Source organism: Halomicrococcus pelagicus, assembly GCF_050954125.1.
The window spans coordinates 1-57671 of sequence record NZ_JBPBWC010000014.1; the positions used below are offsets into that span (position 1 = coordinate 1).

45 protein-coding genes and 5 pseudogenes are annotated in these 57671 nt (G+C 51.8%); 30 read left to right on the forward strand and 20 right to left on the reverse strand.

What is annotated here, in order from left to right:
• Positions 1–470: 470 nt before the first annotated feature.
• The gene (locus ACRYA2_RS19375) at positions 471–1226 is read right to left on the reverse strand and encodes an IclR family transcriptional regulator (protein ID WP_433631961.1); all 756 of its coding nucleotides are present in this window, start codon (positions 1224–1226) and stop codon (positions 471–473) included.
• A 236-nt stretch (positions 1227–1462) separates the two neighbouring features.
• Between ACRYA2_RS19375 and ACRYA2_RS19380 the strand changes: the two genes are divergently transcribed.
• From ACRYA2_RS19380 to ACRYA2_RS19410, 7 genes are all read left to right on the forward strand, one after another.
• Positions 1463–1660, forward strand: coding sequence for a multicopper oxidase domain-containing protein (locus tag ACRYA2_RS19380; RefSeq protein ID WP_433632217.1), 198 nt, complete (start codon positions 1463–1465; stop codon positions 1658–1660).
• 369 nt (positions 1661–2029) lie between these two features.
• Positions 2030–3091 carry a BMP family lipoprotein gene (locus tag ACRYA2_RS19385; RefSeq protein ID WP_433632219.1) on the forward strand — a complete coding sequence of 354 codons (1062 nt, stop codon included), beginning with the start codon at positions 2030–2032 and terminating at the stop codon, positions 3089–3091.
• A gap of 47 nt (positions 3092–3138) precedes the next feature.
• Positions 3139–4740, forward strand: coding sequence for an ABC transporter ATP-binding protein (locus ACRYA2_RS19390; RefSeq protein WP_433631964.1), 1602 nt, complete (start codon positions 3139–3141; stop codon positions 4738–4740).
• Between the two features lie 53 nt (positions 4741–4793).
• A complete protein-coding gene (locus ACRYA2_RS19395) occupies positions 4794–5870 on the forward strand; it encodes an ABC transporter permease (RefSeq protein ID WP_433631966.1) in 1077 nt (358 codons plus the stop codon).
• Positions 5867–6925 (forward strand): ABC transporter permease, encoded by a 1059-nt coding sequence (locus ACRYA2_RS19400; protein WP_433631969.1) that lies wholly within the window; start codon positions 5867–5869, stop codon positions 6923–6925. Before ACRYA2_RS19395 ends, ACRYA2_RS19400 begins: the two co-directional genes overlap by 4 nt.
• A 488-nt stretch (positions 6926–7413) precedes the next feature.
• Positions 7414–8103 carry a DUF7504 family protein gene (locus tag ACRYA2_RS19405; protein ID WP_433631971.1) on the forward strand — a complete coding sequence of 230 codons (690 nt, stop codon included), beginning with the start codon at positions 7414–7416 and terminating at the stop codon, positions 8101–8103.
• A gap of 778 nt (positions 8104–8881) precedes the next feature.
• On the forward strand, positions 8882–10987 hold the full coding sequence (locus tag ACRYA2_RS19410; RefSeq protein ID WP_433631974.1) for a hypothetical protein: 2106 nt from the start codon (positions 8882–8884) through the stop codon (positions 10985–10987).
• A 3-nt stretch (positions 10988–10990) separates the two neighbouring features.
• On the opposite strand, the gene ACRYA2_RS19415 is transcribed toward ACRYA2_RS19410, so the two are convergent.
• Complete coding sequence (locus ACRYA2_RS19415) at positions 10991–11122, reverse strand: DUF7503 family protein (RefSeq protein ID WP_433631976.1); 132 nt, start codon at positions 11120–11122, stop codon at positions 10991–10993.
• 291 nt (positions 11123–11413) lie between these two features.
• On the opposite strand from ACRYA2_RS19415, the gene ACRYA2_RS19420 reads away from it, so the two are divergent.
• Positions 11414–11641 carry a hypothetical protein gene (locus tag ACRYA2_RS19420; protein WP_433632240.1) on the forward strand — a complete coding sequence of 76 codons (228 nt, stop codon included), beginning with the start codon at positions 11414–11416 and terminating at the stop codon, positions 11639–11641.
• On the opposite strand, the gene ACRYA2_RS19425 is transcribed toward ACRYA2_RS19420, so the two are convergent.
• Positions 11621–12166, reverse strand: a complete 546-nt coding sequence (locus ACRYA2_RS19425; RefSeq protein WP_433631979.1) for a DUF7344 domain-containing protein — start codon at positions 12164–12166, stop codon at positions 11621–11623. The two genes, ACRYA2_RS19420 and ACRYA2_RS19425, sit on opposite strands and share 21 nt — an antisense overlap.
• A gap of 527 nt (positions 12167–12693) precedes the next feature.
• Here ACRYA2_RS19425 and ACRYA2_RS19430 point away from each other — a divergent pair.
• A pseudogene (locus tag ACRYA2_RS19430) lies at positions 12694–13965 on the forward strand (RNA-guided endonuclease InsQ/TnpB family protein).
• Between the two features lie 1063 nt (positions 13966–15028).
• Here ACRYA2_RS19430 and ACRYA2_RS19435 read toward each other — a convergent pair.
• Positions 15029–16249, reverse strand: a complete 1221-nt coding sequence (locus tag ACRYA2_RS19435) for an LVIVD repeat-containing protein (protein WP_433631982.1) — start codon at positions 16247–16249, stop codon at positions 15029–15031.
• A 418-nt stretch (positions 16250–16667) separates the two neighbouring features.
• Here ACRYA2_RS19435 and ACRYA2_RS19440 point away from each other — a divergent pair, with 418 nt between their 5' ends.
• On the forward strand, positions 16668–16958 hold the full coding sequence (locus ACRYA2_RS19440; protein WP_433632222.1) for a PadR family transcriptional regulator: 291 nt from the start codon (positions 16668–16670) through the stop codon (positions 16956–16958).
• 536 nt (positions 16959–17494) lie between these two features.
• The gene (locus ACRYA2_RS19445; protein ID WP_433631985.1) at positions 17495–17767 is read left to right on the forward strand and encodes a HalOD1 output domain-containing protein; all 273 of its coding nucleotides are present in this window, start codon (positions 17495–17497) and stop codon (positions 17765–17767) included.
• A gap of 18 nt (positions 17768–17785) precedes the next feature.
• Here ACRYA2_RS19445 and ACRYA2_RS19450 read toward each other — a convergent pair whose 3' ends face one another.
• On the reverse strand, positions 17786–18469 hold the full coding sequence (locus ACRYA2_RS19450; protein WP_433631987.1) for a helix-turn-helix domain-containing protein: 684 nt from the start codon (positions 18467–18469) through the stop codon (positions 17786–17788).
• Positions 18470–18526: 57 nt separating this feature from the next.
• Positions 18527–19771 carry an RNA-guided endonuclease InsQ/TnpB family protein gene (locus ACRYA2_RS19455; RefSeq protein ID WP_433631989.1) on the reverse strand — a complete coding sequence of 415 codons (1245 nt, stop codon included), beginning with the start codon at positions 19769–19771 and terminating at the stop codon, positions 18527–18529.
• 531 nt (positions 19772–20302) lie between these two features.
• Between ACRYA2_RS19455 and ACRYA2_RS19460 the strand changes: the two genes are divergently transcribed.
• Positions 20303–21583, forward strand: coding sequence for an RNA-guided endonuclease InsQ/TnpB family protein (locus ACRYA2_RS19460; protein WP_433631992.1), 1281 nt, complete (start codon positions 20303–20305; stop codon positions 21581–21583).
• 417 nt (positions 21584–22000) lie between these two features.
• Here the strand turns inward: ACRYA2_RS19460 and ACRYA2_RS19465 are convergent.
• Positions 22001–22447: pseudogene (locus ACRYA2_RS19465) on the reverse strand (RNA-guided endonuclease InsQ/TnpB family protein); the annotation flags it as partial.
• Between the two features lie 216 nt (positions 22448–22663).
• On the opposite strand from ACRYA2_RS19465, the gene ACRYA2_RS19470 reads away from it, so the two are divergent.
• The 5 genes and pseudogenes from ACRYA2_RS19470 to ACRYA2_RS19490 all read left to right on the forward strand — a co-directional run bounded on the left by ACRYA2_RS19470 (position 22664) and on the right by ACRYA2_RS19490 (position 26999).
• Positions 22664–22819 (forward strand): ribbon-helix-helix protein, CopG family, encoded by a 156-nt coding sequence (locus tag ACRYA2_RS19470; protein ID WP_433631995.1) that lies wholly within the window; start codon positions 22664–22666, stop codon positions 22817–22819.
• A 1338-nt stretch (positions 22820–24157) separates the two neighbouring features.
• Positions 24158–25189 carry a DNA repair and recombination protein RadA gene (gene radA, locus ACRYA2_RS19475; protein WP_433631997.1) on the forward strand — a complete coding sequence of 344 codons (1032 nt, stop codon included), beginning with the start codon at positions 24158–24160 and terminating at the stop codon, positions 25187–25189.
• Between the two features lie 461 nt (positions 25190–25650).
• Positions 25651–25854: a hypothetical protein gene (locus ACRYA2_RS19480; protein WP_433632000.1), complete on the forward strand. Its 204-nt coding sequence runs from the start codon at positions 25651–25653 to the stop codon at positions 25852–25854.
• A gap of 443 nt (positions 25855–26297) precedes the next feature.
• Complete coding sequence (locus ACRYA2_RS19485; protein ID WP_433632003.1) at positions 26298–26441, forward strand: hypothetical protein; 144 nt, start codon at positions 26298–26300, stop codon at positions 26439–26441.
• 134 nt (positions 26442–26575) lie between these two features.
• A pseudogene (locus tag ACRYA2_RS19490) lies at positions 26576–26999 on the forward strand (zinc ribbon domain-containing protein).
• Here ACRYA2_RS19490 and ACRYA2_RS19495 read toward each other — a convergent pair.
• Positions 26976–27239 carry a HalOD1 output domain-containing protein gene (locus tag ACRYA2_RS19495; RefSeq protein ID WP_433632005.1) on the reverse strand — a complete coding sequence of 88 codons (264 nt, stop codon included), beginning with the start codon at positions 27237–27239 and terminating at the stop codon, positions 26976–26978. The pseudogene ACRYA2_RS19490 and the gene ACRYA2_RS19495 overlap by 24 nt on opposite strands.
• A 294-nt stretch (positions 27240–27533) precedes the next feature.
• On the opposite strand from ACRYA2_RS19495, the gene ACRYA2_RS19500 reads away from it, so the two are divergent.
• The 4 genes from ACRYA2_RS19500 (at position 27534) to ACRYA2_RS19515 (ending at position 30124) form a co-directional block, all read left to right on the forward strand.
• A complete protein-coding gene (locus ACRYA2_RS19500) occupies positions 27534–27881 on the forward strand; it encodes a DUF7344 domain-containing protein (RefSeq protein WP_433632007.1) in 348 nt (115 codons plus the stop codon).
• A gap of 166 nt (positions 27882–28047) precedes the next feature.
• Positions 28048–28311: a HalOD1 output domain-containing protein gene (locus ACRYA2_RS19505; RefSeq protein ID WP_433632010.1), complete on the forward strand. Its 264-nt coding sequence runs from the start codon at positions 28048–28050 to the stop codon at positions 28309–28311.
• A gap of 303 nt (positions 28312–28614) precedes the next feature.
• Positions 28615–28965, forward strand: a complete 351-nt coding sequence (locus ACRYA2_RS19510; RefSeq protein ID WP_433632012.1) for a DUF7344 domain-containing protein — start codon at positions 28615–28617, stop codon at positions 28963–28965.
• A 442-nt stretch (positions 28966–29407) separates the two neighbouring features.
• Positions 29408–30124 (forward strand): deacylase, encoded by a 717-nt coding sequence (locus ACRYA2_RS19515; RefSeq protein WP_433632015.1) that lies wholly within the window; start codon positions 29408–29410, stop codon positions 30122–30124.
• Between the two features lie 7 nt (positions 30125–30131).
• Here the strand turns inward: ACRYA2_RS19515 and ACRYA2_RS19520 are convergent.
• Positions 30132–30206, reverse strand: a pseudogene (locus ACRYA2_RS19520) (IS200/IS605 family transposase); the annotation flags it as partial.
• 254 nt (positions 30207–30460) lie between these two features.
• Here ACRYA2_RS19520 and tbsP point away from each other — a divergent pair.
• On the forward strand, positions 30461–31252 hold the full coding sequence (tbsP, locus tag ACRYA2_RS19525; RefSeq protein WP_433632017.1) for a transcriptional regulator TbsP: 792 nt from the start codon (positions 30461–30463) through the stop codon (positions 31250–31252).
• 848 nt (positions 31253–32100) lie between these two features.
• Here tbsP and ACRYA2_RS19530 read toward each other — a convergent pair.
• Entirely contained in the window at positions 32101–33258 is a 1158-nt protein-coding gene (locus tag ACRYA2_RS19530; protein WP_433632020.1) for a glycosyltransferase family 4 protein, read from the reverse strand.
• 268 nt (positions 33259–33526) lie between these two features.
• On the opposite strand from ACRYA2_RS19530, the gene tnpA reads away from it, so the two are divergent.
• Positions 33527–33934 carry an IS200/IS605 family transposase gene (gene tnpA, locus ACRYA2_RS19535; protein WP_433632023.1) on the forward strand — a complete coding sequence of 136 codons (408 nt, stop codon included), beginning with the start codon at positions 33527–33529 and terminating at the stop codon, positions 33932–33934.
• A complete protein-coding gene (locus ACRYA2_RS19540) occupies positions 33934–35169 on the forward strand; it encodes an RNA-guided endonuclease InsQ/TnpB family protein (protein WP_433632026.1) in 1236 nt (411 codons plus the stop codon). Before tnpA ends, ACRYA2_RS19540 begins: the two co-directional genes overlap by 1 nt.
• A gap of 11 nt (positions 35170–35180) precedes the next feature.
• Here ACRYA2_RS19540 and ACRYA2_RS19545 read toward each other — a convergent pair whose 3' ends face one another.
• Entirely contained in the window at positions 35181–36311 is a 1131-nt protein-coding gene (locus tag ACRYA2_RS19545) for a glycosyltransferase family 4 protein (RefSeq protein ID WP_433632028.1), read from the reverse strand.
• 240 nt (positions 36312–36551) lie between these two features.
• On the opposite strand from ACRYA2_RS19545, the gene ACRYA2_RS19550 reads away from it, so the two are divergent.
• Positions 36552–37865 (forward strand): sulfatase-like hydrolase/transferase, encoded by a 1314-nt coding sequence (locus ACRYA2_RS19550; protein ID WP_433632031.1) that lies wholly within the window; start codon positions 36552–36554, stop codon positions 37863–37865.
• On the opposite strand, the gene ACRYA2_RS19555 is transcribed toward ACRYA2_RS19550, so the two are convergent.
• The gene (locus ACRYA2_RS19555; protein WP_433632034.1) at positions 37856–38878 is read right to left on the reverse strand and encodes a hypothetical protein; all 1023 of its coding nucleotides are present in this window, start codon (positions 38876–38878) and stop codon (positions 37856–37858) included. The genes ACRYA2_RS19550 and ACRYA2_RS19555 overlap by 10 nt on opposite strands.
• A 156-nt stretch (positions 38879–39034) precedes the next feature.
• Between ACRYA2_RS19555 and ACRYA2_RS19560 the strand changes: the two genes are divergently transcribed.
• Positions 39035–40570, forward strand: a complete 1536-nt coding sequence (locus tag ACRYA2_RS19560) for a flippase (protein WP_433632037.1) — start codon at positions 39035–39037, stop codon at positions 40568–40570.
• Between the two features lie 374 nt (positions 40571–40944).
• Positions 40945–42240: a hypothetical protein gene (locus ACRYA2_RS19565; protein ID WP_433632040.1), complete on the forward strand. Its 1296-nt coding sequence runs from the start codon at positions 40945–40947 to the stop codon at positions 42238–42240.
• 68 nt (positions 42241–42308) lie between these two features.
• On the opposite strand, the gene ACRYA2_RS19570 is transcribed toward ACRYA2_RS19565, so the two are convergent.
• From ACRYA2_RS19570 to ACRYA2_RS19585, 4 genes are all read right to left on the reverse strand, one after another.
• A complete protein-coding gene (locus ACRYA2_RS19570) occupies positions 42309–42530 on the reverse strand; it encodes a hypothetical protein (RefSeq protein WP_433632043.1) in 222 nt (73 codons plus the stop codon).
• Positions 42531–42641: 111 nt separating this feature from the next.
• Positions 42642–43997 (reverse strand): hypothetical protein, encoded by a 1356-nt coding sequence (locus tag ACRYA2_RS19575; RefSeq protein ID WP_433632045.1) that lies wholly within the window; start codon positions 43995–43997, stop codon positions 42642–42644.
• An 864-nt stretch (positions 43998–44861) separates the two neighbouring features.
• On the reverse strand, positions 44862–46235 hold the full coding sequence (locus tag ACRYA2_RS19580; protein WP_433632048.1) for a hypothetical protein: 1374 nt from the start codon (positions 46233–46235) through the stop codon (positions 44862–44864).
• Positions 46232–46375, reverse strand: a complete 144-nt coding sequence (locus ACRYA2_RS19585; protein WP_433632050.1) for a hypothetical protein — start codon at positions 46373–46375, stop codon at positions 46232–46234. Before ACRYA2_RS19585 ends, ACRYA2_RS19580 begins: the two co-directional genes overlap by 4 nt.
• Before the next feature lie 299 nt (positions 46376–46674).
• Here ACRYA2_RS19585 and lrp point away from each other — a divergent pair, with 299 nt between their 5' ends.
• A complete protein-coding gene (gene lrp / locus ACRYA2_RS19590; RefSeq protein ID WP_433632053.1) occupies positions 46675–47133 on the forward strand; it encodes an HTH-type transcriptional regulator Lrp in 459 nt (152 codons plus the stop codon).
• Positions 47134–47684: 551 nt separating this feature from the next.
• Here lrp and ACRYA2_RS19595 read toward each other — a convergent pair.
• Complete coding sequence (locus tag ACRYA2_RS19595) at positions 47685–49319, reverse strand: outer membrane protein assembly factor BamB family protein (RefSeq protein ID WP_433632056.1); 1635 nt, start codon at positions 49317–49319, stop codon at positions 47685–47687.
• Positions 49320–49542: 223 nt separating this feature from the next.
• The gene (locus tag ACRYA2_RS19600) at positions 49543–52677 is read right to left on the reverse strand and encodes a hypothetical protein (protein ID WP_433632059.1); all 3135 of its coding nucleotides are present in this window, start codon (positions 52675–52677) and stop codon (positions 49543–49545) included.
• A 343-nt stretch (positions 52678–53020) separates the two neighbouring features.
• Here ACRYA2_RS19600 and ACRYA2_RS19605 point away from each other — a divergent pair, with 343 nt between their 5' ends.
• Together ACRYA2_RS19605 and ACRYA2_RS19610 are read left to right on the forward strand one after the other, a co-directional pair.
• On the forward strand, positions 53021–54376 hold the full coding sequence (locus tag ACRYA2_RS19605) for an outer membrane protein assembly factor BamB family protein (protein ID WP_433632061.1): 1356 nt from the start codon (positions 53021–53023) through the stop codon (positions 54374–54376).
• A 487-nt stretch (positions 54377–54863) separates the two neighbouring features.
• Positions 54864–56228 carry an aryl-sulfate sulfotransferase gene (locus ACRYA2_RS19610; RefSeq protein WP_433632064.1) on the forward strand — a complete coding sequence of 455 codons (1365 nt, stop codon included), beginning with the start codon at positions 54864–54866 and terminating at the stop codon, positions 56226–56228.
• Between the two features lie 35 nt (positions 56229–56263).
• Here ACRYA2_RS19610 and ACRYA2_RS19615 read toward each other — a convergent pair.
• Positions 56264–56735: pseudogene (locus tag ACRYA2_RS19615) on the reverse strand (RNA-guided endonuclease InsQ/TnpB family protein); the annotation flags it as partial.
• A 112-nt stretch (positions 56736–56847) separates the two neighbouring features.
• Positions 56848–57600: a DsbA family protein gene (locus ACRYA2_RS19620; protein ID WP_433632067.1), complete on the reverse strand. Its 753-nt coding sequence runs from the start codon at positions 57598–57600 to the stop codon at positions 56848–56850.
• Between the last annotated feature and the right edge of the window lie 71 nt (positions 57601–57671).

Here is a 57671-nt window from a genome sequence, read left to right on the forward strand (position 1 = left end):
CTTGGCACTCCCAGTAGCCCCACCTGCCACCGTCCGTGAACCCCTCACAGATTCTCACCGTGCCGGGGTTCGGTGGGGTTGAAAACCTGAAATATCCAACGCTCAGGATTCCTCCGCGTGAACGCGGAGGAGGATGTCAAACCCGTAGTACCGCTGGTATCGCTCTACACCAGTCTGAACAATATTCCGTCCCCTCTCTTAAAATTGTTCTGTGACACAGAACGTAAATTTCTGGTTTCACTCTCTATTTCAGAACGCAGTGCTCGTATAGAATAACTACAAACTAGCAGAGATCATACCTTTACGTTACTACAATTGCAATGGTAAATCATTGCGAGCGGATAATAACTATCAAACTATATTTATTTAATGTAGTTATTAGAGAATTTAACTAGGTATTGATTAGATGTTCTGAGTTACAGAATCATATGTTAAGAGAACAAGGCTATTCTGCATGGTCTATTATAGTATTAGTAGGTGAACTTTAGCTCGATTATATTTGCTGCTTCGAGTACTTTCCTGCAGATCTTTTCAGCAAATTCATCGTCTTGGGTTCTACGTTCTGGTGTCGAAACACTAATCGCACCAAGAACGCAATTATTAGAATCCCTTATCGGGGCAGCAAGGCATCGGAGTCCCTCCAAGCGTTCTCCTGCATCAATAGCATAGCCTCGTTCCTGGATAGAGTCAAGCTCATCGAAGAGCTCATCTTCGGTTTGAACGCTATTTGGTGTTCCAGCGTTAAGCCCTCGCTGTTCAATTATTTCTACAACTTGTGATTCGGGCAGATGAGCGAGTATTGCTTTCCCAAGTGCTGTTGTATGAAGATGGGTTCGCATTCCGGTATGTGTATCAACATCAATAGCATTCTTGCCCTTTTCTCGCATTAAGTACACTCCCATACCTTCTTCTTCAACCATCAAATTAGCGAGTTCCCCGGTAGCAGTGGCAAGTGATTTTACTTCCGGTTCGGCAATTCGGTAAAGCTCCATCTGTTTCCGGATATAGCCTCCTACTTCGAGAAACTTCATCCCCAATTTATATTTATTATTACTCTTTACCACATAGCCGTATTTTTGAAGTGTCATTAGATGATTATGTACTGCACTCTTCCCCATTTCAAGTCGATCTGCGAGTTCAGTGACTCCACATGGGCCTTGGACTTTTAATTCCTCCACCAATTTAATCGATTTCTCAGTTGTTCTTACAGCGTGTTTCGAAGTCACATAGTTTAATAGGATTTTTGCAATAATAAAAATTCTGTATATCAGAACGGGGCTAAGAAGAAAAAATAACTACTGTTATAGATAATATAATCAGGATAGAATGGTATTCAATTGGTGTTGATCAACAGACCACGACCACATTTCCACTCATAGTGCAAAATACACCGAAGAGACAAGCATACCATTACATTCATTTAATTTAACCGCACGCCCCGTCTTTTCTTCTAATACAAAGAATAGGCGTCGTTCGGGCCGAACCAGGTGAAACAGTGCGAATCCTCACACGCTTCGACGGACACACTGGACATTTTTCCTGGCATTGCCATATACTTGAACACGTAGATTACGAGATGATGCTGCACTTTGTTGTCGCTGGAGACAACGATAATGGTGGTAAAAGGCCCGACCCCATGATCGGTAACTCCCCCGACTGATCCAGATGGTGAAGCTCTATGAGGATACCAAAATATATATTTAGTGCTATGTAGGTTATGAATAATAAATAATCTATGATCGAGTGACCACAGCAGAGATATCGATTCTACCTTTTACGCGTTGTTTGGCGGTGTACTATATCGTTAATATCGATTTAGTACCATTATTGCTACTTTAATAATTATTGAGTACCGGTAACAAAGGCAAATTTCCACTAGTTATTTGTGCATCCAGAAATAATGACTGATAGGATGACAGACATTCCTGACTCTGACACTGAATCAAAGTGTCCCCACGAACAGAAACTAGCAATCAGCGGTATCAACCGGCGTGACGTCCTCAAATCGAGCGGAGCCCTTATCGGCGGAATGGGTCTTGCGGGCTGCAGCGGAAACAATGGAAACCAATCCGGAAACGGAGGTACTACCAATAACGGTGGCGGTGGCGGAAAAACGACAAATATCGCGATCATCTCGAGTCCAGCCGGGTTTGGCGACCAGGCGTTCAACGATCTGGCTTGGCAGGGCCTTCAGAACGCCAAAGATGAGTTCAATATCAACCTCCAACAGGTTGAGGAGACGAATCAGTCGAACTACAGAACGGTCCAATCGCGGCTCGCCGAGAGCCAGAACCCCAACTACGATCTTATTGTACTAGTTGGTTACAATCACACACAGGCCTTGGAGACGAACGCCACGCAGTACTCTGATCAGAAGTGGATGTTAATCAACGACTTCGTTGATCAATCAAACGTCGCTGGCTATACATGGGCTAATCACCAGATGTCGTTCCAAGCAGGTGTACTCGCGGCTACGATGACTACACGCCAATTTAGTCATAAAAATGCCGCCTCAACGAAACCTGATAATCCGACGATTGGGTTCGTCGGTGGCGTTGATAGCGCACTCATCAATGCATTCGAGCGTGCCTATAAAGCAGGTGCCAAGTCCATTAACAAGGATGTCAATGTTCGTGTAGGCTATATCGGCAATTATAACGACACACAGACAGCAAACAACATTGCTAGTTCCCAATATGACGCAGGGGCAGATATCGTCTACCACGCGGCAGCGGCCGCTGGCAAAGGTGTCTTCCAGGCTGCGCAAAACGCAAGCTGTTTTGCCATTGGTGTAGACGCCGACCAGTCCAAGACCCTTCCCAAGTACACGGACGTCATTATGGGTTCTGCTGTCAAGTACATTAACAAAGGGACCTACCAGGTTTCGAAAGCAGTGGTAAATAATAACTGGCAGAGTGTCCAGGGCGATAACGTGCTTGGGCTCAAACAGGACGCTGTTGCAGTAGTCCTTGGGGATGCTGTTGGACCGGAGCTCCCGGATATCGTTGAGACTAATCTTAAGAAATCCAAGCAAGCAATCCTCAATGGAGACACGGAGGTGCCGTGTAGCGCGTCCGGTTGCCAAGGCTGATTTACCGTATTCACTGTATTTATGGTCAGATATTATACAATAATACTATGAATGACAAAGAAAGGTCAGCCGTCCGTCTAGAAGGAATTAGTAAGCGGTTCGGCGATGTTGTCGCCAACGACGACGTTGATTTCACTCTTCAAGAAGGATCGGTTCACGCCCTCATCGGTGAGAATGGAGCGGGCAAGTCGACATTGATGAGTGTCCTTTATGGTCTCTATGAGCCAGACACAGGACAAATTGTCGTTGACGGTGAACACCGCGATTTCGATTCTCCGCGGGATGCCATCAACGCCGGCATCGGCATGATTCATCAGCATTTCCAGCTCGTAGACAATATGACAGTGGTTCAGAATATCGTTCTCGGTCACGAACCAACTGCAAACGGGCTAGTCGATATAGAGAGTGCTCGTTCGGACATTAGTGAGATATGCTCAACATATGGTTTCGAGGTGGACAAACATCTGGATACTCCCGTTGAGGAACTCGGTGTAGGTCTCCAGCAGCGTATTGAGATCGTGAAAAGCCTCTACCGTGGAGCCGATGTGCTCATTTTAGACGAACCGACCGCAGTTCTAACACCACAGGAAGTCGAGAGCCTATTCGATGTAATGAACGGACTCACTGAGCGAGGCTGCTCACTTATCTTTATCACACACAAGCTAGACGAAGCAATGGACATCGCTGACGATATTACTGTTCTTCGAGATGGAAATGACATCGGAACTGTCGATTCCAATAATACCTCTCGGGAGGAGCTCGCGCGCATGATGGTCGGACGAGAAGTGCTGTTCGACACACCAATGCGAGAAACCTCACCTGGGGAGGCCATCGTTGATGTCAGCGGACTCCGAGTCACTGATAATCGTGGTCTTGAACAGGTCAAAGATATTGGATTCAGTGTCCGCAAGGGGGAAATATTTGGTATCGCAGGTGTTGAAGGAAATGGTCAGTCCGAGCTCATCGAATCAATTATTGGCCTCCGAAATGTCGAATCAGGAACCGTCACATTCGATGGGTCCGATATCACGGATATGAGCCGCCGCCGCCGCATCGAGTCTGGAATCGCATATATTCCGGAAGACCGTCAAGAGACAGGGCTGGTACAAGATTATGACCTCGTGCGGAATGCGTTGCTCGGCAATCAGACGATCGAGCCGTACGCCAACAATGGCTTTCTCGATTGGGAGAATGTCCGTACCCATGCTGACGAGATCATCGAAGAGTACAACGTGCAGCCACCGAACCGCGATGCAGAGGCGATGTCGCTGTCCGGAGGGAACCAGCAAAAATTTATCGTCGGGCGCGAGCTTGAACACGATCCAGAGTTCGTCGTTGCTACACACCCAACTCGAGGTGTTGATGTCGAGGCGATCGAGTTCATTCACGAACGACTGAACGAAATGCGTGAGGAAGGAGTCGCTATTCTCCTCGTCTCCTCAAAGCTTGACGAAGTTCAGAAACTTTCAGATCGAATTGGAGTCATGTACGAAGGTGAATTCGTTGACGTAGTTAAACCTGGAAGAGTCACTGATGAGGAACTCGGACTCATGATGGCTGGACGCACACGCGACGAGATTGAGACACTTGGAGGAAATGAAGAGAAAAACACTGGCGGACAGTCACATGACAGGAGTGCTAGCTCGTGAGTAGTACGGACTCCGGCCGGTTGCAAGCCATTCTAGGCCGAGCTGCCGACCGCATGTTTCAGGCATCGGTGTTGGAACGGTTGGCGATCGCAGTTGCGTCGACATTGCTCGCGTTATCCATTGGTGCGATTATTGTTGCCGCGTCTGGCTATAGTGCAGTAGAATTCATTTCCGCGCTACTGTATGGTGCACTAGGAACACCCTCGAATATTGCATTCATGCTCCGCCAGTCAACAATGCTTATTCTTGCGGGGGTGGCTGTCGCGGTCGCATTCAGAGCTGGTGTGTTCAACATCGGCGTCCAAGGACAGTTTGTTGTCGGCGGGTTCGCCGCCGCCGTTACCATTCTCTTTCTGGCACCGGTACTGCCAGATGGACCTGTTAGTGGAATCATCTTCATATTTCTCGGAATAGTTGCAGGTGTTGCCGCTGGCGGGGCCTATGCAGCGATACCAGGGTTAATGAAGGCATATGCAGATGCGAATGAGGTTATCACGACGATCATGCTGAATTTCATTGCGACAGGTGTCATCTACTTTATAGTGGATGCGTACCTCCGCCCAGAAAATGTTTCTGCACCAAACACTGCACCGTTCCCCGAGTCTGTCACACTTCCATCAATAGTATTTAACAGTGGTACGTTCTCAATCATTGGCCTCGCTGTGGCGCTCGTGACGGTTGTAGGCGTTTATATCGTTATGGTCCGAACTAGGTTCGGCTACGACTTGGTCACGAGCGGTCATCAGGAGCGTGCTGCCGCCTATTCTGGCGTTAGTACCAAGCGAACGATAGTAACAACAATGACGTTCTCAGGGATGATTGCCGGTCTCACAGGTGGACTCTTCGTCATCATGATCCTCGGCTACTATACAGACCCAAGTACGTTTCCTCGATTTGGCTTTGACGCCATCGCAGTAAGCCTGCTTGCAGCGAACAATCCACTCGGCGTCGTGCCAGCAGGGCTGCTGTTCGGGGGGCTCGACGCTGGCGGCCAGTATATTGGATTCACTCTTAATGTACCATCGGAGTTGGTGGATGGCGTGATCGGTCTCGTCGTCCTGTTTGTCGCCGCACCGGAGTTATTCCGAATGGCTGGACTGCGAGCCGGCCTAGGAGGTGATGACGAATGAATATCACTCGCGATGCGAACCGGAACTGGTTTACTGTCGCCGCGATTGCGATTATCCTTACATTGCTAATCGGGATGATCGGGACCGTGTTTAACATTCCAGGAGCCAAGCTCTTGACTGTCGGAGCAGTTCAGCGTGCATTACAGGCTGCAATGCCCATCGCACTGGCAGCTATCGGTGGGCTATACGCTGAGAAGAGTGGCGTGTTCAATATTGGCCTTGAAGGGTTCATGATCTTTGGGGCGTTCACGGCTGCCGCCGCTGGCTGGATTTTCTCAGGTGGGGAATCGATCAGCCAGGGTGCCCTCTGGCTTGGTATTCTTACTGCGGTGGTTGTCTGTTCGTTGTTGACGGTAGTGTTTGCTGTTCTGACTATTCGGTATAAAGCAGATCAAATTGTCGCCGGGTTGGCCGTGTGGTTCATTGGACTCGGATTCGGGCCGTTCTTGGCGACGGTGCTTTGGGGAGGAGTCTCCAGTCCAACGCTTCCGAATATCGCCAACATCACAGTCCCAGTTCTCTCTGGAATTCCAGTACTTGGCCCTCTACTTTTTGATTCATCACCATTAGTATTACTGACCGTGTTGATTACTGTCGCTGCTTGGGTTGTCCTCTATCGAACACGGTACGGTTATTGGGTTCAGGCGGCGGGAGAAAACCCAGAGGCACTGGACACTGCGGGTATCGACGTAAATCGCGTCCGATACGCCACAGTCATATTCTCCGGTGCGATGGCGGGACTGGCCGGGGCAGCGCTGTCGATTGGTATTGGAAGTGGTTTCACCGGTACAGGCACTACAATTGTCAACGGTCGAGGATGGATTGCAATTGTAGCATACCTTTTTGGTAATTACAACCCATTAGGAGCTTTCCTTGCATCTCTCCTATTTGGAGCCATGGATATGCTGCAAATCCAGCTTCAGACAGTCGGCATTTCACTGCCTGGCAGTATTACGAGTCTATTCCCATATGTAGCTGTACTTGTAGTGCTTACAGTCGCTGGTTACACCCGAATGCCTTCAGCTGTTGGAGAATCCTACGAAACAGAGGAATAACTCGCCTCAGGCCTTGATCTCGAGGCACTTGGCCTGCTCCTCGCCGTAGATCACTCATCCTAAGCTCTTAACAGCCATATAATTTGCGTAGCCTATTGATTCTATTTTATATTTAATACCTTATAGTATAGAGTTATTAATATATTATAGATATTGGCATGTGATAACCCGCCCATTATGGTAGCGTAGCTGTTATATACTCACTTCTATAAGAGAATTTTGTATAAGAATAGTATGATAATTCTTAGTGGTCGTCTAGAAACACTCTCAAGATTTAATTAAGATTGGTTGTTAGAATTATATATAAATTCTTAGGCACCCGTCTATCTTATCCACAGCTTTAGCTCTCTTCGTTGGGTGTGTAGCCGGAAGACGACACTAAGATTCGTTCTCGTGCAGGCCCATATTCAATAGTTTTCAAATCCACAGCTGGTTTTTAGAAGTTTAAACCCCAAATATTTATTTGGGCTACTATAGTAAAATAGCGTATGAGCGCAGATCCTCGCAGTCCGGGACCTGACGATGGAGCGCGCTTTCACTATTGGCTCCAAAAACTAAAACAGCGCGGCAGCAACCTTCTTATCACCGGCACTGTCTCTGACGACGTCTCAGCACGTGCATCCCAGCGGCTGTTCGGACAAAAACGAGATCGAGCCCGAATCCTCGCGCTTACCGATCGAACGGAGACGAATCCTGCGTCCCGGCTTCCAGATGGCGTCTCGGTTACTGATCCTGGGACATGGTTCATTGACCAGCGTCACGGCGAACGATCGATTCCCGATGCTGCGACGAATGCGACGTTCGCTCTTGATCACCTCGACAAGTACAACGTTCACCAGCTTGGTGAAGAAATACAGGCTGCAATCAGCTTCTATGTCGAAAGGACAGATGATCTTGCTCCCGCAGCGCTGCGCGTCGGCATTGACTCCCTGTACCCGCTTCTCCAGAACGACCGCGCGGCAACCGAACGTACACTCCGGATGCTCACTACAGCCGTCCATGATGTCCGGGGTATGGCCCACTACCACATCCGCATTCCGGACGACGCACCACTTGTTGAAGACCTCACATCGCTATTCGACGCGCGTATCGAGCTACGGAAACGACGACGTCTACCCCCAGAACAGCGCTGGCACGTTCCCGAACTCGGACAGACGACGGCATGGGTAGAGTTGTGATGTTCTTCTTGCTATGATCAATGAAACGAGAAGAATCACTGTGATCTCCATGATGTGAAGTACCGGGAATCGACGGTATAGATTGTGGGTGATAGTAGTTTTTAGTGCATATCCGCGTCTTTAGGCGTGGGTCGAACGGTAGGCCGGGCGACACACCGCCGTCGGTTGCTGGGCCGGATATCCGTTTCCGGTACGTTTAAGCGTCCGTACTGCCTGTTTTAAGGCGCCACTCCGATGGAGAGAGTCATACCAGAGAATACACGTGTGCCAATGACTCGGTCGGAGATGGGGTCTCAGTGACCAGACCACAGCCCTAACACGGGAGTGAAATCGAGAGATTCCCCCGGTGTGTCGCCGGTTCCTGTGAGAGTGCGGGTTGCAACCTCGAAGGCCGATGGCCGATATCCCATGGTAGGATGCCACGCCATTTACGGCGTGGAGGAGGTCACTGTTCTGTAGTCGTTGTTGTCGTCGTGGTGGTTTCTGGTGTCTTCGTCTGTGTCGCCGCTGTCGTTTCCTGTTTAGTAGTCTGTGACTTGGTGAAGTACTTCTCGAGAACCGTCTTGTAGATTCTAGAGCTTGCTTCGCCAGTTAGGATATGAATTCCATCAGTAAAACTATCCTATAAGAGCGATATCTACTGACGATTTTCTTCAGATAATAGCGGGAGCCGTCAGCAGACAGTAGCAACGATAACAAGTGTTGTACGTATATCACGACGCGAGGGATTTAATTTTCTGCACCACGGTACATAAGTCTACTAAAACACAATACAGATATGATGGAATTCACTACACTCGATGGGGATTCTGGTCTTACCATCTACGACCCGATCGAGAATGCTCGATTTGAACTTTCCACCCCCAATTCTATCACATTAGAGTCAGCTCCGGCTAATGACTTCTATTTTCCCGTCGATACTGCTGTTGCGTTCGATACAACGGCAATCGAGATTCCCAAGCGTGTCCCACTCTTCGTTCGAACGCAGGACGGCGCGATGGTCACTAACGTAGAGACGACTGATGTGTCGTCTGTACCATCGGACGAGTATCTGCTCGAACCGATGAGTATGCCGATGAAACTCTATATTGCCGTTGATAGCGCGCTTACATTCCATCCGAGCGAATCATCGCTCACGGTGACGTTCGAGGACTCCTGTCCCGTTCGCGTCGGCGCACGGTCATTCCATGATAGTCCCGCTGGAACGATTACAGTCACCGGCGACATCGACGATGCGATAGCTGCCGTCTCGCTATTCGGGTCGGCGTTGAAAACGACCTCCTGTGAGCGGTCGTTTCCCACCTTGCGTGGCCATCCACCACTGGTCGAGCGCGGCGAAACGTTCGCTGTGCCAGATGGGATTGAGACTCCTGAAACCGGCATCGATCTCGTGATTCCACCTGAATGGGAGTCGCTCATGCCAGTGGCGTCGTTGGCATATTATCTCGGTGCAAATGTCGTCGCCGGGAGTGACCCGCGACTGGTCGCAGGTGAGTTCGAACATGCCCTTGACGGGCCGGGTGGCTATGCTGCGACGGTCAATCGCACACTGCAACAGGTGTTCTTCCTTGATTGCCTCACTCGCACTGAAGGCTACTATCCGGTTGAGTTGTACGAGCGAACCCAGGTCGAACCGTCTCTCGCCCTTGATTTTGCCGATCTGTACAACCGGCCACTCGATGAGCAGATTCCAGCATATCTCTCAGTGCCGTTCGAGACACTGGAATCACACATATTGGACTGGCATCTGACGACCGATGTCTTGCCGTCCGTTGAGACGCTTCCTGCGTTGCCGTATCTTGCCGACGATCTCTCGCTGTTGCGGACGCCACAGAATTCGACGACCACGTCAGTCACACCGATGCCGGAGGCAATTGAAGAGTTCACACGGACACGTGCGGCTGCGATGGGCGATTTCACGCGAAGTACGACCGATTTCACGCGTGATGTGGGTGGATGGGATTGGGGTGAGGACGATGAACTGTTTCAATTGGACCCCGTTGAGACAGTCGAACACGCGTGGGTCGGCAATGGCTATCCGGTTGGCGCGAACAAAGTTACACTTGACTCGCTGCACCGCCGTAACGACGTGTCGCCACCGGACGAGTCAGTGTTGACTGTCCACGTTGTCTGTAATGACCCTGAGATGGCTGAAGAGAATGTCGTGAGTGAGTTCTACGGCTTGCATGATTTCGTCACGTATGACGTGTCAGTACACGAGGAAACAACGATTGACGAACTTGCTATGCTATTCGAATCATCGGCCGACTTTCTCCACTATATCGGCCACGTTGATGAAGACGGATTCCAGTGTGTCGATGGATATCTTCACGCTGAATCGCTTGACTCAGTGAATGTTGATGCGTTCGTTCTTAATGCGTGTCACTCCTATAAACAGGGCAAACTTCTTGTTGAAAAGGGGAGCAGGGGTGGTGTTGTCACGCTTTCAGAGGTCATCAATACGTCAGCGACGAGAGTCGGTTGTGCACTTGCACGGCTACTAAATGCAGGATTTTCGCTTCGATCCGCACTTGCTATCGCGAAAGACAAAGTGTTGGTTGCAATTGAATACATTACGCTTGGCGACGGTGGGCTCACGCTCTGTCAGAGTGAAAATGGCACTCCAATGTTGTATCAAGTCCGGCCTGAGAGAGACGAGTATCTTCTGGAGCCGTTTGCGTTTCCAGTGTCGAATCATGGGATTGGGACGATGATGCATCCGAAGGTGGAATCCACCTCCCTTCACTATCTTGCCTCCGGTTCACTCAGTGTCTTTTCTCTTTCTAAGTCGGAACTTATGGACATGGTGGACTCTGGATTGTTGCCTCTAAAAATAGGGACCGAATTGTACTGGGGCGATGAACCACTTACCTCATTTTTCTGAATTTTATGGGCCTGGGACGGCTCCTTCTGCTGAGTCTGCGTTTGCGGCCTGCGATAGAGCGAGTCCGATGGTGAACAGGATGCCGATCAGTCGGGGATTCTGTGCGAGACGTGCTTGGGTTGCGTTTTTTAACATACATGGTTACATCTAACCCCTATTAATGTATAATTTTCTAAATTATTCTAATCCTTGTAATATAAAAGCATCATAATAACCACCAATAGAATCAGAAGAAACGCCTTTAAGCGCGCTTAGCCGTTCATAATCGCTGTTTCAGCAGGCTATCATTGCAATCTCTCCTGTCTGAGCACAATCGCACGTCAGCTACCCACGGTTTCAGCCCCCGGGGGTTTCTCGCCAACAAAAGCTGTAAAGAAGGGCAATTTCATTTGCTCGTCGTTCAAAGGGAACATAACTATGGGAACAGTGAGCGAAGTGAAGGTGCTCACCGTTGTGCCGGTGAGCCACGCCATGCCCATGGTTCGAAGCGGCGAATCAACGTTACGAGAGCTTCGAAATGGGGTCGTGCCTGAACAGTTTTGGTTCGCCCGTCCACAAAAGCTCTCTTCTGATTTGCCGCTTTCACAGAAGATAAGCGACGAAGTCTCACCCTTGCTGATTACTAGGGAGTCGCTATTTTTCGGTATGCCGTAGGTCAGGCAGTGACTCCCACGGAGTACGTCGCCGATAGCAGAGATACTGACTAACAGCCAAGAGGCTGTACATAGTCAGGATTATCATAGGTGTATGGCGCGAGAAGATTGTAAGTGGGAAAATTCCAACCAGCATACTTCCGAGAAGGAGGAGGCTCAGTATCGAAAACGTGAGATAGTACTGATTCCACGCGATTGTCAGGCGAGAGACATCACCGAGATACTTCTCGAGATGGCAAACACGATGCGAGGGATGTATCGTACCGGCTTCACGATTGTAGTCAAGAAGTCCAACCTCTTCGAGTTTCGGAATATGTGTCTGATAGAGCGAGATATAGACCCGCCTTCGTTGCTTAGTCGTCAACTCGTCCGGTGGAGTGTTGTGTTCACACGCCGCTACGTGGGTCGCTAGGGTAGACAGGTCAACGGCATCTCCTTCTCGTAGAAGATAATAGAGTGCATATCGCCGCCGCGGGCTCTGGAGCACCTCAAATATCTGCTCCTGTGAGATCTCGGTGCTGGCCATTGGAAACGGGTTATCCGCGGAGCGAAGCTCCTCTCTCTTTCATATTACAGTCCTCCGATAGGCAAAGTTCCACTCCTGCATAGACTCGCTATCACCCGTCTCTACTTTGTTCGCTCGAGGCTACTACCAGGCAGCGTCACCATACCGTCCCTAGACTGAGCTCTAGTTATGGAGAGACGTTGTCGGCTCCTTCACTCGTTGCAGTGCTCTTCGAAGAAGGGTATCTGCCTTACAATGTCGGGGAACAAGGGGAGAGGGTTCGGAACAACGAACGGAGGGGCGAAGTCCGTTCTGGAGCCCACACAACTACGGTAGTCTAGTGCTGCTCGCAGTCTGTCTGCGAACCGCAGTTAGTCCAAAGACCGCTTTCACTATTGTTATGCGGTGCTTGATATGGAGGAATATCCAGTAGTCTTGAACTATTCTGGCAATCAGGATAAAAAATAGGAGAACACCACTCGATCACCTTGTCCACCGAATTCTACACTTATTTCGTGTTCGGGGTGCATAATCAGTTATGAAGCCAGATGACAACGCGAACTGTCCGAACATTCGAGGCCAGCATCCCGAACCACCAATAGGTTCGTGACAACCTCGACCAACTCGGATGGGCCGCGTCAAAACTCTGGAACGTCGGTCGCTACTACGTGCAAGAGCAGTGGGACGGCTCCGGCGAGATACCCAACGACGGCGAACTCAAAGCCGAACTCAAGGGCCATGAACGCTATACGGACCTTCATTCTCAGTCCAGTCAACGAGTTCTCGAAGAACTCGCTGAAGCGTTCAACGGCTGGTATGCCAAACGTCGCAACGGCGACGACAAGGCCAACCCGCCGGAGTATCGAAAGAACGGAGACGCACACCCACGCTCTACCGTGTCATTCAAAGCAGCTGGTTTCAAGCACGACGAATCAAACCAGCGCGTCCGCCTCTCAAAAGGCCGCAACCTCAAAGAACACCGCTCGAATTTCATCCTCTGCGAGTACCAAACTCGCCCGGACATGGACCTCTCCGAGTGGGACATACAGCAAGTCCGCGCCGTCCACAAAGATGGCGAGTGGTGGCTTCAATTCGTCTGCCGCACCGTCATCAACCCAGACCCGCCGGGCGACGAAACGGCAGGCGTTGACCTCGGGATATGCAACTTCGCCGCCGTCTCCTTCGGAGACAAATCGGTGCTGTACCCCGGAGGTGCGCTCAAGGAGGATGAATACTACTTCGCCAAGCAACGTGCGAAGTGCGACGATTCAGCCTCCCGAGAGGCCACCCGTCTCGACCGCAAGCGGACCGAACGCCGAACGCACTTTTTGCACACCCTCTCGAAAGAGATTGTCGAGCAGTGCGTCTCCCGTGGAGTCGGAACGCTTGTTGTGGGCGACCTCGGTGGCGTCCGAGACGCCACCGAGAACGGCGACCCCCGCGACTGGGGCGACCACGGTAATCTCGACTTGCACGGGTGGGCGTTCGACCGCTTCACGAAGATGCTGGACTACAAGGCGGAAGCCAAGGGTATCTCGGTGGAGTTGGTGTCGGAGCGCGATACGTCCAAGTCGTGTTCGGCGTGCGACCATACGGACGACAACCAGCGCGTTGAACGCGGGTTGTACGTCTGCGAGGAGTGTGACACGGTGGCGAACGCGGACTCGAATGGTGCGGAGAACATTCGGCAAAAGGTATTCCCGAGTCAGCCGTAGGCCGATAGGGATAACGGCTGGTTGGCACAGCCAGTGGTTCGCCTGTTCGACCATAGCGAGGGCGGTTTCGCCCCGCGAGAGTACGTCGCTAACCAAGAACTTTAATATCCCAACTTCGGTGGGATTCCCGCGTCTTCAGGCGCGGGAGGATGTCAATACAGGTTGACGACCACGACAAGAGCGACACGGATATCGCTGGGAAACTGACGCGACCAGTACCCTATCACGAATCAGAGAAACCTCCTGGGTCTACCACTCAACACCGGCTATCCGTTCGTCGGGTTGAAGGGTTCAGTACTATCGTCTACGAGGTCATCAAAAGAACGGCATAAGGGGGGACCTACTTACCCCCAGTCTTGCGACCGAGGGGTTTCAGGCAGACGAGTTCGGCCTGTTCCACGCCCCGAGCGTGTACGGTGGCCCGCTCTCAACTCGTCCACGTCACCCCGATGATGGAACAGTGTTTCAATCAGCACGCAGTCGGCGGGCAGACGGAGGGGGACGTTTCGAGTCTCGCTGGGTCGTGGTCGCCCGCAACACTGCCGCTTGTTCCGGTTATCCCGGGCATCGGCGCGGGCAAGCTCGTTGCGACCGTGGTTCCCACCGTCGAAAAGCCGGTGGTCTGCCGTGGGAGGCCAGCAGTGGTCGTCCGAGCAGGCCTGTGGCCGTCTTGCTTGCCACATGTTGGCTTACCACGCGACTATTATATACTTTCCCCCTATTCTCACATGAGAAAAATCGGCCGAAAGAACGGCACCCCCGACGTGTCATGCTCGTGTACCCATCTACACTTTCTCAATCGCTACAAACGTCCGTCCTACTAGAGTCGTGCGATCAGTGGCCTTAGCGGTTGAAGAGTTACTCAGATCCGAGGTAAGTACGACCGAGAGCTGATCGGCAGCGAGTGGACTGTCGCTATCCAGGTGGTCCAGAATCTTGTCTGCAGTAGAAAGCACGTCCGGGGTCATAACCGAACGGCGACCACTGATGTGGGTCACAAAATTCATACTCCCTTTGGGGGTTCCACGGCCTCTAGGTCGTAGAGGGAATCGCTTTGAATGTATAGATACTAGTTACCATGTCGCTGGGATGGATCGATCTGTGCACCCTCGTTCGGGGTATCGAAGTCGGTCATATCGAAGATCTCAACTGACTCCGACTCGATAATTTATTGATGTTCTATTTCTGGTTCAGTTGGTCTTTCATCACCATCGAACGCTGGCGGCTGTGCCGTTCCCTCATCGGGATGGAGGAATACAACGCCACCACCGATATCGCCAGCCACTGTGAACCCGCGACTTCGGACAGCTGTCCAGAACGACGATCCTTCAGCGGCGTAATGGCCTAGTTCAGTTGGATTAGCAGGGTCCGTAATATCGTGGAGTGTGACGCCGCCGTTGTACCATGATGCGTGCAACTGGTTGTTGGTCACGTCGAAGTTGTGTGATGTCCGGAAAACATCGATCTCGGGGGGATCGATACGTGCCACCTGTTTGGGTGCATCGTAGTCTGAAACGTCGAACACGCTGATACCGCCGTAGTCATCATTGTCCGGGTTTTCAACATAGCCGCCTGGGAATGTCTCTGCTCCGACGTACACGTACTGGCCGTCCGGTGAGGGCTGGACATAATGGGCGTTTCCGGGCAGAGTGAGATACCGTTCATCTCGAGAGGAGCTTGGTAGTGGTGTGTCGGCTCCGGGTGCATCGCCGAACTGTGTTACTAGTGTTGGGTCCGTTGGGTCGCTAATGTCTGTGATGACGACGCCCGCATCCCAGAACGCCTGGTACAGGAAGTCGCCCTGAACATAGATGTCGTGACAGGGATTGATCCCGGCCGCTGCGAATGCGGGGAAGTGGTCCGAAAGTCGGAATTCACCAATCTTCTCTGGACTCGTTGGGTCGCTAACATCAATGATATCGGTTCGGGCTTCACTAAAGGGAGCCTCGTCGGATTCATTGATCGTCAAGTAAGCATACCCATCCGCCAGGAAGTTGTTGTGGACAGAGTGACCGGTGCGATAGAACGTCACCTCCTGTGGATCAGTCGGCGTGCTAATATCCACTAGCGTAACTCCTGGGCCGCCGTTGCTCGCTAAACTGGCGAGATTGCCGTCAACTTTAACGTCGAGGATACCTCCTGCCGGGTCGTTTGCAGTGAGGGTAGCAACGAGTTCGGGCCGGCCTGGATGACGTCCGTCGACAACTGCCATCCCAGATCCAGTAGCGGCATAGACGTAGTTGTTCTGCGTAACTACTTCTGTCGTACCGTTGACGGCCTGTTCGCTAAACAGACGCATCCCTTCGGCGTGGTTTTCGCTGTCACCACCTGGAGAGGGATGTGCGCCTGCAGTGCCGACAATGCCAGATGCTATGAGACCGCCAGTCATCTTCAGAACAGTACGTCGTGTTGACCGTGTTGTTGAGTTTCGTGTCATCGTTTGATCACCGTGGTTGTGAGTCAGTTACGTCGAGTGGGGCGGGCGTCTTTCTGAACACGTAGAGACCGGTCTGCATGTCACTCATAACGACGATATCATGCCCTACGCTGCCGGAGCAGTTTCCGTACTGTTCGTCGGTCAGTGTTCATTATTGAACTCCTTCCCAAGATAATATCATTCCGACACCTATTATTGTTTGTTATGTGAAAGTAGGCTGTTAATACCACCCTAGTATAGAGGGGAGCAGGGTCAGAAATTCGGCGCTTTTATACCAAATATTACTCAGCTTAATTTTCGCAAACGTATGAGGGTGTTGCCTGCCATAAGGAAGTTAATAGAGCGGGGGGTAATCCCGGATTGGATAACAATGCATGACCTGACTGGCTTCCAACGAGACTTGCTGTACGTCGTCAATGGGTTAGACGACCCACACGGACTCGCAATCAAAGACGAACTCGAGGACTACTATGGGACAGAAATCCACCACGGGCGACTGTATCCAAACCTGGATACACTCGTCGAGAAAAGCCTCGTCGAGAAAGGCCAGGTGGACCGCCGGACGAACTACTATACGCTGACCCAGCGTGGCCGGAAAGAAGTCGAAGGGCGAAACAACTGGGAACAACAATACCTCGAACAGGAAGCAATCTCGGACTGACACAGAACGAGCGGAAGCCCACCTCTGACGGGGTGGGAGGATGTCAAAACTACGCTGGTCACCCTCATTATCGGCAGGCCATTCCATCACCGGCTCAAACCGCTTCCACACAGCTACAGGGGTGTTGGTAGAGGGTCCATAAGTAGCGCTAACCCCACTGAGATTGCATTCCCTTGCGATTGAAGACGTTTGACCCCCAAGCATTGGATATCAAGGTTCGCAACTAATCTATTCTTGCGGGGGAACCCCCCTTATTATATCAAGTAGGCGCACTGTTGGCCGTGCCAACTGACAGTTACTCCTCTTCACTGAGAAATTCGGAGCTAGTGTCTTCCAAATATCCTCCGAATAAAATTTAGAATAATTGAATTGAATGCTCTCAACCGCGGTACTGCCTTGAGGTGTAGGTACTAATACTAAGACCGTCACTCTCCCATATTCAAAAACCGCAGCTCCAGGTGAGTAGACTACTTGTGAGACGGCAAAACAACACTACGAGAAAGACAGGCAATGGCCAAGCAAATAAGACATATACAATGCAATGGAGAAAGGGAACAGGAAGGTCACCGTCGACTGCTGTAGTTCAGACAGTTGCAGCGGAGATAGGCGTTCCACCTCAAGAGTTGCGTCCACTTTACCAGACTATCAATCCCGACGCTCTTGATTCGCTCTTTTCGTCGAAAGATCAATCCAATCTTCGTTCAAATGAAAATATAGTAGTGAGTTTTGAATTTGAAGGCTGTGACGTGACTGTCTCTGGCGACGGATGCATTGCTATTGTCCTACCTGATAGTGACGAAGAACAATGACACGTTGAGTCACGGTAGCTATTCAAACAGTGTGGACAGGACTTTTCGTTCAGCAGCATGAATATGTTGTGAAAAGGTGGCTGACGAAATGCCAAGTTCTTCGGCAACCTCTTGGCCTGTACATTCACGTGGCCACTCGTAATACCCCGCTTCGAATGCGGTCTGAAGAACCATCTGCTGTCGATCAGTGAGTTGTTCGTGAAGAATCTGTTTGAACGCCCAGTCATTGAACAAGGGGGTAGAATGATCTTTGTTTCGTTTGGTGATGAGCTCTGCTTCCGGATATTGAGTAAGAAAGGTATCCACAATTACTGCTGGGTCATCGTTAGATAGGGAAGGAAACTCAGCAACGATATGGCCCTCTCCATTGACACTTCGGACTGTTCGTGGGAGAGCGCCAAGTTCGGCCAATGCCACAGCAGGGCAGTTATCAGATACATTGAATTCGAATAGTCCTTCCTGGTCAGCTTCTCGTAGAAGCTGGGCAGTGACTGTTTCATGTGTCGCTGCAAGCTCAAGAATTCGGTGAGGATCAGCTCCCTTCACGGTGAAGAACTCTGCATACTCTCCCTCCGAACGTGGAATCATTTCCAGAAGATCAAATTGACATTTTTCGGCCTTAGAAGCGGCGATAAAGGGATACTCCGCATCAGTGATCGTGAACTCAAATTCAAGGACGGGGGCTGATGTAGGCTTACTCATTGGAAGAAGTCGTCTAGCATCACTAGTGAATTTTCCGGTCAAGTGAACTACCCCGACCTACTCACTCGCCGCTGACGCGGCTCGTTCCTTGAGGTCGGGGCTTCCTGCTTCGATGACGCGCTTTGCAGGAACCGAAGTGGTTCCCGTCGGGAGCGCAGTCTCCACAGGCGGTGATTCGGAGTGTCCCACTCCTACGTCTTGCAGACCGCGAGAAAGGATGTTCCACGCCGCGTTCGCGTCCCTGTCCGCCTCAAACCCGCAGGCAGGACAGGAGTGTTCACGGACCCACAGCGGTTTGTCCGTCTCGACGCCACACGACGCGCACTCTTTGGTCGTCCCTCTCGGGGTGACCGCCACGAAGTGCGTTCCTTCGCGTTCGCACTTGCACTCAAGCATCGACAGGAACGTGCGCCACGCCGCCGACGCGGTGTTGCGGCTGTTCGACGGACTTTCCATCATCCCCGCGACGTTCAAGTCTTCGACGGCCACGAGGTCGTACTCTCGGGCGTAGTACCGCGAGAGTTTGTGGAGAAAGTCACGGCGCTTGCGTCGGAGGTCGGCGTGACACTCCGCGACTTGACGCCGTTGCTTCTCCCAGTTGTTCGACCCGTGTTGCTTCCGCGAGAGCTTCCGTTGCTCGCGCTCCAAGCGCTCATGCTCGTCAGAGAGGTCGAGTGATTCGACGGCGTGACCGTCGGTGTCGTGGGCGTACGTGAGTATGCCAACGTCGATACCGACGCACCGCTCGGGATTCTCGGGCGGTTCTGGTGGTTCACGGTCCATTTCGACACCGAACGTGGCGAACCACTCGCCCGTTGGTTCTTTCTTGAGCGTGACCTGCTTGAGGTTGGCGTCGTCGGGGATGGCGCGGTGAAGCCGAATCGGGATGTCCGCGAGTTTCGAGAGTGACAGGACAGGCTGACCGCCCTTCTTGTCGAGCTTGAAGCCAGACTGATTGTACGTGAAACTGCGGAACTCCCGTGGCGGCTTCCACTTCAACGCGCCGACGGAGTAGCCGTTTTCCTTGAGTGCGGAAAGGCTACTCAGGTTGTCGAACAGCCGCTCCACAACGGCTTGGAGTACCTTTGAGTACACGTCCGAGAGGCCGTCCCACCACTGTTTGAGGTCGGGTAGCTCCGACCGTAGCGTAGTCATGGACGGCAACTCGCCGTGTTCATTGCGGTACTCGTTGAGGCGGTAGCGGGTGTGATTGTACAGTTGCCGACAAATATCGCGGTGGCGGTCCAATTCCTCTTGGTGGGCATCGGACGGCTCAAGGCGATATTTGTAGGCGTAGAACATTCGCTACTCGTGTTCCTCGATGTACTCGTCAAGCCGCTCACGGATGAACGATGAGAGATTCAGGTGGTGTTCCTGAATCCACTCGTGTTGGTCCTCTCGGAGCGTGATTGTGGTCCGTTTCACCGTATGCATAGTATATACTCTATGCACAAAAACGTGGCGATTGCGTGAGCCTGTGGACCAACAGTAGTATCATGTATGACCAAATGATGACGGCGCTGTATCCCCACCCTACTGCGCTACTCGGCCTTCGGCCTGTGTTGCTCGTTGAGGACGGGGGCTTAGCGCCTCAATTCAGCTAAACTGTCACAAATGGCAATGCCCTCCAGTGATGTCCTCGCTCACTGTTTACGGCGAGGGTTCCCACAGTGTGGGAACTCGGCCTATTACGGAGATGCAAGGAGAAAGCCCCGCCCTTTAGGGCGGGGATGAATCCGACACTACCCTACACCAACCACCGCTCGATGGCACGGCAGGATATTCTACGCTCGAATCCATACCTTCAAGTAACTATCTCTACATAGGTTACGTATGGCGAAACAGGTCGTCACACGCACCTACACTGCTTCCATACGGAACCAGCAACAGGTGCAAGACGACCTCGACGCCCTCGGGTTCGCCGCCAGTAAACTCTGGAACGTCGGAAGGTGGACAATCAGTCGCGTCTGGGGTGAAATCGACTACATCCCAGAACACGACGAACTCACCGCCTACCTCAAGTCCCACGAACGCTACGATGACCTCCATTCTCAGTCAAGTCAGCGAGTCCTGCAAGAACTCGCTGAGGCGTTCAACGGCTGGTACGGCAAACGACGCAACGGAGACACACGGGCGAACCCTCCCAGCTACCGTAAGCACGGTGACGAACACCCCCGAAGCACGGTCACGTTCAAGAACAAAGGCTTCAAACTCGATACCCAGTACAACCGAGTCCGGCTCAGCAAAGGCTCGAACCTGAAAGACTACTGGTCGGACTTCATCCTCTGTGAGTACGAAACTCATCCCGATGTTGACCTCTCCACCGTGGAGAACGTCCAACAAGTACGGGCCGTCTGGACGGGCGACGATTGGGAACTACACTTCGTCTGCAAAGACGAAATCGAAGTGTCAGAGGCACCCGGCGAAAAGACAGTGGGTGTTGACCTCGGTATCAACAACTTCGCCGCGCTCGCCTACGAGGACGGTCACAGCGAACTCTACCCGTTGAATTGTCTGAAGCAGGACGACTACTACTTCAGCAAGCGCATTGCTCGGTGTGATGACTCCGACTCCGAGCAAGCCACACGGTTGAACCAGAAGAAATCGGCTCGTCGCGCCCACTACTTCCATACGCTCTCCAAGCACATCGTCCGACGATGTGTTGACGAGGGAGTTGGAACCATCGCGGTGGGTGACCTCTCCGGTATCCGCGAGGACGAGGAGAACGGGGAGTCGAAGAACTGGGGTAAGCACGGTAACTTGGACTTGCATTCGTGGGCGTTCGACCGCTTCACCGACCTACTCGAATACAAGGCCGAGATGGAAGGCATCACGGTTGAGGAAGTGTCTGAGCGTGATACGTCGAAGTCGTGTTCGTGTTGCGGTCGGAAGCGTGACGCGAACCGTGTGGAGCGGGGGTTGTACGTGTGCGATGAGTGTGGAACGGTGGCGAACGCTGATGTGAATGGTGCCGAGAACATTCGACAGAAAGTATCTCCGAGTCTCGCCTGTGATGGGGGAGATAGGAGTAACGGCTGGTTGGCACAGCCTTCGACGTACCTGTTCGACCGAGAGAGCGGCTGCTTCGCACCGCGAGAACAGGCTATGTCGTAAACCACAATATCCCAAACGCGGTCGGGAATCCTCGCCCTTCAGGGCGGGGAGGATGTCAACGGTACGGTTTCAGGGCCTACTCTCCTGACGTCGACGGGACGGGCTTCGTCCCTCGGTCGGAGCGTCCTGTGGCACCGCCACATGCACTCGTCTTTGTAAGCGGGTCATCGCCACGCGATTTCTCAACGTGGCTTTCTCCGAAGTGGTCGAACCCTGCAATCTGTACTGGCACGGTTATGCCTTTTAACCGGGCTCGCGGCACCGCAGACTGGATGAAATGTGGTCCCTATCTTCCGGTGGCTTTCCCGGGGAAGATACGGTAGACCCGAGATAATGGAGTGACTGAAAACAAAACGGGTAGGCTAGCGTACTAGGAGACACCAGTAGCACAGGTGAATCGCCTCGGGGCTTGACCCCGAGGCTTCCCGTTTCGATGACGTGACTTGCAGACATGCGCTGAAAGTCAGGCGTGTCCGTAGCGGTCACAGGCTCCACGGGCGCCTCTTCGGGCCATCCTAGCCCTAATTCAGAAAATCCTCTCTTAAGGACGTTCATCGACGCATTCGCGTCTCTAGCGGTCTCGAACCTACACGCCGGACATGAGTGTTCACGCACCCAGATTGGCTTCGCCGCATCCACACCACACGACGCACACTCTTTGGTCGTCCCTTTGGCTTCGACTTGCTTGACGTGTGTGCCGGGCAGGTCGGCCTCGTATTCGAGGAGCGTGATGAACTGTCGCCACGCCACATCTTGCTTGTTCCGAGTGCTTCCATCTGCTCGAAGCATTCCTGCCACGTTGAGATCTTCCATGAACACGGCATCGTACTCTTTGACGAGCCACGTCGTTATCTTGTGCTGGTAGCTCGTAGTCCCAGCGGACGTGGTTATAGAGTTGGCGATGAACGTCGAGATGGTGTTCCAGTCACTCCGCTAGCTCTGGTGTCGGGTAGGCGTGGTAGCGGTGACTGTGTTCCATCTCTGTCTCTTGGTTAATATGTGCTCACTTGATGGTTTACTCAAGTTGGCAGTCACACGTCTGACATAGATATTTCCGTCTGGTTGATTGACGACATTCCTATGGACTACGCAGATATTGAGATGGAGGCGGTCACGATCGAACTCACGGATGAGGAACTCGAGCAGATTGACCACCTTGCTTTTACACAGCACCGAGATAACAGCGATGCAGCAATACGCGACCTTCTCGATGAGTGGCTGAAAAACCAGAAGTAAACTCGCTGACTCTGCTACTTGCTTATCAGCGCAGTCGGTAGGAGATCGCGTGGCGAAGATACCGTTGTGGGCTGATACCCCGGTATCGTCGGTACTGAACGACAATGCCGGATCCAATTAGCAGAAGCCAGAGGAGGACGTTCGTCCCAAGCGTCGTCCAAGTTTCACTCTGGAAAATTGGAAGCAATGTGCTCCAATGGAGAGCAAACTGCTGGAGGAGACTCGCTCCAACAAGACTTGTCGCACTGACCAGAAACAAAAAGTAAAACTTCCAGATGAAGATACTCACGACCCCCCCGAAAAGCATTGCAATGACGGCTGGTGAAACTGAATGTGGGAGGAGCGACCGACTGGGAATTGCCCCCAATTGGTCGGGGTGAGCCAGCACCCAGTAGAGAAGGGACGAAAAAATGACGAAGCACGTTGCGATGGTGGCAACCTGCTGCAGAGAGCGAGCGACGTAACTCCCTATGATACCGCCAAAGAAAGCCCCAGCCAACGAAACAAGAATCAGCTCAAAAGGAGATGCAGTACCGAACGTAGATGAAATGAAAAGCCGTGCGGCGAAACTGCCAACCAGAGCACCGCCTAGCCCACCGAAGAGCGACGTAAGCCGGGTCACAAACGAATAGCCGAAATACGTAAAGAAGACTCCAATCCCTGTTGCTAGTACGACGATGCTGGTGGTAAGGAGATCAGGTACCATCGGGTCGTGTCCCAGGTACTCGTGCTCTACTCCATTAAACAATTCGATTGATTATATCGAATATTGTATAATAATTCGAAGCAAGCGAAACCATGCGGGGGTGACCTCCTCCTCGCCGTGAACGGCGAGGCTTCCCACGTCCGCACCGCAACGCTGGTTTGGGATATTTGCTGGTTGACGACCCGTCGGCATGACAGGCCGATGGCGGGGCCACACCGCCGTTACTCCTATCCCGGCATGGGACTCGGAGTTATCTTCACCGAGACACCACAGCGGTTCGAGAGGGTGTCTCGAACATCGAGGGTCTCGGAGTCCCGATATTGTGCATTTAGAGGGGCGGTGAAACCGCCTCGGTGTACGTCATGCTATACCACGCACCTACTTAAATATCCGTGTTAACGTCAGAACGTGGCTTGTGGAGGGAGTTGTCGGATTCACGCCCGCCGTAAACGGCGGGATTCTCTCCTCGAAGAAAGATAGAAGGTGAACTACCCCATCCTACCGCTCGCCTGACGGCTCGCGCTTGCGGGTAGGGCTTCAGACAACGGTTGAACTGTGCAAAACTACAGTCGTAGTCACTTTCACTATCCTGTTAACGGGCGTTTATATCCTAGGGGATAGTAGGCATACATATGGGTGGGGTAGAACTCAGAAGCCTACCACGGGTTGGGCCAGCCATCGTCGAAAAGCTTACTGCTGCTGGTTTTGACTCGTACGAGGCGCTGGCCGTCGCAAGTCCTGGCGAGCTTAGCAATACCGCTGATATCGGCGAGAGTACAGCCGCCGACATCATTCAGGCCGCGCGCGACGCCGCGGATATCGGCGACTTCGAAACGGGAACAGCCGTGCTGGAACGTCGCAAACAGATCGGGAAAGTCAGCTTGCTCATTGATGAAGTCGATGACTTGCTCGGCGGCGGCATCGAAACACAATCAATTACCGAATTCTACGGCGAGTTCGGCTCCGGGAAATCCCAAATCACCCATCAGTTGTGCATAAACGTACAACTACCCGAAACGCACGGTGGACTCGATGGGCAAGCAATCTTTATTGATTCCGAAGACACATTCCGTCCCAGTCGCATCGATGAAATGGTCCGGGGGCTACCCGATGAGGTACTCGCTGCACTTCTCGCCCAGCGGAACATTGAGGGCGATCCAACTGACGAAGACACGATCGAGACACTCGTTGAGGACGTCCTCGACAAGATCCATGTCGCGAAGGCATTCAATAGCACTCACCAGATCCTGCTTGCAGAGAAAGCCCACGAACTCGCCAACAAGCATGCCGATACGGAATGGCCGATTGTATTGGTATGTGTCGACTCGCTAATTGCACACTTCCGGGCCGAATATCTCGGGCGAGGAGAACTCGCCGAACGCCAGCAGAAACTAAACAAACATCTCCACGATCTTATGCGGATTGCAAATTTGCACAATGCGGCAATCGTCGTGACGAATCAAGTAACTGCAGATCCAGACTCATTTTTCGGTGATCCCACCCGACCAATCGGCGGTCACATCCTCGGGCACAGCAGTACCGTTCGAGTGTATCTCCGCAAGGCGAAAGGCGACAGACGGATCGTCCGACTTGTAGATGCGCCGAATCTACCCGAAGGCGAAGCCGTACTCCGTATCGGTGGGGCGGGGCTCAAGCCCGAGTAGCCCGACCTGAAATTGCCAGCGAAAACTCCGGTCGGGTACGATACGCGCGAAGGTACGCTATATCACAGCTTGACCGCCGCTTCAAGACGGAGGGAGATACTTATGAAAGCTTCTGGTGCCTAGGACTGTCCAGCTTTGAGCGCTCAACGGGATTGTACGTCTTTTCGAGTTTTGGGGGACAAACTATACAAACTGGTTGTGAAGACACTCACTCCAGACAGAATGTTTCGACGGTAATTGTAAATTCTATTTCGCCGTAGTGGATGTAAATACGTTCGTTAAGGATAGATATCGGAAGAATCGACCGTTCCCGGTCGTTGATGTCCTGAGCATAAATGTGAGGTCAATTCCGCAGCTAGCGCTACATTATTATGTAGACAATTCTAAAACAGATCTAAAATATGGATCGTCGCCGCTTGCCAACCTATGCTCGATCTGCGCTCAACACGCTTCGACGGACGGTGGCTGCGAGCAACAGCGACCATAACGGATTGTCGACTCGGGAAGCACGGACAGTGCTAGCCGATGAAGAAGAACTCTCCAAGGCAGGGGTCGAGAATGTGCTTGAAGTGCTCCACAATCATGGCGAGATTTACTACGTCGGCGAGGAAGTCCGCATTACCGAGATGGAGCTCTCCAACACCGATGTTCGAAACAACTCATAGTTTACCATGGCGGGAAGACTTTTAATTACGAATGAGATTATTGTAACTGCCGGGTGTTGCCTTTGACTATGGGGCTCACGCCCGGCCGCCAGAGAGCCTTGGAGGGCTCGCACGGAGCAGAGAGGTCATCCTGGACTGTCTCTCTGCTCCGTGCTTCGACGTTGTCGTCGACTCGACAGACGAGAGCCGGAACGGAGGGTGGATCCACTCTCCGTGTTCCTTAGAGCGACGCTGGTAGAACTCTCAACAATCAGTCTGGGTGTGGTTGGTTCTTCCCGGACCAACTTTCCTCAATGGAGAAAGAACGTTGCAGTGACGCTTCTCGGCCCAAACCACCATCACAGAAGTCACGCTTAAAAAAGAGCCGACCGACGAGTGGTTTGCCATCTTCGGCATCGAACGCAACTGCAACACACTAGCAACGCCTGGGCATCCAGAGAAGTATGTCGGCATCGACGTGGGGATTCTCACGTCCCCCCGACACGGACAGCTTTGCCGTCGGGTCGCTCATCCTCTCCGACGAATGCGAACGACTGGAACACGAGCAACGGAAGCTCTCGCGGAAGGAACCCGACTCGAACAACTAAGAGAAATAACACCGGAAGGTGGCCGAATGTCATCAGCAAATCAAGCGAAAGCGGCGTGACTTTCTCCATCGGTTGTCGGGTACTACGCTCTGGAGTACGACCTCGTGGCCGTCGAAGACCTCAACGTGAAGGGAATGTTGGACTCACCGAAGAACAGTTGGAACACGACGTCAGCTACATGGCATACCTTCTGGCAGATGCTCAAATACAAATGCGAACGTGAGGAGACGTACTTCGTGGCGGTCGAACCCGAAGGCACGACCAAAGAGTGTACCCAGTGTGGCGTCGAGACGAACAAACCGTTGTGGGGTGCGAGATCATTCTTGTCCCGCGTGCGGCTTCGAAGCAGACAGAGATGCGAACGCAGCGTGGAATATTCTTTCTCGTGGTCTTCAAGATGTAGGAGTAGTTCACTCCGAACGAACGCTTGTGGAGACTGCGCTCCCTACGAGAACCACTCCGGTTCCTGCACAGCGCATCGTGGAAGCAGGAAGTCCTGTCCTCATCGAGGGGGTAGGGCGGGGTAGTTCACTCTTATCCGTCAGCTTTCTTAACTAGGTTCGTAGACACGTCTCCTGAACTATGGATGTCCACCTCATAGCCGGCATATTCGAATGTAACTCGGCCGTCTGTTCGTGTCTCTCCGCTATAGGTCGGTGCGAAGAGACAATCTAACGCATCGGGGTTGATGGCCTCAGAGAGCGGAGGGAGTTCTCGCTGCGAGCAGTCGGCGGCGTCGGCGACTGCGGCTATGACCTGATCAGTTAGTGATTCTGAGTTTGTGGGGTTGTCGGTCATGGTATGGTGTCTCCAGGTGGTCGTGCTGTTCTCTCTCTGCTCTATGGGGTAGGATAGAGGCACTTCTAAAAAACTATTTTATTAATGCTCTATAATAAAGGTTCATAAATACGTAGATAAAATATATAAGTTAGTTAATGTGGTAATCTATTATAAATATATTTAAATATACATATGAGTGCAGCCAATAATGATTAGTGGGTTGGTAACGAATAGCAATAGATGAGGCACAATACTGGATGACCGCCTATCGCAGCAAGATCGGGGCACTACCGGTCACTGATCCAATAACACATGACACCACATTCACCGTCAGCAAACGAGGAGGTACCGAAACACTCCGTTGATGAGATTTGTCGTCTTCTAGTTGATGCCCACCGACGCCACGTCCTCTATTACTTAGAAATTGGCTCTACGAAGACTGCAACGCTTGACGAACTGGTCGCATACCTCTGTGAGGCAATTGGTGACTTTGACACTCCACAACAGGTGCGAACGAGATTAGTTCATCAGCATCTCCCATATCTTGCCGATTATAATGTCATTGAGTACGACCAGCGGAGTGAGACAGTTCGCTATAGAGAGAAACACCACATTGCGGTCTTTCTGACTCTTGCTGCCAGATACGAGGATTCCATATAACACCTTCATTCGGATGTGATAGACTACATTCATATGACTTAAAATGATGGCGATGGTTGTGAGAGTATCCTCACGGAACTGGGGATGCAGACCAATAACAGGCTAATCAAATTTGCAGAGGTGAGCGGAAACAATGACTAATACCAAGAATCCACAATGCCAACTAATGAACTCTGAGCTCTCCAACGACAGCCAGGACGTCCCTTTGGAAATAGCAATCATCACGCACGTCGTAGCTCAGAAAAACGTTGATCCAACCAAACTTGAGCCGCTCCATGATGTTATCGATCCAGATGCCCTCAAGAGACTCTTTGCCCCCCAATTCGATGGAACACCACGGACTACCGGACAGGTGGTGTTCACATACAGTGGCTATCGCGTCACCGTAACGAGCGACGGTGACATCCAGGCAATCCCACTTGACGAATAGTCGGGGAGATTGCTACGAGACACGCTGGCGAATTCTACCCTAGCCATGTGAAGGCGGAAACAGATAGAGAGCTACTACAAAGAGGAAATGTTTTATCCTTTTTTATGAGACTTCTCTGTAGCGAGCGAACGACGAAATGATTGAGTGAGGCAGATTATTATAATGTATCTATATAAAATATTAATAGGCTGCAGGAAGGATATAGCCATGAAGTGGCATCGACAGACAGAGAGTCGCGTGACATGAAAGCGATGCAGGGAGGTGGTCTCTAGTATCACCACTCACACGAGGATCCATCAACCAATGACTGCACCATCCGACAACGACTATGCACCGACCTCACGCCACTCACTCGATACCGTGTTCGAATTACTCGCTGATGCCCAGCGACGGGCTGTCTTGCAATATTTCACTACCCAAGACACAGACGTTGCCGAGCTTACTGAACTTGCAGCCCACGTTCATGGGGAAATCAATAAGGACTCCTCGCAACAGCGTGTACAGCTCACCCTCTGCCAGATTCATCTGCCAAAACTAGCTGAACATGGTGTCATCGAGTATGACCAGCGGAGTCAAACGGTCCGCTATCGGGGTGGGGCTACTGTTGAAGCACTGCTCACGATCACTATGTGTTTTGAAACTCCTGTCCGATAGCCCGATCGACAGTACGTCAGAGCCATACGCTACAGTTGCAAGCATAGGGTAGGTACTAACCGAATAATGATGCAGCAAGTATGTATCACGCATTAGTCAAGTGTTCAACCGTAAAGACTGCATAGGAGAGGGTTTCCAAACGAGGGCCGTGACTGCAATGCTGGCCTTCAGATTAGGTTTGTACGCGGTGTTAACTGAATGACAAGCAGTAGCATCAATAGAGTAATCTCATCCTACGGTAGTTCAAGCACGGTAATCTCGTGATCTAATGCTAGAACTAACGAAAAGAGTATAATATTCTCGGTTGTCAAATGTTCCGATGTCGGATAAGATAAATAGAAAAAGTGGCGAAGAAACGACGGACAAACCGACCAGCTCCCGCCGAAGATTCTTATCGAAATCTGTAGGCGCACTTGCATCGACTTCGACGATTGGAGCGAGTATGGGGGTTGCCACAGCGGAGTCACGCTGGTCATACACACTCCGTGACGGAACTGAAGACGAGACCGACGTGTACGTTATTGAATCGGGGAAGACGGGACCGACTGCGTACGTCACCGGCGGATTCCACGGCAACGAGGAGAGCGGGTATCTTGCAGCAGATGGCGTTACAGGATGGTCCATCGACCAAGGAACGCTCGTCGTGTTACCGCGAGCCAATCCTGTGGCAATCGAACAGGGGACATACATGAATCACAGTGGGAACCTCAACCGGCAGTTCCCCTCCGGCGAGAAACCGACAACGCCGCTCGCACGCGCTATCTGGGAGAGTATTGACCGCCACAATCCAGATACAGTCTTGGCGCTCCACACCTCGAAGGGCATTCTCTGGGAGGACGAAGGCCCTAGCGGTGTGGGACAGGCGATCTATCCAACTCTCTCTGAGGGGTCCAAAGAGGATGCATCTCGGACTGCGGATTATCTAAACAACTACCACATCCCCGACTCGTTCCCTGAATACTACAACTTCAAGCGAGGGATCACTCTTGATGGTGACCGGCCACTCCTCATCCACAAGGTATCAGCAGATATGCGGATTCCAGGATCACTTGTGGAAACCACATCATACAACACCACCCTCGATAGGCGCATCAACTGGCAGCTCAACGCTGTGCGGCACCTGCTCCGTCGGCACGGTATCAACCGGACTTACAACTGAAGTCAATGTACAATTTGGTTTGTACACGGTCTACGACCTCGTTGACGAGTACCAAGGTACGGTACTTCGGCAACCACGCCATGTGGTAGTTGACATTGTCGGTCGCATGCCGTTGGTTTTCATCCACATTCCACACTATTAGCCTGTATAAAACACGAAAGTGGATGCACAGAAGTATTCTTCGTAGATATATACTTCTACATTATAACTGCTACAGGTTTTCTTTTTTGTGTTACGCTCCTCTTTCCTCTAGTGTAGCCCTCTATTTCGATTTACAGTACGAGCAGAACAAAGGCCTTCCTACTGGTAATAGTGGGTATGTCGTCAGAAACTGCTGTGCTCGATCAGGAATTCGATGAAACGCTCCAATCATTGTTTGAGGATGCCGAAACAATCCTCATAGTGAACCCCGCACCGGCGGTTTTTCGAACAACTATGTTGACAGCCTCTACGTTTGAAGGCGAACTTCCGGATCTCCAGGTGCTTGCAGATTCAGACGTATTAAAATCGGCAGTCGAAGATTTCATCCTGGCCAGCCAGATCGCAGACTTAGTTCAGCAAGAAACACTGTCACTTCGGACGACGACGGACATCGCACGGAATTCGTTGTTCGTCAGTGATAGCCAAATAATTACAGTACTAACCCTCGATGGAGAACTAACGGGGCTCACGTCAACGGATTCTGATTTTGTCGACACTGTCCGGGCAACATTCCTGGAGGAGTGGGAAGCTGGTGATACGTTTAGCTTGCGAACGCCACCGCTTTCACGCGTAACGGAAACGCTCAACGAACAGTTTGGAGCGGACGTCAAAGATGACTTTATGATGATGCTGGAATCAGTTGATACTGTTCCTGGTGAGGATGACGAGCTAGACGAGGTCACAGTCGCGCTGTTGGTTGGCGCAAACAACAACGAGCTACTCTACGACATCAGTAAATGGGGTGAAGACACTGGACTTGCGAGCAAAGCAACCTTTTCTCGGACAAAAACACAGCTTGAAGACCGAGGCCTAATCGACACAGAGAAGGTGCCGATCGAAGTCGGTCGTCCGCGTCTCCGATTACTTTTATTAGCGGACGGACTCCAAGATGTCGAGAGCCTCGCTGAGCAGGTTACGACAAAGTAAGGGCTATCCTGCACCAATTGACTCTTCCTGCGAAGGAATGAGTGGGCTAGTCTCACACCCTGTGAACAGCTAAGTGGTCTCCGTCTGTAGCGTCGCGGTCAGCCCTTGCCAGGCTAGCACCCGGCGATATATTATAGGATATTCTGCCCCTAAAATCTTGGCATAGAGGAGATATAAGAATAACTCTAATTTCTCTCCTCCTGTCCGGACATTAGCGCACGAAACTCCCAACATTGTGACTAATCGGTGACAATTTCGGACAGAATTCTTGTATACGGACCTCTGGCGGTTGATCACCAAAGAGTGCCTTATGGCACAGATTCTGCTGTCATTGGCAGTATTAATTAAAATGTATTTGTTATTTATTCCGGGTTGGTTGTTCCTTGTGAGAAAGCGTGGAATAATCCACGCTTTAAAGGAGGGAACCATCCTGACTGATATGCCGAGTGCGTCACTTTCCCTAGTCGCCTGCACCCGACAATTAATTATAGACCATTCGCACTAAAAAATCTTTCGTGGCAGATGAAAGCAGGGGGAAGGACGATTGCGAAGCTAGTCTTAGAACGATCTCAGAATCACGAGATACAAAGGAACATGGGTGAGCCACGTTCCCAATCACGTCCACGCCCTCGGTAACAATGTCGGGTGGAAGCCAATGTCACGCCAGCACCCGACATACAACTCCAGAACATTCAATCTTAAAAATTTTAGTGTAGAGGCAGGGAAATAGAGGGCGGATAACCACAGAGCCGCAAAACAGTGAACGTTAACGGAGACTACTCTCCTGCCGTTGCAAACGGGTAGAACGGGAGTCCACGCTGAATCCCACGGCTAAAGCCGTGAATAGCTCAACTTTGCTTGTTCGGAGAGCACTGGTTGTAAGCCTTTGAGATCTGTGCGGCAGTTTGCTCCCAGGAGAACTGTTGTGCTCGCTGAAGTCCACGCTGGCGAGAGTCAGCTCGCATTTCATGATCAGACCAAAGATGGCGAATCGCATCCGTAATTGCGTCATAGTCTTGCGGTTCAACCGTGATTGCGGCATCACCGGCAACCTCTGGGAGGGAGGAGCAGCTGGAGGTAATGACAGGCGTTCCAGATTGGAGTGCTTCTAGAACTGGCAGTCCAAATCCTTCATAGAGTGAGGGGAAAATGAAAACAGATGCCATGTTGTACAACAACGGGAGATCTTCTTCAGGAACGTATCCAGTAAATATAATATCGTCTTTGAATCCGCATTGCTGATATTTTTCTGCGAACTCTTCGTCTACGAGGTGCTTTTTGCCGACGATGACGAGAGGTGGCCGTTCATCGTCTGTCATAGACTCCATTGCGTCTAGAAGTCCCGTGAGATTCTTTCTTGGCTCAATATTACCGACATATAGTAAGAACCGTTCTGGAAGGTCAAACTCTTCACGTAAGCGCTCCCGGGTTTGTTGAGTGAGATCCCGAGGTTGATATCGATCGTTTGCCGCGCCAGGAGCCACTATAATGTTCTGCGGCGGGATATCATAATATTTCAGTATGTCCTGTTTGGAGTGTTCAGAGACGGTGATGACCCGGTCAGCTTTCCAGAGTGCCCCCATAAGTGAGACATGGAGATATCCACGGTATGCAGTCGGATGTGCGTCAGGATACTCGCGGTGAATGACGTCATGGACGACAACAACGCTCGGACCGTCGAATGGGATTGGTTGGACAAAATTGGGCCCAAAGAACGCATCAATGTCGTCCTGTTGAAGCGCACGGTATAGTGTGACGTTCACCCACCAGGCTGGGCTTGCCGGACCAAACGCTCGGTCAACGAGTTGTGGAGAAGAGATTGGCCGCCAGATAAGTGTCGTATCGTCTGGAACAGTTATGTTCGATGGGTGTCCATCAGCACGTGCGTCATAATATGCGTACAGAGTGTGCTCTGAGAACGCACCTGCTTCAATGATACTCACAAGATAATTGCCGACGCCAGATACATCTCCAACAGCCGTTCGTGCGTCGAGTCCAATTTTCACGTTTGAATCTTCCGTTTGGGGATTATAACTTATTCCATAACGATATTGTCCAATTTATATCGACTATAATCCATATTTAGCCAAAAATCAATATCTAGATTAGCTAATCGTGGCGCTAAGCCCCTTTCCTCCACGTAGTGAGCGGAGCGAACGGAGTAGGGAGGGGATACAGCGCCGCACAGTTCTCAAACGTGTTCGGTAGCCACCCCACAGGCCCACGCAGTCGGCAGCTTTTTGCGTTAGGGTATCGTACTAACTACTGAACCCAATGCAGTACGACCTCGATTCAGGTTCGCATTCGGTCTACTCGCTCCACTATCACCTGATACTCACGACAAAGTATCGGCGAGGAGTGCTAACCGAAGAACGAACCAACTTCATTCGAGGCGTCATCGAAGGGTTCGCGGACAACTACGGCGTCGAACTCGTCAATCTCGACGGCGAGGACGACCACATACACGTCCTGTTCCGAGCGAAGCCGACCACAGACCTCGTGAAATTCATCAACACCGTGAAGAGTTCGACCGCCCGTCGCATCCGCAACGAGTACGAGGATGAACTGAAGAACGAACTGTGGGGCGATTCGTTTTGGAACAGTTCCTACTGCCTCCTCTCGACGGGGCAGGTATCGCTCGACGTTCTGAAACAATACGTCGAAGAGCAACGAGAGTCCTGATGTACTACTCCTACAAGTATCGACTCAAGCCGTCCGACGCCCACCGCGAGGAGTTGGACCGCCACCGCGATATTTGTCGGCAAACGTACAACCACTTTCGCCACCGACTCGGCGAGTACCGCCAGGAACACGGCGAACTTCCGTCCATGACCTCGCTTCGGTCGGAGCTACCTGACCTCAAGAAGTGGTGGAACGACCTCACCGACGTGTACTCAAAGGTCCTTCAGACCGTCGTAGAACGGCTGTTCGACAATCTCAAGGGCCTCTCCGCGCTCAAGCAGAAGGGGTACGGCGTCGGGATACTCAAGTGGAAACCGCCACGGGAGTTCCGTAGTTTCACGTACAGTCAATCCGGCTTCAAGCTCGACAAGAAGGGCGGTCGGACGCTACTGTGCCTCTCAAAACTCGGCGACATACCGATACGGCTCCACCGCGAGATACCCAACGACGCGAAACTCAAGCAGGTCACGCTCAAGAAGGAGCCGACCGGTGAGTGGTACGCTACCTTCGGCGTCGAACTCGACCGTGAGCCGCCGACGAAACCCGAGAATCCCGAGCGGTGCGTCGGCATCGACGTCGGGATTCTCAAGTACGCCCACGATACCGACGGTCACGCCGTCGGGTCGCTCGACCTCTCCGACGAACGCGAGCGGCTTGAACGCGAGCAACGCAAGCTCTCACGGAAGAGATACGGGTCAAACAACTACGAACGTCAGCGTCGGCGAGTGGCGAACTGTCACGCCGACCTGAAGCGAAAGCGTCGGGATTTCCTTCACAAGCTCTCGGCGTACTACGCTCGGGAATACGACCTCGTAGCGGTCGAGGACTTGAACGTGAAGGGGATGCTCGAATCCCCATCGAACAGTCGAAACACGGCGTCCGCCGCGTGGCGAACGTTCCTCTCGCTACTCGAATACAAGTGTGAGCGGAACGGGACGCACTTCGTCGCCGTCGAACCGGCGGGAACGACGAAGGAATGCGCGGCATGCGGTGTCTCGACCGAGAAGCCGTTGTGGGTCCGCGAACACTCTTGTCCGTCGTGCGGTTCCACGGCGGATAGGGACGCGAATGCGGCGTGGAACATTCTTTCTCGGGGCATCAAGCAGGTAGGAGTGGGACACTCCGAATCAACGCCTGTGGAGGCTGCGCTCCCTGTGGATACGTCCGTATCTGCAAAGCGCGTCGTTGAAGCAGGAAGCCCTACCCGCAAGCGCGAGCCGTCAGGCGAGCGGTAGGGTAGGGTAGTTCACTTAGTCACTTCCTGACTTACGATCTCTTGGACTTCCTCACGGAATCTGGTTCGGCCGAAGCGATCACCAATAGGCGGTAGGGAGTCTCTCAGCTTTTGTTCGAGCTCCGGATCAGAGAGAACGGCGTCAATTTTCTCGACAGCATCTGAGACTGACGTGTAAAGGAGTTCTGAGCGCCTGTTCACTATTTCGGGTTGCCCGCCACTGTCGGGGATGAATGGGAGAGTGTTGCCTGCGACCATCTCAGCAACCACCATTCCAAAGTGTTCGTTAGGTTTGCCATGCAGACCGTACCGATGGCTACTAACCATCTGCGTCAGCTCATCGTGACTAAGTTCGTTTTCGATATGGATGTAATCGTATTTGCTGGCTACCTCCTCTACCTTCTGCTGGTATTCAGACATATGATCTGGTCCAATAAGGTGTAAATGGACAGCATGCCCCAGTTCACGAAGGCGAACGACGATTTCGATATTACGGAGAATTTTCTTGTCAGGAGCAAACCGACCAATCGAAACAAATCCTGGCTCCTGGTCTGAAAGAGGAGGAGTAGCGAACGCTTCGGCGTTCACAGGTGGATAGACGGTCGTTGGCTGGACATCGTATTCATCGGCGACAAGCTCTCCTATCCAATCTGAATTCGTTAATATTCGTCCTGACTGAAGCTGTTTCGGTGTCACACTGGCAACTCGCTGGCAAAGCTGTTTGTAGAGACTCCGTGCCGTGCTTTGTGTCCGTGCGTCAAGCGCGTACTCGGGTTCAGCGTACAGTGGATGATGGATGTAGAGTAGAAATTGATTCGCTGTGCCGAATTCGTTGTATGTTCCGATCACCAAATCAAATGACTCTACGGCATCTTGCACGCAACGATTGAGAACTGCATATTTGAAGAGGCCAATTTTGTCCTCCGTAACTGTATTCAATAAACGATTCGTCGTTGGGACTGAGACCGTCAGCTGTTTGATCTCCGTATTATAGTACTGATTCAGTTCCTCGAAATCCGGGGTTGCTGTGGTGAAGAGAGTAACGTCATGGTCGTCTTGCAGTGCTTCGAGGACGTTGAGAGAGACAGATTCTGCGCCTCCTTTGACGGCGAAATCAGGATGGACGACTGCGATCTTAGCCATATTGTGTATCACTCTCTTGTGAGGGCGACAGTAGTCTGTTTTAGATGCACAAGCATTATGCTTCCGTCCGAGTTAGCACTCTAATAGAAAGCCCTCCGTTCTAATGAACAATCATGCAATAACGGAAAATTATGTCCATGGTTTTGAAAAATAGGATGACAAGAATAATACAGAGCGGAAGAGAGCGAGAAGTACTATTACAGACCGCTATAGACAGCGCGTAAGTAAGGAGCTATAAAAATGAGCAATATCGCACTCGTCGTCCTCGATACGTTGCGAAAGGATTACTTTGACAAGCACTTTGATTGGCTGCCGGGCCAACGCTTCGAACACGCCTATTCAACTGCGAACTGGACGATTCCAGCTCATGCCTCGCTGTTCACCGGCAAATACGCAAGCGAGGTAGGGGTACATTCGAAGAATATGTACCTCGACTGTGATGAGCCGGTGTTAGCGGAACAATTGCAGAGGGCAGGCTATACAACACGGGCTTTCAGCGCTAACACGAACGCTTCCGGGCATTTTGATTTCGATAGAGGGTTCACCGAGTTCGGTGCGCCAGATAAGATGGAGCATCTGAATGACGATCGAATCTTCGAATGGCGGAAATTCAATCGTGAAACCGACAAAGAAGGCGTGGAGAAGTACCTGAATGCTCTGTATGAGTGCTACCGCGACGATACTGCAACTATCCCGTCGTTAGTCAAAGGGTTCCAACTCATCCGAGAAGGAGGCAATCCCACCGAATATGGCGGTGCTGCCGAGGCACTGGAGCACGTACAAGAGACGGACTTCGGGGACCAGGAGTTCCTCTTCATCAACGTCATGGAAGCTCACGAGCCATACAGGGTACCACCTGAGTACGCCTCGGTCAGCGAACCCGACCTCACTGATTCCGTCGGAGATATCAGCGTCAGCGGCATGGACCCTGAGCAGACAAAACAGGCCTACGACGATTGCGCGAGATACCTCTCAGACATCTACAAGAAGATATTCGGCCGTCTCCAAGAGGACTTTGACTACGTTATCACCCTCTCGGACCATGGTGAATCACTCGGAGAACATGATGCATGGGGACACGAGTACGGCGTCTATCCGGAGTTGATTCACGTACCGCTCACCATTTCCGGCGACGGACTGAGCGGTGTGTCTGAAGCGTCCGTTAGTATCCTCGACGTGCACGCGACGATTCAGGACATCGCCGGTCTTGAGGGTGACTCCCGTGGACGCAGTCTCCTCGAAGAGGTAGACGATGAAGAGTTCCTTGCTGAATATCAAGGTCTGACCTCTTGGAGTGAAGAGAAACTGGCAGAAAACGGGTATGAGGACCAAATTCCCGCGTATGACCAGAAACTACATGGATACGTTGCCCCCGTTGACTTCTACGGATACGAGACTCAGAACGGCTTCAGAACGACCGGCACGGAAGAAGTATCCGATGCGGAAGAGCGGATGCAGACGCTCATCGACCAATTGAAAACTCGGGAAGTCAGCCAAGACAACGACGTTCCCGACGAAATAAAAGATCGGCTAGAGGATCTGGGTTACGCGTAACCCAAGTTTTTGAGTCGCTCTTCTACAACGTCGTCTGCGACCGAAGATGATTCTTCTGGGGGATTACTTTCGATCTGACGACGTTCGTCGAATGGAGGTTCATGCCAGGGGACCTGGACGAGTTCGTCAAACCGCAGACCTGGTGGATGTCCGTACTTCTTTAGGGGGATTGGCCATAGTCGCTTGCCGAAGAGATTCCCGTGATCAGATGTTACAACGGATTTCCCGTCGAGCTCCTTGAATAGTGTTTTTGCGTGTGTTTCTACGAGTTTGAAGTTCTCCACGTAGGCGTCCCAGACAGCTGATTCACTTAGGGAGTTGTCTCTAGTCTCAAGCCGGGACCAGATCGAGGTGGCGTCAGCTCTTGTCTTTCCTTCAGTCCGGACTGTGTTCCCGGTTACTCCGCCAGTGTCTATCTGTTGGCCCTGTTCTCCGATAAAAGGATAGTGAGGCTGCATAAAGTGGCTGATAATCCGCTTATTTGGGTATTCTTCATTTGCTTGAAGAGTAGCGTCGACGACGGACTCAGGACGGACAGTTAGCAACTCTTCGTCCCAGGCCTCGTCAAATAAGTCTATAACAGCATGGAAGGTACCGTCGTCTAGTGTCGCAGCAAATGGATTCGCTGTAACATAGACCGTATCATGATATTCTTTGTTAGAGAAGTTGTACTCCAGGAACTCTCTACTTTGGCTTCCTGCCGACCGTACTTTCTTGAGGGTTCCTGGGAAGCTATGGTGGGATTCAAACATATCGTACCGACACGCGTCAAGGATGAGAAGATTATCCCACTCTGCGTCCATTATGGTAAGTGGTTCACCGGATACATAGTAGGAGCCCAACCGTCGATGAATCTTCATGCCTGCTGCAAGCAACTGGTCATGAAGCGACGAGGGATCGTCGAGTACTCGCTGTATGTTTTCCTGATAGGGTATGTTCATATAGTCGGGGTCGCTCCAGTTAGTTTTGGTATCTCGGTCCAACTGTAGAATTGTTTCGGTCGGCACAGCCATTTTCACAAATAATTACATTTTGGGCCGAGAGTGGTAACGTCTATTAATATGGGCTTCATCGTCCCGAGCGTTAGATGATAGACATGCCCTCCACCTATTTTCTAGTAAAATCCATTAACGAACTTCGCGATAGCGTTGGAATAATCATAAATACGCATGAATGTTGACTCTGACTCTATTTTTGGTTCACTGTTAGCGTCAAGTGGTATCCTGTTTATCGGCCTTGCTTGCCGACTAGGCCTCGGATTCCTTGGCCGATTAGTGATTGCAAGAGAATTGGGGAAAGTAAGTTACGGTGCAGTCTCACTGGGAGCGATGATGATGACAGCGGTAACGACCATCGTCATCATTGGGACCGACACCGGTGTTGGAAGATATCTTCCTCGGTTCGATGACCCTGCCCGTCGTCGCGGCGTAATGACGTCAGCATTCCAGATCGTCGTTCCAGTCGCCCTCTTCGCCGGAGTAACAATCGCCGTTTTCGCAAAAACGCTTGCAACTGACGTCTTTCACGACCCCGATCTAGTGAATGTACTTCGGATATTCGGATTGACTATACCGCTTGTCGCTGTCGTCCGACTGACGGTCGGCAGTATTCGCGGAATGCAAGACGCATTCCCTCGCGTCTATATCCAGAATCTAGCTGTTCCAGTAACTCGCTTTGGGCTCATTGCTGTCGCAGTAATCGCCGGGCTTGGCTCAATTGGGATAGCGGCAGCGTACGCTGGTGCATATGCAGTCGCGACTGCCCTCTCGATACACTATCTCGCCCGGCGTACACCACTATTCAATGCCTTGGATGCGATTCCAATGCATCGTGATCTGCTGACGTTCTCAGCGCCACTCATGATTACCGCAACAATGTACATGCTCCTCTCTAATTTCGATACCTTCATGCTTGGAGCCATGGCCTCAACTGGCGATGTCGGTGTGTACAACGTCGCCTACCCTCTCGCACAACTCCTCACTATCACACTGAGCGCATTCGGGTTCATTTTCATGCCGACCATTTCAGAGCTACACTCGAACGGGAAGACGGACGAAATGGCTCGCACGTACGAGGTTGTAGCAAAATGGATTTTTGTTGTGTCTCTCCCCCTTTTCCTAGTGTTCGTCACATATCCTGGGCTCATAATCCGATACACATTCGGACCGGAGTATTCTAACGGAGCTCTAACATTGTCCATTCTGACGATCGGCTTTTTCGCACATATCATTGCAGGACCAAGCGGTGATATGCTGACTGCGATAGGGAAGCAACGTCTCGTGATGTATGACAACATCTTGGTGGCAGGCCTAAACATTGTCCTCAATCTAATCCTCATCCCCCAATACTCGTATCTCGGTGCTGCAGTCGCAACGACCGGTAGCTATTTTCTAATGAATGGGCTCTTTCTCGTGTTTCTCTACCGGGAAACCGGTGTCCATCCATTCCGACGTGAACAGATCGGTCCAGGCCTTGCAGCAGGAGTTCTCTGGCTCTGCATCTCTTGGATTACCACAACCGTGTTCACCCTCACATTGTCAACGTTCATAGTGGCAGAAGCCATTTTTATAATTCTCTATATGATTGTGGTTCTCAGGTACGGAGGCATTGAAGATGAGGAGATATCTTTGCTCAATTCGTTCGAAGAACGGATCCCATTGAGTTTCGGGCCTATGCGTGAAGTTGCTCGGTATCTCATTCGATGAATAGACGTGACTGCTTTTTAGCTAAACGCAGGTACTAGATTCTGACCAGCAATGAAGCGTGAAAGAGAGCAAAAATGAGGGAAACAGGGTTAAAAAATAAGAATTAAATTCTGAGCTATTTCCGACGAGAGCGATGTAGTAGGTGCTCGAAACACTGTCAAAGAAGCAAAGATAGTTAATATTCAATATTTTCTTCGTATACTCCAAAGTACTATGTACAGGATGTACAAATGTGCTAATGTGCCCGAATACAAACGACCCGCGCTCAAACCAACGACACACCAACAACTAGATATATACCGCGCGAAAAACGGCTATGACACGTTCAACGACGCCATCAAAGCACTCCTCGAAAATGCCAACGGGAGCGACAAATGAGTTGGACCTGGACCGCCATTGTCCTCGCCCTCCTCACTGCCGCCGTCGCCAAAACTACGCTCCAGCACGCCCCCCAGGACATCCTCCACCCACTCGTCATCGTTAACGGCATCCTCGCCTACTTCGCCATCTTCCCCGCAGCCTTCCTCCTCGCCACCGGCCGCTATTACTTCCGGGGAGTCACAACAACAGACGGTTTATTCGCCGCGCTCTCACTCGTCCTACTCGGCTACCTCCTCACCGTCTACGGCTATCGGCACGCCGCCACAACGCGCGTCCGACTACGCCTCTCAAACACCGTCACCGTCCCCGGACGCAGTGACGTCCCCCCGCAGCGCCTCCGCCTGCTCGGCATCACTGGGTTCGCCATCGGTGGGCTCTCCTACACCTATTATGTGCTAGTGAATGGCGGCCCGATCGAGATGCTGACCGTCACACCACGCACTGCCTTCACAACCGTCCCGGAGACGGGGCGCTGGCGAATGCTCGGATTACTCGGCCTCTTCGGCGGCCTTATCACCACGCTCGTCTCCTACTGGCCGGGGATGTCTCGACACCAACTGACATCCAGAGACACGACTATCCTCGCTAGCGTGTGCGGAACTGTACTCACCGCTGCCGTTCTCACGCGCGCACGAATGGTGATTCTCATTCCCATCGTCATTATCTTTGCATATGTCTACTTCGCAAACTACGTCACGCAGCGCCAACTCATCGCTGGAGTTAGTGCCGTTGGCGTCCTCGTCGCCATTAGCGGATTCTTCGAGGCAGCCATTCTCGGCGATGGGAAACTCTGGCTACTCATGCGCGGACTGATCCAGACTGTCCGCCTGGAAGTCTTCGCTGGCACCGTCATTCAAGTCCCCAGCCAGCATCCCTATGCCTTCGGCGAGACACTGCTTCGCGCGCCGATGATTCAGTGGCCAGGAATGCCCCTCCGATATGGCGACCAGCTTGAAGTCATCATGATCGGGAAGAACCGAAGTCACACAACCATGAGCGGAATGCTGCTCGGCGAACTCTATCTGAACTGGGGCGTCCTCGGCGTGCTGGGTGGCAGCGGCCTCTTCGGCCTGGCGCTCGGCGCACTCACTCATCTGCGGACTGCCCAGAGCTATATCGCGCGCGGTAGCTATCCCCTCCTCCTCATCGGGACTGTACTGTTATGGCCGACTAACCTCACATGGGCGACCCAAGGCATTGTGCTCCGGCTATTTATTCCGCTCGCCGCAGCAATCACCGCCGCAATCATTTGGACGCACCACACACCCCCAGAAGCGAGGCCAGTATAACTCCTAGCTATTAGCCAAACATCATATTATCTTGCAAACAACAGAACGTCCTGTTTGCCGTCCCTAAATTATTCATCATAGCCACGGATGTACCTGAAAATAGACTCCCTCAAGAGATATCCGACGGCATTCTTGCAGACAACAGCCCACCATTTATCCCATACGTCCTCAATTAACCTGATAGTCTTGTTATCCGCCACTACATTTCTATCATTATGTATTTCAACATCATTAATCAACATGTGGCCGATGTTCGTACTCGGCCGTAATCCCAGCCGCACCACCGCCATTGGACTCCACGATGATGCTTGAGCTACCCACCTGTTTACGGGTAGGATTCAGCGTGAACTCTCGTTTTGGCCTAATCCTCGGCAGAGAAATAATAGGACAAATTCCGTCCGTTATCGTAGGCCAACAGAATTCGCTTGGAGATAGCGTATCGGCTGGATGAACGCCAGTACCTCCAAGATGACATATACGAGTGCAAGTGGGAGAATCTTCACGAAGAGAATTGGACCCATGCCGCGGAGGACCGCCTTTGCGAAAAACAATGCGAGCATAGCCACAAATGCGACCGTCCCAATACGCTTGCGACTCCGGACTAGTCGGACAAATATCGCTCGAATCGTCGCACCGACTAAAAACGGGACGGCGATCACGCCCATGTAGCCGAAATTGGCGTAGCTCTCGCCAATTATCGTTGGTGTCATTCCAATAGGTATTTTGAGCCCTGGCCACCTCTGCTGTGTTATCCAGCCAGAGAATGCTTTCTGAGGCCCTGGAAGCATCGACTGGAGATCCATTATATACCCCTGGCCGAGCAGATAGCTATGTTCGGCCGGGAAGTGACCGAGGACGAAGCGGAGATTCTCACTGTTGACGAGGAAGATGCGGTGACGGATGTGCTGACCTGCAATTGCAAGCGGAGTGCCATCGACCGACTGGTGCCGGACAGTGGTAATCAGGAGGAATAGCGAGAGGAAGGCAACGGCAGCAGCGCCAATGATGGGAAAGTTGATCCGTCGGGTGATGAACTGATCACTGATGACTAAGAGAATAAGAAGATGACCAATCAACGCACGGAAACCAGTCAGTGCCATCACGGCGCCTGTAATGCCGAGGATGACGATAGCGCTAGCGAAGTAGAGTCGGTTGTCGCTCAGTCGCGCCTTTAGCCATGCGATGGTGGCCAAGAACGGTAACGGTACCATGATAAAATGAATATAATAGTCCTGACCTGAGAGTGAAGAAAGACGGGATGCTTCGCCGATCTGACTGAGAATCGGGATGCCGTATGTGAAGTAGTAGAGGGAGCTACCGAGAAGTGTTGTGGCGACAAGACCGATGAATGCGAGACGTGGGGCTGGATCCGTCCAGCTATGCTTCCAGGGACGGTCGAGGAAGCGCTGTAGTTCAACAGTAGTGTGGAAGTCAATGGTTTTGTCGACTGTGTAGACGCCAGCGACGAACGCGGCGAACCCTAGTACAATAGAAGAAAACAGTGCCGGATCGCCACGAAAGGAGTACCATGCACTGCCAATGGTAAGAAAGAGACCGTACACTGCTGCGAACAGGTAGCTTGGAGTGAAGAAATCTAGCCGCTTGTTCGTCAGAATGAGGACAGTGTATGCAACTACGAGTGCGACGAGATACGCGAGCATCGGTTGGAAGATAGCCAGGATTGCCATGAGAGCAACGAGACCGACTCCCCCAGCTATCCAAACTCTGCCATAAAGGTTTATGGGAGGGACACTCATCATCTTAACATCAAAGGCTTACAAGTAAAAGCTGCTGTTTGTTTACCGACTGAGATCTTTCTCGCCTCTGACAGGGTTCTGTCAAAGCTACTATCGTTCGTTTGGGCACAACGCCGACTCCGCCGAGTCTGGGCGAGTTGCTAAAGGTTGTCAAGGTAGAGACGAGCGTGAACACAACGACGCTGTCAAATCGCGGGAACACCTACCAAATAAAGGAATTGAGTGGTGGGATCACGCAGGATGACGTCGTTAATGATCTCCTTGGCGTGAATCTGTCCGCGTCGAACGGGATTTGAACGCGAATATCGACGGGGAAGTGCGGCTACATTGGATGGGATGGATTCGACGGAGTTCGCTACAACGTCCCGAACTCGCAGGAGGTCACTGTGACATCAAGCATGATTCTTGGCGGGAACAATCATGAGGTGTTGATTGCTGACGGGAAAGTATCGTCGAACATCATCCGCGATACCGGTACTACTGGCGTCGATACTGAGGACGGTGGGAATCATGCGGAGATTCATAGAACCCCGATTCGGAATGCTGGCACGGACAGGATGAATGCAGCAAGGTCAGCGACGAAGGTGTAAGGGAACACGGTTATTGGGGCGGGCGTGCATGGCGTCCGTCTCGGGAATGATAAAACGGGTCATGCGGTGGTGAATAATCATATTGGGAGTCCGGACAGTGCCTGCATTCGGCTGGAGGTGAACGTGTTGAATTCCCGGATTACGAATAATCGGTGTGTTGCGGGGAAGATCTCAGTGGCGATTGGCTGCGAATATAATATCTATCTCGGGGATTACTTGCAGAATAATACGTTCTCGGCGTCGATTGGCTCGAACTCGGTTCGGTCCGCGAACATCACCGCCTAACGGACGGAGTATGATGGACACTATCGGCGTCAATCCACGCGAACCACAGCCACACCACCGGAATCGCCCATGATGCCGCGCCAATCCCCTGCCCGAATGCTGCGATAACAAGCGCGGTCGCTATCACACGATACTTCACACTCCAACTCCAAGGGGCGAACGCATAGTCGTGGAGACGTGCGAGCTGGACATAGGACGCAACATAGAGCATGGCGTACAGTAGGAGTCCGGGAATCCCAATTCCGGCGACGATGCGGCCGATAAGCGTTTTCAGGTGAATGCCAGCCCCGCCCTTAGATGCGTGTTGCATTCCCTCAAGTGCGGCGGGCGGGAGGAGTTCGCCAGCGTACAGACCAGTGCTCCCGAACCCATAGCCGACGAAGCCATGCAGTGATGAGATAGATGCTAGAAGCGGCCCGATAGTGCTATAGTAGCGTGTGAGTATGGAGTGCTCCCAGCCACCCGAGATGAGGTATTTGATCATCACGGAGACATACATATGCGGGTAGAAAACGACGAAAATGGCGATTGTAGCAAGTGTCGCTGCGATCGCGCCCAGTGAGAGCAGCCATCGTTTGCTGAGGATGAGATAGGTGCCGATGAATGCGACGAACATGATGATGCCGGTTGTCGACAACGTTCCGGCGAGCGCGACGATTGACACAAGACTGGCTGCAACCCACGGCAGATGACCCTGGTGGCTCAGGTAGGCGTTCCAGCCGCCGATGAGCGTAATCGGGATGAAGATAGTAACGAGAAGGTATGCGAAGTGTGCGGGTTCGCTCGCAAAGCCGTTTGCGCGCCATGCACCATCAAAGCCGGTCGGAGCGAAAGAGTTGACGAGGCGCGGGAGAACAGCGAATGCTTCGATGTTGGTGGCGATGTAGGCGACAGATAGCATCGCCGGGATGAGTGAAAGGAGTGCGCCGGTAGTGATGGTGCGTGCGCGTTCCTGCGTTGAGAGCGTGGGAAGGACGACGCGAAGGACGTAGTACGTGCTGGCGCCTGCGGCGAGCGCGACGAGTTGGGATGCAAGAAGGCGTGCGCGTACCAATCCAGTACCGTGGCTGAGAGTGTCGTAGGTGAGCGTGAGTGTGCTCTGAATGATTGCGTAGCCGGCGAAGATGGTGATGGCGTAGAGAAGTGGCGACCGTTTTGGTGTGCCATGCAGCCAGTAGATAGCGGGGAGGAGTGCGAGTGCGGCGAGGCTGGTTGCAGGCGCAATATACATGGAGATGGGGAGGGGGATGGTTTCGATGCTGAGGACGGCGAGTAGGGTAAGTGCAATGGTGCAGTAGATGTCGCGGAGTTGGTGGGCAGTGAGGTTGTGGGTGGTTGAGAGTGTTTCGAATCGGCTGCTCATTTGTCGACCTCTTCGGAGTTGGCTTCATTGAGGAGTGCTTCTATGGCTTCGTTGAAGGTATCATAACCGTGTTTTGCACGATAGATGTCTAATTGTTGGTGAGTGTCGGGGGTGAGTGCAGGCCGTTTGTAGTTAGCCATACTATATTTCTTGTACACTGTGTGCATAATAGTTTGGATTAATGAATGAGAGAGATTGTCTCAATTGGCATTACCTAAGTTCGATTCCTCGGAGAGGACTTCGGCAATTGTATCGTCCGGATAAAGATATGAGTAGAGCAGCAGACCTCCAATATCCTACTAAATGACGAGAACTATATCTACTCTGATATATTTTATAGGATCCTCAGATAAGTCACTATACCGTATTGTATTTTAATATTTGGTAATCATCTTCATATTCGTTAAATTTACAAAGAAGGGTTGTGTTGCAGAATATGATGACATATGAAAATATAGACGTGGAACTTGTGAATAGTCTTTTAGGCAATGGACGAGCTAGTCTTCGAAGTCTAGCCGAAGAGCTTGACGTATCGGTAACGACAGTCTCAAACCACCTTTCGGAATTAGAAGAGGCTGGCGTTGTTCAGGGGTTTACTCCGCGAGTGGATTACGATGCGCTGGGCTATGACGTGACTGCGGTTATCCAGCTGAAAGTAGAAGGGACTGCACTCCCAGACATTACCGACCGGCTTCAAGGACAAACTCAGATGATTAGCGTCTATGAGGTTACTGGTGACTATGACATCATTGCAATCGGGAGATTTACCGATACTGACGGCATGAATCAACAGATCAAGACGCTTCTCACCGATGAAGATATTAACGAGAGCAATACAAGCGTCGTTCTCAACACGGCAAGCGAACACGACCAATTCAAGCTCAACGACGATAAGTGACCTACTCCGCTCGACCGCGCTCGGGCCTCCCCGGCCCTCGCTTATTGAGGACGGAGCTTCCTGTTTCTGTGTTAGAACGTGCAAAAACTATTCACAGCGGTTCCAGACTCCGCAGGCGATTTCCCGTGACAGACGGGTCGGAGTGTCCCACTCCTCCCGGATGGACACTCGGGCCACGCGACCGGTGCACGCTTTGTGTCGCGTTTGAACACCGGACGCATTGTTGTGAGTATCTTACTACCGCGTTCGACCGCTATGGGAGTACGGCTACGCCGTACGGTGAAAGTAACCAAGGACGGCGGGGGTATCCCCTCACGCTGTGAGTACGGACATACGGCGATGGCAACAGCACGGAACCCAATTTCTTCAAGAGTGAGAAATGTATGGTGACAGTGAACGCAGATTACAACGTAGCAAAGAATGTGGGCGAACACAGGCTTCAAGCGAGTAGGATAGGGTAGTTGGCTTGAGCCCTGTATAGTGCTTTGCTCGAACAGTGCTCTGCCTCACGAACTAGGCGGTGTCAGTGGTGAGTGAGTAGGATGGACAGTTCACTCATCACGATCGTGTATCTGTGCAGCGAGATAGGACCCGACGCCAGCAAGTCCGCCGAGCGCTGCAAGGAATTCAAACCCTGGCTGCCCTGATGTTGAGGTTGTAGTGGTCTGTGTTGGCCTGGTTGTTGAGTGAGCGCTTGTTGTCTGTGGTGTTGTAGTGGGTTGGGTGTTGTTGGTTGCTGTCGTCGAACGGGGTTGGTCGGTCGTTGTTGATGTTGTCGACGGTTGATCGGTAGTGGTCGTGGCTGTTGTGGACTGGTGGCTTGTACTTGTCGTCTTGGTCTGTTCTCCACCATCATTGGGGTTGTCTCCGTTTGTGGTGGTAGTGGTGGTTCCTGACCCGTCACCGTTCGACCCGTTCTTGTCACCGATCACATGGAAATTGCCATGGTCGGTATAATAGTTATCAATAGTCGAACCCATTGGGTACGTTGCAGCGAAGATTTTGTTGTTCGCAATGACGGGCGTAAAGACGGCGGGGCCGTACTCCTTAAACTCCCAGCTACCTAATGTGTGCTGCCATTTGCGCTCGCCTGACGAAGCATCAAGTGCGACAATAATTGCTTCTCCCGCCCCACGTCCGGGTTTTGTTCGACCGCCAGCGTAAAGCACACCGTCGGCGACGGTCACGTCACTCCCTATGTCCGCGTCCGACGATTCGTATGTCCACGCTACGTCACCTGTCGCCGAATCAAGTGCCATTATTTCCGAACTGCGATATGTGCCAGTCCGGAAGAACACTCGTCCATTAGCGATTGTGAGGTGGCTAGTGTACTGCACGTCTGCGATCTCCGATGTCCATTGCACCGTTCCGTTATTCGCTGATCGCGCCTGGATGTTCAGCCCTTGGTCGGTCTTTCCAACACCATAGACCTGCCCGTCGCTAACTGCATGGAGGCGAACGGTATCAGTATCGACGCTCCACTGTTTGGATCCATCAGCGGCATTTAACGCTATCCCGCTACTGTAGAAGAGAGTGTCATTAGCAAACGATGCGATACCAGTGACGTTGTCTTGTTTCCAGACGGTTTTACCGCTCGCAGCGTCGAGCGCGGATGCTCCGGGACCATCTGTATAAACACGTCCAGCTGCGACGACCGGCGGGGTTCCAGAATGATATTCCTGGCGGCTCCATTTTGTCTCGCCAGTCGCTGGATCAAGTGCATGGAAGCTTCCCTTGCTGTCATCATCAGATGATGTGCTCGTCGCGACATAGAGACCCTCTCCGCCTAGCGCGGGTGTGCTTGGTCGAGCAAAGCCTGACTGCTGCCACTTCTTGGTGCCCGATGCTGGATCGTAGGCAGCGATGTATCCTTTATTATTACTTGGCGAGTTCGCCGTTGTTACTGCAAGATAGAGCGTTCCATCGGCGATAATTGGCTCTGTGGCATACATTCCCCCATTGAGATCCATCGACCATTCAGTTGTTGCCTGCGAACTCGGACCGCTCTGTGCGGAGGCTCCTGTTCGGCCAACCCCACCACGGTACATAGCCCAATCCGTTGGGGTCGCCATTTCGTTATCTGCATTCTGATACTGCTGTGCGATGGCGATGCCGCCGCTGGCACTTGCTGCACCAACTGTTAGCCCAATCGACTTGAGAAAGGTCCGCCGACTATTAGTAGTCATTACTGTTAATAGGGGTATTCTTGTGATAAATCTTTCCACACTACTATAGGTTATATTATTGTTTCTGCTAGAACGACACAAGAACAAATAGCTCCAATTCTCGCCTCCGCCCCCATAATTTCGACAACGCAATCATCGCAACCTCCACGAAATCCAACATCTCTGAGGAGAACAGCGGGTTCGTGGCGGTCAAGCGCGCTTAGGATAACCTACCTAGCCAGAATCACCTAACCTCAAAAACAGCATATCCAACCGCTTCAGAGGCCCAGTATGTTGTTTCACTGTCAGCACTTTGCTCCTCCTCAATCTTCACCTCAACGCCGGAACTCGAAAGATTCCGGTAGCGAAGCGCTGCCGTATCAGCGCCATTGAACGTTTGCATACCGGCGATGAATTGTGGGGAATCGTATTGCTGTTGGAAGGAGATCTGCGTCCATTGACTATCGAATATCTCCTCTGTTCGCTGAACCTCAAACGGTTTGTTATTGAGCTGTCCCGTTCCTTGCTGAAGCGCGATATAACCGATCGTCTCTGTTGCGTGAGGCCCGATAGCTTCCTCTTCTTGAACCCGCACGTCGAACGAATTGCTTGAGACGTCTGATACGCGTGTGACGATCGGGGTAAAACCGTTGTATGTTTGCGCTTGTGCAAGGACAACCGGTCTTTCCGTCTCGAAGAATTTCCCAAGTGAACTAGTGGTGACGTCATCAGAAGCCGACACGGTTCCCGCTTTCATCCGATAGGACGTCCCATTGTTGAGCAGCATCTCATGTCCAGTTGATTCCACAGCTAGTGTGTGGAACGTTTCAGTGGTATGCGACCCGTCGAGATATGCCCACTCTTCTAGCTGATAGTCGAATCCATTATTGGTGACGTCTCGGAGGCGAACGTGAGCCGGTTGGGATCCGTTATGTGAAAGCGGCTTTGCAGCAACGACGCGGGACGATTGCATACGTGAATCAACGTGATACCACCGATCCTTAGACGGCTGATCGTTAGAGAGAGTATTTGTTGAGAGTGTAGCCCCTTCGAAGACGGCGTACCCAATCGCTTCTGAGGCCCAATGATCTGTCTCACTATCAGCGCTTTGCTCCTCTTCCATTTTCACCTCAACGCCAGAACTTGAAAGATTTCGGTAACGAATGGCTGCCGGATTGATGCCATTGAACGTTTGCATACCGGCGATGAATTGTGGGGAGTCGTATTGCTGTTGGAAGGAGATCTGCGTCCATTCATCGGTGAATATCTGCTCCGTTCGCTGAACCTCAAACGGTTTGCCATCGAGATATCCCGTTCCCTGCTGGAGTGCGGTATAGCCGACTGTCTCTGTCTGATGGGCACCATCAGCTGCTTCTTCTTCTTGAATACGCACGTCGAACGAATCGCTTGAGACATCCGAGACTCGAGTGACAATTGGATCAGAGCTATTGTACGTTTGGGCTTGTGCGAGGACAACCGGTTGACCTGTGTCGAAGGATTCCCCGAACGAATGTGTACTAGGGCTATCAGATACAGAGATAGTTCCTGCTTTCATCTGATAGGACGTCCCATCACGTAGCTGTATCTGGTACTCAGCTGGTTGCATGGCCAGCATGTGGAATGTCTCGGTGGTATGCCATCCGTCGAGGTATGCCCACTCTTCAAGCTGATACTTGAATCCGCTCTCCATGGTATTCTGGAGGCGAACATGCGCCGGATGGGATCCATTGTGTGAAAGTGGCTTTGCGATAACGACTCCGTTTGACTGGCTACTTGGATCAACTTGGTGCCATGCATCACTGCCAGGTTGGTCGCTGGAGAGTGTGCTCGTTGCGAGTGGATCGCCCGGTTGGAATGGGTTTCCATCGACACTCCATGTTGCAGGACCGTCTGCTGTCGTCGAGACGATACCACCGGAGACGTAGTAGGCATGGATCTCGCCTGGTGGAACTGTTCCTGTCGCTTCTTCTGTATTGGGTTGGCGGACTGGCGAGTCGTCTGGTCCCCAGTCCATTGCGACGGTAGCACCACCGTCTCCGGCTGGGAGAACGGATGTGCCGACAGTAATCTGGTAGGTTGTCGCTGACTCGTTGCCGGTGTTATCGATGCGGATGAGTTGCGCCGACTGCATCGGGACTTCGCCGAGTGGTGGCGGACTGGGGAGTGGTGGTGTTGTGTTCGGTGGGGTTGGGTTACCGTTGGTGGTCACACGGTTTCGGACATAGTCCGAGTCCGTCTGTGAACTGTCTCCGCCGAGAACGCCTGAGACGGTCCCCCATTCATCAGGTACTTGTCCTATTGAGACGGCATAGAGGTAGTCCGATGGGTGGTCGTTTTCTATCTGGATGTTCTTCAGCTGGAGATATTTGAGGTTTAATGGCTCGCCAGCGTTGTTCTCTCCGTTTGACGTGTATAGGGCGTCATGCCATTTTTCGGATTTAAAGGTTGCTCGAATATTCCGGACGTCGATGCGTTCGCAGGGCGTCGGTGCAGTAATCGTCCCACCACAGCTCCCGGACATATAACGGTGATAGAAATCGCTATCAGCAATTGTGAGTGTGCCTGCATAGCTGTTGATACCGTCGTCTGAGTCCGTTGGAGCAACAGCTTCCGCGTTCACGCCGCGCTGAAGTCGACCTTCCGACCATGCTTGCATCGGGTGCTTGTCGTCTTTGATTGAGACACAGTTCCGGACCTCGGAGTTACCCCCGAGTCGTAAGCCAACTTGTGTATTGCGGAGAAAACAATTGTAGAGTTTGATTGGCCCTTCGGGTTTTTTGGCGTATACTGTGTTTTCGGCCCAGAGCTCGAACCAACAGCGATTGAATACGAGTTCACCTTTGCCTGATTCAACCAGGATGGCTCGGCGATTACTCGCTTCATCTGGTTCGCATGCGCCTTCGTGGAAGTAACAGTCCTGCAAGAGGCCACGAGTACCGTCGGCCGACGATAACCGGAAGTATGTTCGAGCATCGCTTGAATCCAGGGATCCAACATTTGAGTCCGTGGCCGCCCGGACTTTCCCGCGTGTTATGAGGCGTTTGAGTTCCCAGTCGCCTGCCTCGTAGTTCATCCGGACGAACGGCGGCACCGGCGTGTTTCGCATGTCGAGTTCGAACCCGTCCAAGACGAATCCATTTGAGTAGACGTCGATCCATCGGATGTTGTCTCCTGATTGGCCGGGAACGAGACGTGCGCCGTTTGGCGCCGTCAGTGTGAGATTGTCGACTCCGGAGAGAACAACGAGTTCGTTGAGCTTGTACGTTCCTGGTGGGAATATGATGGTAGTGTTCTCACCGGCAAGCTGATCGAGGGTGGGATCAATGGCTGTACTTCCGGTGTTATCCGCACCTTCTTCGACGATATTATATGTCGGCATTTAAATGCACACCTGAAATCGGTCAGTATTGTTGCGAGTTCGCATTATTAGTGTCCAATCGCAGCCATATTTACTGATATCGTTAGAGAATAACCGTAGAAGATGATTTCGTGCGTGTTGAGGGGTCTTGAGGGCTGTTTTTGCGCCCGTACGATTCGAATCTGTCCTACTCTCCTTCTCCCTATCTTTATCCCTATTGGTATCTATAAGTTTGTTTTCAATGGTTTTTGTTCTCGGCATATTTGGTAAATACGTTACGATCATACAATAAAAGGTTTTCCGTGGAGAATGCAATTGCTGGAACCAATAGATAAATGATGGTTAATGGGTTGTATATAAATCAATGGACGATCAGCACCAACCGGAAAGCTATCGTGATAATAGACGGACATTTTTGAAATCAATGGGGGTTGCAATGGGGGCGACAACCCTCGAAAGCGCTACTGCCGTTGCTCAGGAGCCAGGTGACGAGGGGCTGGGTCAACCCAATGAATGGACGACAGCTCGATCTAACCCACGGCGAACGGGCGCAATAAACGAGAATGGTCCAACGCCGTTTGCGACGACTGACTGGAAAATGGATCTCGATGGGGGGCTATTATCCAGAGAGCCAATCGTTGCAAATGAAACGGTGTATCTTGCTATTACAACATACAACGATTCTAGCGAAACAAAAGGAACCGTCGGCGCATACGATATAGAAACAGGCAACCAAAAGTGGGAACAAACCGAGCTACCATCACCGAAAACGCCGACGGTGGACGATCAACTCCTTTACATCGCCACAAGCGTTACTGAAACTTCTCGCCATGAAAATGGTGGGTTCTATGCATTGGATGTAGAGAATGGCGACATAGTGTGGAGTCGCACAGATTTGCTCCGATGGGCCTCGCCAATTGTTACGGACGATCGGATATACACGTCAAACGAGAACGGGGCGTATGCACTTGATCGGACAACCGGTAATACGGTCTGGAAAACAGATGGTGTTGGGAAGCTGGCAGACGGTAGCGAGGGTGCGTTAAGCTACGCAAATGGAACGCTATTCTTCAGTGACGGAACTGCGCTGAACGCTGCCGATGGCTCGGTGAAATGGCGTGTCACTGACGACAGCTCAACATTCGGCAACCATATCGTAGACAGAGATCGAGTGTATTATCTCAGAACAGACTATATCGAGGGAGATGATGATACCATTACTGTCGAAGCCCGGTCACCAAACGACGGTACAGTCTTCTGGAAACACAATATCTACTATAAAACAACGCTCGATAGGCGATTTGCAGTCGCTAACGGATACGTCCTTTTCTACGACTTAGACGATGGCAACGCTGTTACGGCACTAGATGCGGCTACGGGAACTCGTCGCTGGACAACAGAATTGAACGGAGATGCCTTTAGTAATCTAACGGTGGCTAACGATACAATCTATCTCGGCGGGAGGTATATCAATCCGTCAAATCCGAAAAGCAGACAAGCAATAATCTACGCTCTTGACCTATCGACAGGTGACCAAAAATGGGCTTATTTCCTTGATAGTAGTGATCTCGAAACCTCGTCAGAAACACCACCAGCTGCAGGAACTCCTGTCGTAACAGACGGAAGACTGTACCTCTCCACATATCCAGCTGGCTCCATGTTTAGCTATCAATATCTACAACACTCCAACTTCTTTGCCCTCAAGTCATCCTCCACATAATCGATAGAAAGTACAAAATTACAGCCATAATCTGTTTCTTTAAGCGTGGAACTACCGTCCTTTTAGGAATTTTGTGGCAGTCTTCTAGATTTGCTACAGCTACTATGCTACAGGCAGCATATCTCTTTCGTCATGTACGAGTGATATTCAAGTTATTTAGCTACAAATACAGAAGATATAAAATATGGGTTTTCATTGTATGAGTATGGTTCGGTCGTATTATCCAAGCCCTTCGAGACGGAATATCGCTCGCCTCGCAGTTATTTTAACACTTATTTTGATGTTAACACCGTTGAGTATGGCTGCCTTATCGTTCGAGGATCAAAGTACGAATGTGAACGGAGAGCTACGGAATACAGCGCAGAATGTGACCTTCATTTCTGCTCAAGGGGGGTCCGTACACGTCTATGAACATGCGGGCGTTCTCGTTGCAGTCCATACAGATAGTAAACAGGTCATTTGGCGACATGATAAGTACCGGCGGTACATGGATATTGATCCGATCGGCAACGATCGCATCCTTTTCGTTGCTGGCGAACGAGTGAATGGAAGTACGTTTCAGCGCATTGCAGTGCTGATGAACTGGAGGACTGGAGAGGTCCACAGGAAGTTCAAAGTCCCTCGCGATACGCACGATATTGATTATCTTGGAGGAGATCGATTCGCTATCGCCGATAAGAAAAATCACCGGATCTATATCTACAACTCAAGCAACAATTCTACCGCCTGGGAATTTGACTACCGAAAACACTACCCGAAATCGGCAGGCGGAGGGCCTGGTGACTGGACACACCTAAACGATGTTGACTCCATCAACAACGGCTCGGCGTTCTTAGCAAGTCCACGCAACTTCGACCGAGTGATGAGTATCAACCGGAGTACAAAGGAGGTCGAATGGACGCTTGGCGAGGAAGATAACTACAATATCATGCGAGCGCAGCACAACCCGGTGCTGCTATCGAAAAACCCGCTAACGGTCCTCGTCGCAGACAGTGAAAATCAACGCATTGTGGAATATCAGCGAAAGAACGGCGAGTGGGAACGTGTCTGGGGATACCGTGGCGACCTTCACTGGCCCCGTGACGCAGATCGCCTGCCAAACGGCAATACGCTCATCACAGATACACTCAACGACCGCGTCGTCGAGGTAACTCCTGACCGGAAAATCGTTTGGGAGTTTCATGTAGAGCGGAGCACGTACGACGTTGAACGACTCCAGCATGGCGACGAGCCTGCTGGACCGACGATGGCGAACCAAAGCCATCGTTTTGAAGGAGTTCTGCCAGCGAAAAACTCGGCAGAGAGCCCAGTTGTTTCTGAATTCAAGGAGGCCTACCGCAAAACGTTCCAGATTGCCACCTGGGTTCTTCCAGGATGGGTAACGCTCAACGAATTCATCTATCTGTTATCAGCATTAATGCTCGCTGTTGGCTGGGTGAGTGTTGAAGCTATCTCTGCGACACCACTCGAACGGGTCGAAGCTAGACTCCCCCGGCTTGGACTATTGAAGCAAATACGGCGGGTACTCGGCGGAGCTGTCATCATTGCTGGGCTCGTCCTCATCGCACTGGTTCCGGCATCAGGGGGCCAAACCGGTCTCTATCTTGGAGTTGGACTCCTGGCCATGACTGCTGGGACAGCAATAGTGCTACGCGATCAAACGTTCCGGAATAAAGCCCATCACCGCCTCAGCATCGCAGTCGTGTTTGGCCTCACCATTGCAGGAACGATACTGGCGATAGCGTTAGTTGCCCTCTCGGTGCTACGGCACAGTTCACCGATACTGTACACGGGTCTCGCCCTTCTGCTCGCACTCTCCAATACCTGGCTCTGGTCTTCCTATAACCAGTGAACTTCCCTCCCCTACTCACTCGCCGCTAACGCGGCTCATTCCTTGAGAGGAGGGCTTCCTGTTGCAACGACGCGGTTTACAGATACAGACATATCTACACCGAGCGCAGTCTTCGCAGGCGTTCATTCGGAGTGTCCCACTCCTACATCGTCGAGGCCGCGAGAAAGGATGTTCCGCGCCACACTGGCGTCCCTGTCCGCCTCAAACCCCGCAGGCAGGATAGGAGTGTTCGCACACCCACAATGGCTTGGCAGTCGAAACGCCACAAGACGTGCACTCCTTGGTCGTCCCTCTCGGGGTGACCGCCACGAAGTGCGTCTCTTCACGTTCACACTTGTTTTGGAGCAACGAGAGGAACATCCGCCATGCCCCTGACGCCGTGTTACGGCTGTTCGATGGGTTTTCGAGCATCCCCGTGACGTTCAGGTCTTCGACCACTACGAGGTCGTACTCCTGAGCGTAGTAGTTCGAGAGTTCAGACAGGAAGTCACGACGCTTCCGGTGAATTGCCCGGCCGACCCTCAACTCTTCTCACTTGGACCGCAAGGAATACCCGTACACCCTGTATTCAGCACACCCATAGGAACCCATCACCGTTTGAGGGTTTCAATGAGACCGATTACAGACCAAATGCATTTTTGAAGACTCGGTAGCTCTGGCTGCCGGTTACTTTCGTGAGGTGCTTTCCAGACCGGAAGAGATGAAAGGACGGTGTTCCTCGTATATTAGACCTCTTTCCTGCGAGCATGTCCTCGCGAACTTGTTGTTTATGTTTCTTTGATTGGGCTTCAGCAACGATTGTCTGGCCATTCATCCCGAGGTCCTCGTTCACGAACTTCTTTGTTTTCGCCAGTACATTTTGGCTGCTAAACTGGTCTTGGTTATCGAAATAGTATTTTTTTAGGTCCCAGAATCCCGACTCGCTGCGGGCATAGACTGCGTCAAGAGCATACGTTGCCTTCACACCCCATGGGTCGACGATAGGGAACGATCGGTACACAAAAGATAGCTTCCCGGAGTCGATAAGATTCTTCTTGAGTTTTGGGTATGTGTTCGTCTCGAATTTAACGCAGCTAGGACAGGACGGGTCCTCAAACGCGATCATCGTTGCTTTCGCCGTGAATGGTTTCGGCCCCTGTGTCGGCTCATTGAAGAGACCGTCTACTGAGGGATGGTTTGGTGCAGAGCTTGGAATCTCCTCAGTGGTCTGTTGTGTGGTTGTCGTTCGCTGAGTCGTTGACGTTGTTGATTCGGTTGTGGAAGTGGTTTGTGGCGTGGTTGTTGCGTCCTGGGTTTCAGTAGTAGACGTAGCAGATGACGACGTTGGCTCGTTTGGGTTTCCACGTGTTTCCGTCGCAGTTGTGTTCGCCATTGAGGTTGACGAGGAGCCGGATGAATTTGTTGTAGCGCTTGTGGAGGGAGTTGTGGTGTTATTTTTGTCCG

Excerpts from the sequence above, each read along its gene's own strand:
- ACRYA2_RS19620 (WP_433632067.1), bottom strand. The coding sequence starts at position 57,600 with ATGGCGAACACAACTGCGACGGAAACACGTGGAAACCCAAACGAGCCA.
- ACRYA2_RS19595 (WP_433632056.1), bottom strand. The coding sequence starts at position 49,319 with ATGACTACTAATAGTCGGCGGACCTTTCTCAAGTCGATTGGGCTAACA.
- ACRYA2_RS19540 (WP_433632026.1), top strand. The coding sequence starts at position 33,934 with ATGTACTACTCCTACAAGTATCGACTCAAGCCGTCCGACGCCCACCGC.
- ACRYA2_RS19510 (WP_433632012.1), top strand. The coding sequence starts at position 28,615 with ATGACTGCACCATCCGACAACGACTATGCACCGACCTCACGCCACTCA.
- ACRYA2_RS19390 (WP_433631964.1), top strand. The coding sequence starts at position 3,139 with ATGAATGACAAAGAAAGGTCAGCCGTCCGTCTAGAAGGAATTAGTAAG.
- ACRYA2_RS19495 (WP_433632005.1), bottom strand. The coding sequence starts at position 27,239 with ATGACCGACAACCCCACAAACTCAGAATCACTAACTGATCAGGTCATA.
- ACRYA2_RS19485 (WP_433632003.1), top strand. The coding sequence starts at position 26,298 with ATGTCGGCATCGACGTGGGGATTCTCACGTCCCCCCGACACGGACAGC.
- ACRYA2_RS19575 (WP_433632045.1), bottom strand. The coding sequence starts at position 43,997 with ATGAGTGTCCCTCCCATAAACCTTTATGGCAGAGTTTGGATAGCTGGG.
- ACRYA2_RS19460 (WP_433631992.1), top strand. The coding sequence starts at position 20,303 with ATGGCGAAACAGGTCGTCACACGCACCTACACTGCTTCCATACGGAAC.
- ACRYA2_RS19425 (WP_433631979.1), bottom strand. The coding sequence starts at position 12,166 with ATGGCCAGCACCGAGATCTCACAGGAGCAGATATTTGAGGTGCTCCAG.
- ACRYA2_RS19400 (WP_433631969.1), top strand. The coding sequence starts at position 5,867 with ATGAATATCACTCGCGATGCGAACCGGAACTGGTTTACTGTCGCCGCG.
- ACRYA2_RS19445 (WP_433631985.1), top strand. The coding sequence starts at position 17,495 with ATGCAATGGAGAAAGGGAACAGGAAGGTCACCGTCGACTGCTGTAGTT.
- ACRYA2_RS19565 (WP_433632040.1), top strand. The coding sequence starts at position 40,945 with ATGAGTTGGACCTGGACCGCCATTGTCCTCGCCCTCCTCACTGCCGCC.
- ACRYA2_RS19415 (WP_433631976.1), bottom strand. The coding sequence starts at position 11,122 with ATGTTAAAAAACGCAACCCAAGCACGTCTCGCACAGAATCCCCGACTG.
- ACRYA2_RS19560 (WP_433632037.1), top strand. The coding sequence starts at position 39,035 with ATGAATGTTGACTCTGACTCTATTTTTGGTTCACTGTTAGCGTCAAGT.
- ACRYA2_RS19610 (WP_433632064.1), top strand. The coding sequence starts at position 54,864 with ATGGATATTGATCCGATCGGCAACGATCGCATCCTTTTCGTTGCTGGC.
- ACRYA2_RS19580 (WP_433632048.1), bottom strand. The coding sequence starts at position 46,235 with ATGAGCAGCCGATTCGAAACACTCTCAACCACCCACAACCTCACTGCC.
- ACRYA2_RS19470 (WP_433631995.1), top strand. The coding sequence starts at position 22,664 with ATGGACTACGCAGATATTGAGATGGAGGCGGTCACGATCGAACTCACG.
- ACRYA2_RS19405 (WP_433631971.1), top strand. The coding sequence starts at position 7,414 with ATGAGCGCAGATCCTCGCAGTCCGGGACCTGACGATGGAGCGCGCTTT.
- ACRYA2_RS19450 (WP_433631987.1), bottom strand. The coding sequence starts at position 18,469 with ATGAGTAAGCCTACATCAGCCCCCGTCCTTGAATTTGAGTTCACGATC.
- ACRYA2_RS19385 (WP_433632219.1), top strand. The coding sequence starts at position 2,030 with ATGGGTCTTGCGGGCTGCAGCGGAAACAATGGAAACCAATCCGGAAAC.
- ACRYA2_RS19545 (WP_433632028.1), bottom strand. The coding sequence starts at position 36,311 with ATGGCTAAGATCGCAGTCGTCCATCCTGATTTCGCCGTCAAAGGAGGC.
- ACRYA2_RS19500 (WP_433632007.1), top strand. The coding sequence starts at position 27,534 with ATGACACCACATTCACCGTCAGCAAACGAGGAGGTACCGAAACACTCC.
- ACRYA2_RS19410 (WP_433631974.1), top strand. The coding sequence starts at position 8,882 with ATGATGGAATTCACTACACTCGATGGGGATTCTGGTCTTACCATCTAC.
- ACRYA2_RS19515 (WP_433632015.1), top strand. The coding sequence starts at position 29,408 with ATGGGGGTTGCCACAGCGGAGTCACGCTGGTCATACACACTCCGTGAC.
- ACRYA2_RS19550 (WP_433632031.1), top strand. The coding sequence starts at position 36,552 with ATGAGCAATATCGCACTCGTCGTCCTCGATACGTTGCGAAAGGATTAC.
- ACRYA2_RS19600 (WP_433632059.1), bottom strand. The coding sequence starts at position 52,677 with ATGCCGACATATAATATCGTCGAAGAAGGTGCGGATAACACCGGAAGT.
- lrp (WP_433632053.1), top strand. The coding sequence starts at position 46,675 with ATGACATATGAAAATATAGACGTGGAACTTGTGAATAGTCTTTTAGGC.
- tnpA (WP_433632023.1), top strand. The coding sequence starts at position 33,527 with ATGCAGTACGACCTCGATTCAGGTTCGCATTCGGTCTACTCGCTCCAC.
- ACRYA2_RS19555 (WP_433632034.1), bottom strand. The coding sequence starts at position 38,878 with ATGGCTGTGCCGACCGAAACAATTCTACAGTTGGACCGAGATACCAAA.
- ACRYA2_RS19605 (WP_433632061.1), top strand. The coding sequence starts at position 53,021 with ATGGACGATCAGCACCAACCGGAAAGCTATCGTGATAATAGACGGACA.
- ACRYA2_RS19455 (WP_433631989.1), bottom strand. The coding sequence starts at position 19,771 with ATGTTCTACGCCTACAAATATCGCCTTGAGCCGTCCGATGCCCACCAA.
- ACRYA2_RS19505 (WP_433632010.1), top strand. The coding sequence starts at position 28,048 with ATGAACTCTGAGCTCTCCAACGACAGCCAGGACGTCCCTTTGGAAATA.
- ACRYA2_RS19585 (WP_433632050.1), bottom strand. The coding sequence starts at position 46,375 with ATGGCTAACTACAAACGGCCTGCACTCACCCCCGACACTCACCAACAA.
- ACRYA2_RS19435 (WP_433631982.1), bottom strand. The coding sequence starts at position 16,249 with ATGACTGGCGGTCTCATAGCATCTGGCATTGTCGGCACTGCAGGCGCA.
- ACRYA2_RS19395 (WP_433631966.1), top strand. The coding sequence starts at position 4,794 with ATGTTTCAGGCATCGGTGTTGGAACGGTTGGCGATCGCAGTTGCGTCG.
- ACRYA2_RS19440 (WP_433632222.1), top strand. The coding sequence starts at position 16,668 with ATGCATGACCTGACTGGCTTCCAACGAGACTTGCTGTACGTCGTCAAT.
- ACRYA2_RS19570 (WP_433632043.1), bottom strand. The coding sequence starts at position 42,530 with ATGGCGGTGGTGCGGCTGGGATTACGGCCGAGTACGAACATCGGCCAC.
- radA (WP_433631997.1), top strand. The coding sequence starts at position 24,158 with ATGGGTGGGGTAGAACTCAGAAGCCTACCACGGGTTGGGCCAGCCATC.